This window comes from Streptomyces sp. NPDC001401 (genome assembly GCF_042895385.1).
Taxonomy (GTDB): Bacteria; Actinomycetota; Actinomycetes; order Streptomycetales; family Streptomycetaceae; genus Streptomyces.
The window spans coordinates 1,630,740-1,673,062 of the sequence record NZ_JBIAWI010000001.1; the positions used below are offsets into that span (position 1 = coordinate 1,630,740).

General features: G+C 69.4%; 30 protein-coding genes, 2 rRNA genes and 1 pseudogene (1 of these 33 only partly in view). 16 read left to right on the forward strand and 17 right to left on the reverse strand.

From position 1 onward, the window contains the following. Positions 1–2,001: the 3' portion of a CDP-glycerol glycerophosphotransferase family protein gene (locus ACFY10_RS07510; RefSeq protein WP_390664075.1), read on the forward strand. Its footprint begins 231 nt before the window's first position; only the last 2,001 of its 2,232 coding nucleotides appear in the window; its start codon lies off the left edge, out of view; the stop codon is at positions 1,999–2,001. A gap of 62 nt (positions 2,002–2,063) precedes the next feature. Here the strand turns inward: ACFY10_RS07510 and ACFY10_RS07515 are convergent, their stop codons facing one another. Then, complete coding sequence (locus ACFY10_RS07515) at positions 2,064–2,477, reverse strand: organic hydroperoxide resistance protein (protein ID WP_361270992.1); 414 nt, start codon at positions 2,475–2,477, stop codon at positions 2,064–2,066. Positions 2,478–2,602: 125 nt separating this feature from the next. Here ACFY10_RS07515 and ACFY10_RS07520 point away from each other — a divergent pair, with 125 nt between their 5' ends. Then, complete coding sequence (locus tag ACFY10_RS07520) at positions 2,603–3,106, forward strand: MarR family winged helix-turn-helix transcriptional regulator (protein ID WP_390664076.1); 504 nt, start codon at positions 2,603–2,605, stop codon at positions 3,104–3,106. Between the two features lie 980 nt (positions 3,107–4,086). On the opposite strand, the pseudogene ACFY10_RS07525 reads toward ACFY10_RS07520, so the two are convergent. Then, a pseudogene (locus ACFY10_RS07525) lies at positions 4,087–4,566 on the reverse strand (glycosyltransferase family 39 protein); the annotation flags it as partial. A 212-nt stretch (positions 4,567–4,778) separates the two neighbouring features. Here ACFY10_RS07525 and ACFY10_RS07530 point away from each other — a divergent pair. Together ACFY10_RS07530 and galE are read left to right on the forward strand one after the other, a co-directional pair. Then, positions 4,779–6,062 (forward strand): glycosyltransferase 87 family protein, encoded by a 1,284-nt coding sequence (locus ACFY10_RS07530; protein ID WP_390664077.1) that lies wholly within the window; start codon positions 4,779–4,781, stop codon positions 6,060–6,062. Positions 6,063–6,145: 83 nt separating this feature from the next. Beyond that, positions 6,146–7,126: a UDP-glucose 4-epimerase GalE gene (gene galE, locus ACFY10_RS07535; RefSeq protein WP_390664078.1), complete on the forward strand. Its 981-nt coding sequence runs from the start codon at positions 6,146–6,148 to the stop codon at positions 7,124–7,126. A gap of 84 nt (positions 7,127–7,210) precedes the next feature. On the opposite strand, the gene ACFY10_RS07540 is transcribed toward galE, so the two are convergent. Both ACFY10_RS07540 and ACFY10_RS07545 read right to left on the reverse strand, forming a co-directional pair. Beyond that, positions 7,211–7,855: a response regulator gene (locus ACFY10_RS07540; protein ID WP_390664079.1), complete on the reverse strand. Its 645-nt coding sequence runs from the start codon at positions 7,853–7,855 to the stop codon at positions 7,211–7,213. A 77-nt stretch (positions 7,856–7,932) separates the two neighbouring features. Beyond that, positions 7,933–8,559 (reverse strand): TetR/AcrR family transcriptional regulator, encoded by a 627-nt coding sequence (locus ACFY10_RS07545; protein ID WP_390664080.1) that lies wholly within the window; start codon positions 8,557–8,559, stop codon positions 7,933–7,935. Between the two features lie 277 nt (positions 8,560–8,836). On the opposite strand from ACFY10_RS07545, the gene ACFY10_RS07550 reads away from it, so the two are divergent. Together ACFY10_RS07550 and ACFY10_RS07555 are read left to right on the forward strand one after the other, a co-directional pair. After that, positions 8,837–9,751 carry an ABC transporter permease gene (locus ACFY10_RS07550; RefSeq protein ID WP_390664081.1) on the forward strand — a complete coding sequence of 305 codons (915 nt, stop codon included), beginning with the start codon at positions 8,837–8,839 and terminating at the stop codon, positions 9,749–9,751. Further along, the gene (locus ACFY10_RS07555; protein ID WP_390664082.1) at positions 9,744–10,580 is read left to right on the forward strand and encodes an ABC transporter ATP-binding protein; all 837 of its coding nucleotides are present in this window, start codon (positions 9,744–9,746) and stop codon (positions 10,578–10,580) included. The genes ACFY10_RS07550 and ACFY10_RS07555 overlap by 8 nt, the downstream gene beginning before the upstream one ends. Before the next feature lie 93 nt (positions 10,581–10,673). Here the strand turns inward: ACFY10_RS07555 and ACFY10_RS07560 are convergent, their stop codons facing one another. Beyond that, positions 10,674–15,620, reverse strand: coding sequence for an NAD-glutamate dehydrogenase (locus ACFY10_RS07560; protein ID WP_390664083.1), 4,947 nt, complete (start codon positions 15,618–15,620; stop codon positions 10,674–10,676). A gap of 577 nt (positions 15,621–16,197) precedes the next feature. On the opposite strand from ACFY10_RS07560, the gene ACFY10_RS07565 reads away from it, so the two are divergent. Next, positions 16,198–16,764 carry a DJ-1/PfpI family protein gene (locus ACFY10_RS07565; RefSeq protein WP_390664084.1) on the forward strand — a complete coding sequence of 189 codons (567 nt, stop codon included), beginning with the start codon at positions 16,198–16,200 and terminating at the stop codon, positions 16,762–16,764. Between the two features lie 168 nt (positions 16,765–16,932). Here ACFY10_RS07565 and ACFY10_RS07570 read toward each other — a convergent pair whose 3' ends face one another. Beyond that, positions 16,933–17,598 carry an HAD family hydrolase gene (locus tag ACFY10_RS07570; protein ID WP_390664085.1) on the reverse strand — a complete coding sequence of 222 codons (666 nt, stop codon included), beginning with the start codon at positions 17,596–17,598 and terminating at the stop codon, positions 16,933–16,935. 92 nt (positions 17,599–17,690) lie between these two features. Then, complete coding sequence (locus tag ACFY10_RS07575; protein ID WP_390664086.1) at positions 17,691–18,206, reverse strand: DUF6912 family protein; 516 nt, start codon at positions 18,204–18,206, stop codon at positions 17,691–17,693. 314 nt (positions 18,207–18,520) lie between these two features. Between ACFY10_RS07575 and ACFY10_RS07580 the strand changes: the two genes are divergently transcribed. Then, positions 18,521–19,318: an Rv3235 family protein gene (locus ACFY10_RS07580; protein WP_390664087.1), complete on the forward strand. Its 798-nt coding sequence runs from the start codon at positions 18,521–18,523 to the stop codon at positions 19,316–19,318. A 94-nt stretch (positions 19,319–19,412) separates the two neighbouring features. Here the strand turns inward: ACFY10_RS07580 and secA are convergent, their stop codons facing one another. Beyond that, positions 19,413–22,226, reverse strand: coding sequence for a preprotein translocase subunit SecA (gene secA / locus ACFY10_RS07585; RefSeq protein ID WP_390664088.1), 2,814 nt, complete (start codon positions 22,224–22,226; stop codon positions 19,413–19,415). 281 nt (positions 22,227–22,507) lie between these two features. On the opposite strand from secA, the gene ACFY10_RS07590 reads away from it, so the two are divergent. Continuing rightward, on the forward strand, positions 22,508–23,098 hold the full coding sequence (locus ACFY10_RS07590; RefSeq protein ID WP_390664089.1) for a GNAT family N-acetyltransferase: 591 nt from the start codon (positions 22,508–22,510) through the stop codon (positions 23,096–23,098). A gap of 52 nt (positions 23,099–23,150) precedes the next feature. Then, positions 23,151–24,335 (forward strand): winged helix-turn-helix domain-containing protein, encoded by a 1,185-nt coding sequence (locus tag ACFY10_RS07595; protein ID WP_390664090.1) that lies wholly within the window; start codon positions 23,151–23,153, stop codon positions 24,333–24,335. 3 nt (positions 24,336–24,338) lie between these two features. On the opposite strand, the gene ACFY10_RS07600 is transcribed toward ACFY10_RS07595, so the two are convergent. The 6 genes from ACFY10_RS07600 to mtrA form a co-directional block, all read right to left on the reverse strand. Beyond that, positions 24,339–25,085, reverse strand: a complete 747-nt coding sequence (locus ACFY10_RS07600; RefSeq protein WP_099929264.1) for a response regulator transcription factor — start codon at positions 25,083–25,085, stop codon at positions 24,339–24,341. Between the two features lie 205 nt (positions 25,086–25,290). After that, the gene (hpf, locus tag ACFY10_RS07605; protein WP_260326615.1) at positions 25,291–25,983 is read right to left on the reverse strand and encodes a ribosome hibernation-promoting factor, HPF/YfiA family; all 693 of its coding nucleotides are present in this window, start codon (positions 25,981–25,983) and stop codon (positions 25,291–25,293) included. A 313-nt stretch (positions 25,984–26,296) separates the two neighbouring features. Beyond that, the gene (locus ACFY10_RS07610) at positions 26,297–27,229 is read right to left on the reverse strand and encodes a ComF family protein (protein ID WP_390664091.1); all 933 of its coding nucleotides are present in this window, start codon (positions 27,227–27,229) and stop codon (positions 26,297–26,299) included. 148 nt (positions 27,230–27,377) lie between these two features. Next, positions 27,378–29,213 carry an LpqB family beta-propeller domain-containing protein gene (locus ACFY10_RS07615; RefSeq protein WP_390664092.1) on the reverse strand — a complete coding sequence of 612 codons (1,836 nt, stop codon included), beginning with the start codon at positions 29,211–29,213 and terminating at the stop codon, positions 27,378–27,380. Next, the gene (mtrB, locus tag ACFY10_RS07620) at positions 29,203–31,263 is read right to left on the reverse strand and encodes an MtrAB system histidine kinase MtrB (RefSeq protein ID WP_390664093.1); all 2,061 of its coding nucleotides are present in this window, start codon (positions 31,261–31,263) and stop codon (positions 29,203–29,205) included. The genes ACFY10_RS07615 and mtrB overlap by 11 nt, the downstream gene beginning before the upstream one ends. 1 nt (position 31,264) lies before the next feature. Next, on the reverse strand, positions 31,265–31,954 hold the full coding sequence (gene mtrA, locus ACFY10_RS07625) for a two-component system response regulator MtrA (protein ID WP_187284748.1): 690 nt from the start codon (positions 31,952–31,954) through the stop codon (positions 31,265–31,267). A 316-nt stretch (positions 31,955–32,270) separates the two neighbouring features. Between mtrA and ACFY10_RS07630 the strand changes: the two genes are divergently transcribed. After that, entirely contained in the window at positions 32,271–32,525 is a 255-nt protein-coding gene (locus tag ACFY10_RS07630; RefSeq protein WP_390664094.1) for a hypothetical protein, read from the forward strand. Positions 32,526–32,607: 82 nt separating this feature from the next. Here ACFY10_RS07630 and mtnA read toward each other — a convergent pair whose 3' ends face one another. Continuing rightward, positions 32,608–33,756 carry an S-methyl-5-thioribose-1-phosphate isomerase gene (mtnA, locus tag ACFY10_RS07635; protein WP_390664095.1) on the reverse strand — a complete coding sequence of 383 codons (1,149 nt, stop codon included), beginning with the start codon at positions 33,754–33,756 and terminating at the stop codon, positions 32,608–32,610. Between the two features lie 140 nt (positions 33,757–33,896). Between mtnA and ACFY10_RS07640 the strand changes: the two genes are divergently transcribed. The 5 genes from ACFY10_RS07640 to ACFY10_RS07660 are packed head-to-tail and all read left to right on the forward strand — an operon-like array spanning position 33,897 to position 39,546. Further along, positions 33,897–35,264, forward strand: a complete 1,368-nt coding sequence (locus ACFY10_RS07640; protein ID WP_390664096.1) for a hypothetical protein — start codon at positions 33,897–33,899, stop codon at positions 35,262–35,264. A 4-nt stretch (positions 35,265–35,268) separates the two neighbouring features. Next, positions 35,269–36,054 (forward strand): DUF4129 domain-containing protein, encoded by a 786-nt coding sequence (locus ACFY10_RS07645; RefSeq protein WP_390664097.1) that lies wholly within the window; start codon positions 35,269–35,271, stop codon positions 36,052–36,054. After that, positions 36,051–37,247 carry a DUF4350 domain-containing protein gene (locus ACFY10_RS07650; protein WP_390664098.1) on the forward strand — a complete coding sequence of 399 codons (1,197 nt, stop codon included), beginning with the start codon at positions 36,051–36,053 and terminating at the stop codon, positions 37,245–37,247. Before ACFY10_RS07645 ends, ACFY10_RS07650 begins: the two co-directional genes overlap by 4 nt. Next, positions 37,247–38,236, forward strand: a complete 990-nt coding sequence (locus tag ACFY10_RS07655; RefSeq protein WP_390664156.1) for an AAA family ATPase — start codon at positions 37,247–37,249, stop codon at positions 38,234–38,236. Before ACFY10_RS07650 ends, ACFY10_RS07655 begins: the two co-directional genes overlap by 1 nt. Further along, the gene (locus ACFY10_RS07660; protein ID WP_390664099.1) at positions 38,236–39,546 is read left to right on the forward strand and encodes a DUF58 domain-containing protein; all 1,311 of its coding nucleotides are present in this window, start codon (positions 38,236–38,238) and stop codon (positions 39,544–39,546) included. The genes ACFY10_RS07655 and ACFY10_RS07660 overlap by 1 nt, the downstream gene beginning before the upstream one ends. A 92-nt stretch (positions 39,547–39,638) precedes the next feature. Here the strand turns inward: ACFY10_RS07660 and rrf are convergent. Both rrf and ACFY10_RS07670 read right to left on the reverse strand, forming a co-directional pair. Beyond that, positions 39,639–39,755, reverse strand: a 5S ribosomal RNA gene (rrf, locus tag ACFY10_RS07665). A gap of 95 nt (positions 39,756–39,850) precedes the next feature. Further along, positions 39,851–42,323, reverse strand: a 23S ribosomal RNA gene (locus tag ACFY10_RS07670); the annotation flags it as partial.

Sequence of the window (42,323 nt, forward strand, 5' to 3'; positions counted from 1 at the left end):
CTGAAGTGCGCACGCGGCGACTACGTCCTCTTCCTCGACAGCGACGACCACTACACGCCGGGCCTGCTGGGCGCGGTCGCCGACCGGCTGAAGTCGGCCGAGGACCCGGACATCCTGGTCTTCGACCACGTACGCACCCACTGGTGGGGCCGGGGCGGCCCGAGCGACGCCTCCGCCCTGCTGGCGGCCGCGGGACAGGACGTCTTCAGCCTCCGTGAGAGCCCGGAGTACGTCCATCTGTTCCTGGTCGCCTGGAACAAGGCGTACCGGCGCTCCTTCTTCCAGGAGCACGACCTGCAGTACGCGCCGGGCCTGTACGAGGACGCGCCGGTCACCTACCGGTCGATGGTCCTGGCCGACCGCATCGCCTGCCTGGACCGGATCGGCGTGGAGTACCGGCAGCGGCGGCAGGGCGCGATCACCAAGACGCCGGGGCGGCGGCACTTCGACATCTTCCCGCAGTACGAAGGCCTGTTCACGTTCCTGGAGGAGCGCGACGACCTCGCCTGGGCGCGCCCCCTCCTCTTCGAACGGGCCCTGGACCACATGCTGTTCGTGATCGCCCGCGAGGACCGGGTGACCCCCGCGGACCGCTCCGCCTTCTACCGCGAGATGCGCTCCTTCCACCGCCGCCACTGTCCCGAGGGCTTCACCCCGCCGGATGGCGCGCGCGGCTCCGAGATGCGGCTCCTGGCGACCGCGCCCTACGTCTCGTACGCGGCACTGCGCGGGGTCCGCGGTCTGCGCAGGATCGCCGGGGCGGGCAAGCGGCGTACGGTGGGCAGGGCGTCGGCGGCGGCCCAGCAGGTCTGGTACGCCGCCCAGTCGAGGCTCCCGCTCGACCCGCGCCTGGCCGTCTACTCGGCGACCCACCACGCGGGTGTGCACGGCGATCCGGCCGCGATCCACTCCACGGCCCGCGAACTCGCGCCGCACATCCACGGGGTGTGGGTGGTCCGGGAGGACGCGGTGGACTCGCTGCCGCCCGGTGTCGACCACGTGACGCCGGGCTCGCGGCGCTACCACGCGGTCATGGCACGGGCCACGTACTGGGTGAACAACGTCAACTGGCCGGGCTCGCTGGTCAAACGCCCCGGCCAGGTCCACGTCCAGACCCACCAGGGCACCCCGCTCAAGTACATGGGCGCCGACCTACTGGCCAAGCCGGGCGCCCGGCACGGCTTCAGCGTGCCGAAGATGCTGCACCGCGCCGACCGCTGGGATCTGAGCCTGGTCGCCAACCGGCATTCCGAGCTGGTGTGGGACCGGGCGTATCCCTGCCACTTCACCTCGCTGCGGACGGGCAGTCCGCGCAATGACGTGCTGGTCGACCCGCCCGCGGAGCACTCCACGGCCGTCCGCGCGCGACTCGGCATCCCCGCCGGGAACACGGTCGTGCTGTATGCGCCGACCCGCCGCGAGTACCGCCGGGGCGGCCACGTCGACCGGATCGACCTGGCGCGGTTCGCCGCGGACCTCGGCGCCGGGCACACCCTCGTCGTACGTCTGCACCCGTCCCTCGCCACCGGCACGGCGCGCGGGCTCGGCCTCGCCGATCTGCACGCGCGCGGCGTGCTCGTCGACGCGACGGACGAGCCGCACGTCGAGGACCTGATGCTCGCCTCCGACGTGCTGGTCACCGACTACTCGGCCCTGATGTTCGACTACGCCAACCTGGACCGGCCGATCGTGATCCACGCCGACGACTGGGGCGCGTACGCGGCGAGCCGGGGCGCCTACTTCGACATCACCGCCGAGGCGCCGGGCCATGTGTCGCGCTCCTACCGGGAGTTGGCGTGGCTGTTCACCTCGGAGACCTGGCGGGACGAGGAGTCGGCGGGGCTCAGGGCCGCTTTCCGGGAGCGGTTCTGCGAGTTCGACGACGGGCGGGCGGCCGAGCGCGTCGTGCGGACGGTGATGCTGGGCGAGAAGTTGCCGCAGCCCCAGGCCGCCTCAGTCCTGCCCGCTCCGGCCTCTGAGCGGGCTCACTCGATGCGGTGACGGCCTCGACCTGCGCCGGCTGCTGCCGGCGCAGGTCGAGTGATCCGGGGGACTTGCTCGACTTACTCGATGACGAGGTCGACCTCGATGTTGCCGCGGGTGGCGTTGGAGTAGGGGCACACCTGGTGGGCGGTCTCGACCAGCTTGCGGCCGGTCGCCTCGTCCACGGTGTCCGGCAGCTCGACGCGGAGGGTGACCTTGAGGCCGAAGCCCTCGCCCTGCTTGCCTATGCCGACCTCGGCGGTGACGGCGGCGTCGGTGACGTCGACCTTGGCCTGGCGGCCGACGAGGCCGAGCGCGCTGCCGAAGCAGGCGGCGTAACCGGCGGCGAACAGCTGCTCCGGGTTGGTGCCCTCGCCGTTGCCGCCCAGCTCCACCGGCGGGGCCAGCTTCAGGTCGATCTTGCCGTCGTTGGAAACGGCGCGACCGTCACGGCCGTGGGTGGCGGTGGCGACAGCGGTGTAGAGCGCGTCCATGGAAAACCATCCCTCTCGAGTCACTTTGCTCCGGCGGCTCTCTTGCGGCCGCCTCACGACCACAAGTAGAGCACACAATTCAATTGTGCACAACTAAATGGCTCGCAAGAGCTATCCTGGGGGACATGAGCAGCACGACGCCCACCACACCCACGGCAGCCACGACCGACTGGCTCCGCCTCGACCAGCAGATCTGCTTCTCCCTGAACGCCGCGTCACGCGCCTTCGGCGGCGTCTACCGCGTGATCCTCAAGGACCTGGGGCTCACCTATCCGCAGTACCTGGTGATGCTGCTGCTGTGGGAACACGGCGAGCTGCCGGTCAAGAAGCTGGGCGAACACCTGCGCCTGGACTCCGGCACCCTGTCCCCGCTGCTCAAGCGGCTGGAGACGGCCGGTCTGGTACGGCGTGAGCGCAGCGCCCGCGACGAGCGCTCGGTGGAGGTACGACTGACCGAGGAGGGCGCCGCCCTGCGCGACCAGGCGGTTCAGGTACCTCGCCGGATCGTCGCGGCGACGGGCTTCGACGTGGACGAGATCCGGGAGCTGCGGTCCCGGCTCGACGAACTCACCAGCGCGCTGGACGCGGCCACTGCGGCGGAGACGGAGACGGCGGGGCGGCGGACGTAGAGGAGGAAGGTCACGCGGCCGCTGACGTATCTCTCCCGGGCGATGAACTGCTCCTCCACGACCGCGAGTTTGACGCGCTCGGTCGGATTGGCCGGCAGCAGGCCCGAGCGCAGCACCCTCGACTGGCCGACGACCCAGACGCGGTCCACGCCGGCCAGCTTGCGCCGCAGCTCCGCCGGTGTGGTCTCGATGCCGCTCAGCGTCCCCGACCGCGGCCCGGACTCCCGCAGCGCGATGTCCCGGGCCCTGCGGAACGCCTTCGGATACGTCAGCGCCGTCAGCCGCCAGTTCGACGGCAGGAACAGCACCGGATCGCCGGGCCGGATGTCACGGGCGGCCCGGGCGGCGACGGCACCGAGGTTCTCGGGGCGGTGCCCCGGCGTGCGGTCCTGCCGGTACAGGGGGAGACACTGGACGAAGGCGAGGGCGACGGCCAGGACACCGGTGAGGGTACCTAGACGGCCGTAGCGCAGGCGGCGACTGGTCCACCGGCGGTCGTCGTCGTGTGGGCAGTCGTTCCGCCGGTCGTCGTGTGGGCAGTCGTTCCGCAGGGCGGAACGGGTGGGCACACGACGCCCCGCCAGCCGCAGGCGCCCCACCACCCCGGCCACCCACTCGGCGCCGGCGGCCACCAGCAACGGCGCCCCCGCCAACGCGTACAGCACATACCGCTCGTGAAACAGCGGCCGGATCTGCGACACGGCGATCAGGAGCGTCGGCGGCAGCACGAGCAGCGGAAGCGCGACCGCCGCCAACCGCCCCGCACCGAGCCCCAGCACCATCAGCGCGACGGACACCCAGAACACCGCCCCCTCCGGGCCGGCGGCGAAGTCCCGCATCAGCTGTCCCGCCTGGTCCCAGCCGGGTGTCACCAGCCACCCCACCTGCCCCGACTGCTCCTGCGACACCCACACCAAGGGCAGCAGAACGACCCCCACCAGCCCCGCCGCCCGGCCCCAGCCCAGCCACACCCTCCTCGGCACCCGCAGGAGCGCCAGCGTCAGTGCGTGCGCGCACAGCACCAGGGCGACCAGCTCGTGCAGCAGACAGGTCACGGCGAGGACACCCCCGTACCACCACCAACCGCGCCGCGAGCGCCCCTCCACCGCCCGTACCAGCAGCAGCGTCGCCGCCGCGACTCCCGCCGCGACGAGCGCGTACGACCGCCCCTCCTGCGCGTAGTGGCCGGCCACTGGGGTGACCGCGTACAGCAGCCCGGCCCAGAGCCCGACCCGCGGCCGGACCAGCCGTGCGCCGAGAGCCGCGACCAGACCGGCGGTCGCGGCAGCCCCGAACACGGACGGAAGCCGGAGGACGACCTCACCGGGGTGGACGGCGAGGACGACGTGCATGAACAGGTAGTACAGGCCGTGCACGGCGTCCAGGCCGTGCAGCAGCTGCCAGATCTGCGGCACCGTGCGCCGCCCGACCAGGAAGGTGACGCTCTCGTCGCCCCACATGCCGCCGCGGTCGAGTCCCCACAGGCCGATCGCGAGTATGACGACGGAGGGAACCGCCACGGCCACGACCTCCGCACGCACCCACCGACGGTTCGCCCGCCCCGCGTCCTCGCTCAGCACACGGCTGATTTTGTGCGGTTGGCAAGCTCTTACCGAGGATTGACGGTGTATTAGCACTCATACACCATTCGCCCGGCTTACGATCCGCGGTGATGAACGCCGTGACGAACGCCGTGATGACCGCCGCCGGAAAACGCCGCCTCCTCGCCCTCGCCGCCACCTGGCTCGCCACCCGCGCCCTGATGCTGTGGCTGCTCGCGCACGACGCGGTGCCCCTGCTCGGCCGTGGCTCGGTCGCACGGGAGGTGTGGCGCCTGTACCACCACTGGTACGGCATCCTCGCGCACGGCGCCTTCCCCGCACACGACCCGCTGTGGCAGTACCCGCCGGGCGCCGGCGCGGTGCTGCTGTCGCCCGCGCTGCTGCCGGGCCTGACGTACTTCCAGGCGTTCGTCGTCCTCACCCTCGCCGCCGACGCGGCGATCACGCTGGCGCTGGCCCTCGTGGGCATCCGCCCCGGCCGCAGGCTCCTCGGGGCCGCGATGTGGGTGTGCGGCCTCCCGCTCCTCCTGCACACGCCCCTCGCCCGCTACGACGTGCAGGTCACGGCCTTCGCCGTCATCGCCTTGTTGACGTTGCCGCGCTCCACGCGTGCGTGCGGGGTGTTCGCGGCGCTCGGCGCCCTGGTGAAGGTGTGGCCGGCGCTGGTGCTGCTGGGCACCCCGCGGGGGCGCACGACGCGTTCGGCGTGGGCGTGGGCCGCCGTCACCGGTGCCGGGTCGCTCGCGGTCCTCGCGGCGCTGTTCGCCCACCCGTTCTCCTTCCTGCGCCAACAGGGCGGGCGGGGCGTGCAGATCGAGTCGCTCGGCGGCACCGCACTCGCCCTCGCGACGCACGCCGGGTGGCCGGGGCAGGTCCGCTACCAGTACGGCGCGCTCGAGTTCACCGGACCGCACGTCCGGACCGTCGCACACATCTCCCTCGCGCTCACGGCGGTCGCCTTCGGACTGCTGCTCCTGTGGCGGCTGCGGGCCCGGCGCTGGACGCCCGCCACGCCGTACGACGCCGCCCTGAGCGCCGTACTGCTGTTCACCGTCACCAGCCGGGTGATCAGCCCCCAGTACATGATCTGGCTGCTGGGCCTGGCCGCCGTGTGCCTGACCTCGCGGCACACCGTGCAGCGCCCGGTGGCCGCCCTGATCCTGGCCGCGACCGCGATCAGTGCTGTCGCCTATCCGGTCCTGTACGACCAGGTCAGGGCCTGCACCTGGACGGGCTGCGCGCTGATGCTCGCCCGCAACGGGCTGCTCGCCGCAGCGGCCGTACTGTCCCTCACCCGCCTGTGGCGCTCCACCCGCCCGGTACCCGCAACCCCCGCGCCCGCGCGCGAACCGGGCCCGGTCGCCCGCCGCCTGCCCCAGCCTTCCGGGGCATAGGAACCGTTCTCGGCGCGGGACTGCGCCGCCTGCTTCACTGTTACCGCACCACCACGGGCCAACTGACGAGGGGACGGCCGCACATGACCTGGCTGATCACCGGCGGCGCCGGATACATCGGGGCGCACGTCGTCCGGGCGATGATCGAGGCGGGCGAGCGGGCCGTGGTGTACGACGACCTGTCGACGGGCATCGCCGAGCGCGTGCCGCGCGGTGTGCAGCTGGTGGTGGGATCGACGCTGGACGGCGAGCGGGTCGGGCGCGCCCTCGCGGTCCACGACGTCACCGGGGTCGTCCACCTGGCGGCGAAGAAGCAGGTGGGCGAGTCGGTGGAGCTGCCCCTGGAGTACTACCGGGAGAACGTCGAGGGCCTGCGCACCGTCCTGGAGGCGGTGACGGCGTCCGGCGTGGCGTCCTTCGTGTTCTCGTCCTCCGCGGCGGTGTACGGCCTGCCGGACGAGAACCTGGTGACGGAGGAGACGCCCTGTCAGCCCATCTCGCCGTACGGCGAGACGAAGCTGGTCGGTGAATGGCTGGTGCGCGCGACGGCCCGCGCGACAGGCCTCTCCACAGCCTCCCTCCGCTACTTCAACGTGGCGGGCGCAGCGGCCCCCGAACTCGCGGACACCGGCGTCCACAACCTGATCCCCATGGTCTTCGAGAAACTCACCGACAACGCGCCCCCGCGCATCTTCGGCGACGACTACGAAACCCCCGACGGGACGTGCGTACGGGACTACATCCACGTGATGGACCTGGCCGAGGCCCATGTGGCAGCCGCCCACGCGCTCCAGTCCTCGCCGGGCCGCGACCTCACCCTCAACATCGGCCGCGGTGAGGGCGTCTCCGTCCGCGAAATGATCGACCGGATCAACGCGATCACGGGCTACGACCGCCCCCCGACGGTCACCCCACGCCGCCCCGGCGACCCGGCCCGCGTCGTCGCCTCCGCCGACCGCGCCGCCGCCGAACTGGGCTGGAAGGCCAAGCACGACGTCCAGGACATGATCACGTCGGCCTGGGAGGGCTGGGTACGACTGCATCCGGGGGCGGCGCGCAGCTAGCCTGCGCGGCTTCGGCGAATGGGTCCTGCGGACTCCGGAGCCGGCGGCCCTCGCGCGGCGGCTGCACCGCCGGGGAGCCTGAAGCTACCGGTTGTTCAGATACGTCAGCACAGCCAGCACCCGGCGGTGGCCGCTGTCGCTCGGTGGCAGGCCCAGCTTGAGGAAGACGTTGCCGATGTGTTTGTGGACCGCGCGTTCCGTGACGACGAGGGTCTTGGCGATGGTCGCGTTGTCCTGGCCCTCGGCCATCAGCGTCAGCACCTCGCGCTCGCGCGGGGTGAGCGAGTCCAGGGGCGAGTCCTTGCGGCGGGTGAGGAGTTCGGTGACGACCTCGGGGTCGAGAGCCGTACCGCCGGCGGCGACCCGCTCCAGGGCGTCGAGGAACTCGTCGACCCGGCCGACACGGTCCTTGAGGAGGTAGCCGAGCCCGCTCGCGCCCCCGGCCAGCAGCTCTGCGGCGTACGACTCCTCGACGTACTGCGAGAGCACCAGCACCGGCAGCCCGGGGATCTGCGCGCGTGCCTCGAGCGCCGCGCGCAGGCCCTCGTCACGGAAGCCGGGCGGCATGCGCACATCGAGCACGGCGGCGTCGGGACGGTGCTCCAGGAGCGCGGGCAGGACCTCCGGTCCGGTGCCGGCAACGGCCACGACCTCGTGCCCGGCGGACGTCAGCAGAAGGACGAGGCCCTCGCGCAGCAGGGCGTTGTCCTCTGCGATCACGACTCTCACGGCAGTTCCGCCTCAACTCCGGTCACCGCACGCGGCGACTCGTTTTCGGCCGCCGGCGGCCGGGGACCGCAGCTTACTCACAGCGCCTTGAGGGCCTCCGCGGTGGCCCGCGCCAGCGCCGCCAGGTAGTCCTTCGGCAGCTTCGGGCTGCGGATCACCACCGAGCGCCAGTACAGGGGCCCGGAGATCAGGTCGAGCGCCAGGTCCTCGTCAAGGTGCCCGTTGATCTCACCGCGCTGCGCCGCCGCCACGATGATCTTGAGGGCCACGCCTTCCTGCCCCTCGCGCAGGGTCTTCTGCATGGCCTCGGCGATCTCCGGATTGCGGGCCGCCTCGGCCTGCAGGTCCGGGATGATCTGCGAGGCCACCGGGTGCCGCAGGGCGCGGGAGGTGACCTCGTACAGCAGCCGCAGGTCGCCCTCCAGGGAGCCCGTGTCCGGCGTCGGCAGGCCCATCACCGCGATCGCCGAGACGACGTCGAGGACCAGGTGCAGCTTGGAGCGCCAGCGGCGGTAGACCGCGGTCTTGCCGACGCCCGCGCGGCGCGCGATCCCCTCGATGGACATCCGGGCGTAGCCGACGGCCGCGAGTTCCTCGAAGACGGCCGCGCGGATGGCTTCCGTCACGTCCTCCCGGAGTACGGCCGCCCCGGCGGGGGTTCGGCGGCGCGGACGCGTCTGGGGCTCGTCGGCGTTCGTCGTCATGCGGACCAGCATAGGGCGTTGCGACGAAACGGTTGCGTCCTGACGCGGGTGGCGTTGCGACGAAACGGTGCCGTCCCGACGCCGCCGACCGACGAACACGTTACGACGAAACGGTTGCGTTCCGACGCCGATTCGGCCTACGCTCACGTTGCGACGATACGGTCCCGTCCCGACGTAAGAGAACGTGAAGAGAAGCGTAAGGAAACGCCGGGCAACGGACCGTCCGGCCGACGGGCCGAGCGCCCGCACCCCCCTCCCCCGAGTGAAAGCAGCGGATGTGAGCCAGGTCCTCGACACACCGCCCCCGACGCCGGCCCCGGCCGACGACGACCTCGCGGCCCTCGCCGCCCGCCACGGCCTCTCGGTCAGCGGTGCCCGCCCCTCTCTGCCCGAGTACGTGCGGCAGCTGTGGGATCGGCGTCACTTCATCACCGCCTTCGCCACCGCCAAGCTCACCGCGCAGTACAGCCAGGCGAAGCTCGGCCAGGTCTGGCAGGTCATGACCCCGCTGCTGAACGCGGCGGTGTACTACTTCATCTTCGGCGTCCTGCTCGGCACCAAGCGGCACGTGCCGGACTACATCCCGTTCCTGGTCACGGGCGTGTTCATCTGGACGTTCACCCAGAGTTCGATCATGGCGGGCACCCGCGCGATCTCCGGCAACCTCGGCCTCGTCCGGGCACTGCACTTCCCGCGGGCCGCGCTGCCGATCTCCTTCTGCCTCCAGCAGCTGCAGCAGCTGTTGTTCTCGATGGCCGCCCTGGTCGTCATCCTGCTCTGCTTCGGCGTGCCCGTCGCCTTCTCCTGGGTGCTCGCGATCCCTGCCCTGGTGCTGCAGTTCACCTTCAACGCCGGCGTCTCGATGATCATGGCGCGGATGGGTGCGAAGACCCCCGACATCGCCCAGCTGATGCCGTTCGTGCTGCGCACGTGGATGTACGTCTCGGGCGTCATGTGGAGCATCGACAAGCTGACCAAGAACGACCACCTGCCCCACTGGGTGACGCTCGCCCTGCAGACCCAGCCGGCCGCCGTCTACATCGACCTCATGCGCTACGCGCTGATCGACAGCTTCCACGCCCACCAGCTGCCCCCGCACGTGTGGGCGGCGGCGACGGGCTGGGCCCTGCTCGCCGGCGTCGGCGGGTTCATCTACTTCTGGAAGGCTGAGGAGACGTACGGCCGTGGCTGAGCACATCACCGAGCGGACCCCCGTGCCCGCGGACAGCACGATCCCCACCGTCGTCTGCGACAACGTCGACATCGTCTACCGGGTCAACGGCACCGGCGCCGGACGCGGCTCCGCGACCGCCGCCCTCAACCGCATGCTGCGCCGCCAGCAGGCCGAGAAGGCGGCAGGCGTGCGCACGGTGCACGCGGTCAAGAAGGTCTCCTTCGTCGCGTACAAGGGCGAGGCCATCGGTCTCATCGGCACCAACGGTTCCGGCAAGTCGACGCTGCTCAAGGCGGTCGCGGGCCTTCTCCCGGTGGAGAACGGCCACATCTACACCGACGGCCAGCCCTCCCTCCTCGGCGTCAACGCGGCCCTCATGGGCGACCTGACCGGCGAGAGGAACGTCTTCCTCGGCGGCCTCGCCATGGGCATGTCCCGCGAGGAGATCAAGGAGCGCTACCAGGACATCGTCGACTTCTCCGGCATCAACGAGAAGGGCGACTTCATCACCCTCCCCATGCGCACGTACTCCTCCGGCATGGGCGCCCGGCTGCGCTTCTCCATCGCCGCCGCCAAGGACCACGACGTGCTCCTCATCGACGAGGCGCTCGCCACCGGCGACCGTTCCTTCCAGCGGCGCTCCGAGGAGCGCATCCGCGAACTGCGCAAGCACGCGGGCACGGTGTTCCTGGTCAGCCACAACAACAAGTCGATCCGCGACACCTGCGAGCGGGTCCTGTGGCTGGAGCGCGGCGAGCTGCGCATGGACGGCCCGACCGAGGAGGTCATGGTGGCGTACGAGGAGTTCACCGGCGGCGCCGACAAGGCCAAGCCGAAGGCCGCCTGAGCACTGCGTCTTTTGCACGCAAGGGGGCGCCCCGAGCCGATCCGGCCCGGGGCGCCCCCTTCGTCGTAGAAGACGTGCTGGAAGACGTACCGCCTACGAGTGCGTCCGCAGCAGCGTCCTCATCGTCCGCATCGCCACCGACAGATTGGCGAGGTCGAACGTCTCCGAGCCCTGGATCTCCTCCAGGGTCGTGCGCGCCCGGCCCAGGATCGCGGCGTTCTTGTCGTTCCACGCCTTGAAGCGCTGCTCGGGGGTCGAGGTGCCGTTTCCGACCGCCAGGACGTCCGCGGTCAGCGCCGCGTGGGCCGCGTACAGGTCCTCGCGGATGGAGGCGCGGGCCATGGACTGCCAGCGGTCGGCGCGCGGCAGCTCGATGATGCGGTCCATGAGCTGGGTGATGTGCAGACGGTCGGCGAGGTCGTAGTAGACCTCGGCGACGTCCAGCGGCTCCTTGCCCATGCGGTCGGCCACCGAGACGATGTCCAGCGCCGGGAAGGCGGAGGAGAACCCGGCCACCCGGGTGGCGACCTCGTCCGGGACGCCGGCGCCCGTCAGCTCGTCGTAGATCTGCTGCCACCACTCCAGGTCCGCGCCGCGCAGCAGCTTGGTGAGCTGCTGCCAGACCTGTTCGACGCGCTCGGCGAAGAACTCGACCGTCTCGGCGAGTTGCAGCGGCTGCGGCCGGTTGTTGAGCAGCCAGCGCGTGCCGCGCTCCACCAGGCGGCGCGAATGCAGCCGGATACGGGTCTGGACGGCGGCCTCGACCTGGTTGTCGAGGTCCTCCACCCCGTCCCACACCGGTGCCGAGCGGAAGATCGCGCGGGCCGCGGTCTGCGCCCTCACGATCTCCTCCAGCGAGGCGCCGGTCTCCTCGCGCAGCCGGTGCAGATAGGTCGTACCGCCTGTGTTGACCGTGTCGTTGACCAGGACGGTCGTGACGATCTCGCGGTGCAGCGGGTGGCTGTCGATGTGCTCGGGGAACTTCTCGCGCAGCGCCGTCGGGAAGTACGCGTGCAGCAGGCTGCGCAGGTACGCGTCGTCCGGCAGCGAGGTGTGCAGCAGCTCCTCGGCGACCGTGATCTTCGTGTACGCCAGCAGGACGGCCGTCTCCGGGCTGGTGAGGCCCTGGCCGGAGGTGAGGCGCTCACGGATCTGGCGGTCGGCGGGGAGGAATTCCAGCGCCCGGTCGAGGTGGCCCTCGCGTACCAGGTGACGGATGAACCGCTGCTGGGCGTGGAGCATGTCCTTGGACTGGGCCAGCGCGTTGGCGAGCGCCGTGTTCTGCGCGTAGTTGTTGCGCAGGACCAGCGCGCCGACCTCGTCGGTCATCTCGGCGAGCAGCTTGTTGCGCTGCTTGACGGTCATGTCGCCGTCGGCGACCAGGCCGTTGAGCAGGATCTTGATGTTCACCTCGTGGTCGGAGGTGTCCACGCCCGCGCTGTTGTCGATCGCGTCCGTGTTGATCTTGCCGCCGTGCCGTGCGAACTCGATCCGGCCGAGCTGGGTCAGCCCCAGGTTGCCGCCCTCGCCGACGACCTTGACGCGCAGGTCGGCGCCGTCGACCCGGATCGGGTCGTTGGCCTTGTCGCCGACGTCCGCCTGGGTCTCCGTGCTGGCCTTCACATACGTACCGATGCCGCCGTTCCACAGCAGGTCCACCGGGGCCTGGAGGATGGTCTTCATCAGGTCGGCCGGGGTCATCTTGGAGACCTTGCCCTCGATGCCGAGGGCCTCGCGGATGTGCGAGTTGAGCTGGATCGCCTTGGCGGTACGCGGGAACACGCCGCCACCGGTGGAGATGAGCTCGGTGTTGTAGTCGGCCCAGCTGGAGCGCGGCAGCTCGAAGATGCGGCGGCGCTCGCCGTACGAGGTCTCCGCGTCCGGGTTCGGGTCGATGAAGATGTGCCGGTGGTCGAAGGCGGCGACCAGGCGGATGTGCTCGCTCAGCAGCATGCCGTTGCCGAACACGTCACCGGACATGTCGCCGATGCCGACGACCGTGAAGTCCTCGCTCTGCGTGTCGACGCCCAGCTCCCGGAAGTGCCGCTTGACGGACTCCCAGGCGCCGCGGGCCGTGATGCCCATGCCCTTGTGGTCGTAACCGGCCGAGCCACCGGAGGCGAAGGCGTCGCCGAGCCAGAAGTTGTACGTTTCCGCGACCCCGTTGGCGATGTCGGAGAAGGTGGCGGTGCCCTTGTCGGCGGCGACGACCAGGTAGGTGTCGTCCTCGTCGTGCCGTACGACGTCGGCCGGGGGCACGACCTCGCCGGCGACCATGTTGTCGGTGATGTCGAGCAGCGCCGAGATGAACGTCTTGTAGCTGGCGATGCCCTCGGCCAGCCATGCGTCCCGGTCCACGCTCGGATCCGGCAGCTGCTTGGCGACGAAGCCGCCCTTGGCGCCGACCGGCACGATGACGGTGTTCTTCACCATCTGCGCCTTGACCAGGCCGAGGATCTCGGTCCGGAAGTCCTCACGCCGGTCGGACCAGCGCAGACCACCGCGCGCGACCTTGCCGAAGCGCAGGTGCACGCCCTCCACGCGCGGCGAGTACACCCAGATCTCGTACGCCGGGCGCGGCGCCGGCAGGTCGGGGATCGCCTGCGGGTCGAACTTCATGGACACGTACGCGTGCGGCTTGCCGCCCGCCGCCTCCTGGAAGAAGTTCGTACGGAGGGTCGCCTTGATGACGGTCAGGAAGGACCGCAGGATCCGGTCCTCGTCGAGGCTCGCGACCTGGTCGAGGGCCGCATCGACCTCTTCGAGCAGGGCGTCGACGATCTCGTGCCCGGCCCTCTGCCGGTCCGGTGACATCCGCGCCTCGAACAGCGAGACGAGCAGCCGGGTGGTGTGGACGTTGTTGCGGAGGGTGTCCTCCATGTAGTCCTGGCTGAAGGTGGAACCGGCCTGGCGCAGGTACTTGGCGTACGCCCGCAGCACCATCGCCTGCCGCCAGTTCAGCCCGGCGCTCAGCACGAGCGCGTTGAAGCCGTCGTTCTCCGCCTTGCCGGTCCAGGTGGCGGCGAAGGCCTCCTGGAAACGCTCGCGGCCGTCGTCGCCGAGGTAGTCGCCGCTGCCGTTCTGCAGCTTGGGCATGCGCAGGCCGAAGTCGTAGATCCACGCGGTGGTGCGGTCCGAGCAGCGCAGCTCGTACGGCCGCTCGTCCGTGACCTCGACGCCGAGCCGGCTGAGGGCCGGCAGCACGGCGGACAGGGAGACGGCCTCGCCCTTGCGGTAGATCTTGAACCGGCGCTCCTCGGGGGCGGCGCCGACGGGCTCGTACAGGCTGAGGGAGAAGTCCTGGCCGTTGTGGGCCTGTGCCTCGCTGAGGTGCTCGAGGTGGACGAGGTCGGCGACCGCGGCACGCGAGGTGTGGTCGGCCTTGTAGCCCTCGGGGAAGGCGTTGTTGTAGCGGCGCAGCAGTTCGGCGGCGCGCTCCTCGCCGCACTCGGCGTTCAGCGCCTCGGCGAAGCCGTCGGCCCAGGAGCGGGCGGCCTCCACCAGACGGGCCTCGATGCGCTCCTTGTCGGCGTCGGACAGCTGCGGCAGCTCGGTGCCCTGCGGGACACGGACCACGAAGTGCAGCCGGGACAGGATCGACTCGGTGTTCCAGGCCGTGAAGTCGACGCTGATGCCGCCGAGTTCCTCCTTCAGGATGTCGATGATCCTGAGGCGGACGCCGGTGGTGTAGCGGTCGCGCGGGAGGTAGACGAGAGCCGAGTAGTAGCGCCCGTACTCGTCCTGCCGCAGGTACAGCCTCAGCCGCCTGCGCTCCTGCAGGTACAGGACGGAGGTGGCGATGGACTCGAGCTCGTCGGCCGGGGTCTGGAAGAGTTCGTCGCGCGGGTACGTCTCCAGGATCTGCAGCAGGTCGCGCCCGTCGTGGCTGTTGGGCGAGAAGCCGGCGCGCTCCAGAACCTCCTCGACCTTGCGGCGGATGACCGGGACCCGGCGCACGGACTCGGTGTAGGCGGCGGAGGAGAACAGACCGAGGAAGCGGCGCTCGCCGACGACGTTGCCGTCCGCGTCGAACTTCTTGACGCCGATGTAGTCCAGATACGACGGCCGGTGGACGGTGGCCCGGCTGTTCGCCTTGGTCAGGACCAGGAGCTTGTGCTCGCGGGCCTTGGCGCGGGCGTCGGCGGGCAGCCGCTCGAAGGACGGGCTCACCGGGTGGCTGTCGTCCCCGGCGTGCTGCGGGTCGGAGCGCAAGATGCCCAGCCCGGTGCCGGGCACGGCGGCCAGGGAGTCGTCGTCCCGCAGCTGGTACTCGCGGTAGCCGAGGAAGGTGAAATGATCGGCGGACAGCCAGCGCAGCAGCTCGCGGGCCTCCTCGATGTCCTGCTCACGCAGCTCGGTGGCGACGGGCTCCTCGGGCAGTTCGTCGGCCATCCTCAGCGCCGCGTCCCGCATCTTGTCCCAGTCCTCGACGGTCTCGCGGACGTCGGACAGGACGCGCAGCAGGTCGGCGGTGATCTGCTTGAGGTCGCCGCGGTCGGTCTCCCGGTCGATCTCGACGTGGATCCAGGACTCGGTGTGCGCGTCGTGCGGCAGATCGCCGCCCGGCTGCGCGCTGAGCACCTCGATGAGCTTGCCGGTGACATCCCGGCGGACGATGACCTGGGGGTGGATGACGACGTGGATGCCACGTCCCTGCCGCGTCAGCTCATTGGTGACGGAATCGACGAGGAAGGGCATGTCGTCGGTGACGACCTCGACGACGGAGTGGCTGCACGTCCACCCGTTCTCCTCCACCGTGGGCGTGTGGACCCGCACGTTGGCCGTGCCCTGGGGGCGGTTCTCGGCCAGCCGGTAGTGCGAGAGCGCGGCTCCGAAGATGTCGACCGGGTCGCGGCCGCTGAGGTCCTCCGGGGCGGTGTGCAGGTAGTAGCGCTGGAGGAACGCGAGCACGGTGTCCCGGTCGGGGGTGCTCTCGTCCGTCGTCCCAGTCGGTAGGTGCCCCCCGACCGGGCTGTTCTCAGCTACCCGGGCAGCCCTCTCGAGCAGCTCGGCCTTGGCTTCGTCCAGCTTGGTCTGCATTGTCCTCTGGCTCCTGTCGCGCGCCGTTGCGTGACGTAGAAGGAAGTACGGTCTCTTCCCCTGCGGCTCGACGCCACGGCCCGGGTTCTCCGGTCTGCTCCGACGCTATGCCGCAAGGTGAGATGAGCGGGAAGATATGAGCCATATTTGAGCTGCCCCGAGGGTGTGACGCTGCTCTCTGCGGCGTCCGCGTCCAGGGGGTGAATGGCATCCCGGGAGACCTTCCGGCCCCGTCCTGCCCGCGAAGACCAGCGACCGCCGCCCGGTCACGGAGATGGTCCGTGTTCACCGGGCGCAGGGCAGGGGCAACGATGCCCCCGCGAGCTATCGCGCTGATCACGCCATAAGGCTATCGCTCAGTACGGGGGCCCCGTCATGAGCCGTATGTGTACAAAACCGGGGGTGGAACTTTGACACTCTGCACAGAGGCAAACCCCCCACGGTCGTGCGGGTCGACGATACGAACCCCTCATCCGATCCCCCTTGCTCGAAAACGGCCGGACCCCTTGGCAAGGGCACCCCCCAAGAGGCACGTTGCCCATGACAGCGCACACCCGCCCGAGGGGAGCCGCCCGACATGACCGCGAAAATCCTCATCGTCACCGGCGACGCAGCAGAGTCACTCGAGGTCCTGTACCCCTACCAGCGCCTCCGCGAGGAGGGCTACGACGTGCACATCGCGGCCCCCACCCGCAAGAAGCTCCAGTTCGTCGTCCATGACTTCGAACCCGGCTTCGACACCTATACCGAAAAGCCCGGCTACACCTGGCCCGCCGACCTCGCCTTCGCCGAGGTCGACCCCGGCCAGTACGCGGCCCTCGTCATCCCCGGCGGCCGCGCCCCGGAGTACCTCCGCAACGACCCCGAACTCCGCAAGATCCTCAAGTCCTTCTTCGACGCGGACAAGCCGGTCGCCCAGATCTGCCACGGCCCCCTGCTCACGGCGGCGGTCGACGGCCTCCGTGGCCGCCGCGTCACGGCATATCCCGCACTGGAACCGGACATGCAGGCCGCCGGCGCCAGCTTCCAGGACGCCGAGGCGGTGGTCGACGGCACCCTGGTCTCGTCCCGTGCATGGCCGGACCACTCGGCGTGGATGCGGGAGTTCTTGACGGTGCTGCGGGCGAAGGCGCCGGTGACCTGACGCAGCCGGGGACGGCCGCCCCCGCCACACCGCCTGCGGGCAGCCCCACCACGCCGTGCCGCCTGCGGGCAGTCGTGCCGCTGGGGCGGCTCCCGTCCCAAAGAGAGCGGCACCCGCCTAGCGCGGCGAGCGAAACCCACCCCTCAGCCGGCCCCCTGCTCAGGGCACCTATGCGGCCAGCCGCTCCGCTTCCGCGACGGCCTCCGCCAACGAGTCCACCACCGGCACCCCCACCTCTTCGAGGCTGGCACGGCCGTGCGAACCGCCGGTGTACAGCACCGCACCCGCCCCCACATGCCGCGCGGCCACCGCATCATCGGCGGCGTCGCCGATCACCACGGTACGAGCCGGGTCCACACCGGCGAGCGAGCCGAGGTGCCGCACCATGTGCTCCGCCTTGCTGCCCCCCGAGGGCCCGGTCCGCCCGTCGACGCGTATGAAGTGCGCCTCTATCCCGAACCCCCGCACCAGCGGGACGAGTTCGTCGTGCGTGTACATGCTGAGGATCGACTGGCTGCGCCCGGCCGACCCCCATCCGGCGAGCAGCTCCGTCGCCCCCTCGGTCAGCCCGCAGCCGACCCTGTGCTCGGCGTAGTACCGGTGGAAGGTCTCGTCCATGACCTCCCATTCGGCGTCCGTCGGCAGCCGGCCCATGAGCCGCTCGTAGAACTTCGGCACCGGCACGCAGTACAGCGCCCGGTACTGCTCCATCGTGATCGGCTCAAGACCCAGCTCGGCGAACGCCGCGTTCGTCGCACCGATGATCGCGTCATTGTCGTGGAACAGCGTCCCGTTCCAGTCCCAGACGATGTGCGCCCCTGTCTGCTTCCCCATGCCAAAAACGTACCCGCCGCCACTGACAATCAAGAGCTCTGCAGGTCAGAGGGACATTAAGCCGGCGTGGAGGGCGCAGGGGGGCGGGGGACTCAGTCTCCGAGCCCGACCAGGTTGGGGATCTCCTGCGTCGCGTACCACAGCAGTTCGTGGTCCTCGGCCCCGTCCACAACGAACTGTGCGTCGTCGTCCCCGCGGTCCGCCGCGTCGAGCGCCCCGGCCGCGGCGGCCACGTCCTCCTCCGCGTCATCGAGGTCGACGTGCACGGCAGCCGCCTTGGCCAGCGCCACGGTCCCGGTCACCCTCACCTCGCCGAGCGCGGCCGGGTCGAGGCTCCGGTCGGGGTCGGCGGACGCCGCGCCGTCGGGCACGTCGACGGCGACCACGACCCGGCGGCGTACCGCCCCGGGGTCCGCGGCCAGCAGCCGCAGCGAGGCCAGCGCGGCGCGGTTGAGCGCCGCGTACTCCAGTTCCTCGATGTCGTCGGAGAGGTACCACTCGCGCAGGGCGGGCGTGACGGCGTACGCGACGAGCGGCCCTGCCCCCAGCTCTCCCGTCTTGTACGCCTCGGCGAGACCGGAGAGGGTCAGGGGGACGTAGACGCGCATGGCTGGCCGCTTTCGTGGTCGGTGGCTGGGCGCGCTCACGCGCCTCCTGGAGGGCCTTCAGGATACGTGCGGGAGTCCCCTTTCGAGTCCCTGCCCACATGCCCGGAGGCGTCCACTTCGGGCCTCGGAATTCACCCGGCCCACCTCCGTGATCACGGGGTTCCACGCCCCCTCCATCACCCTGATAGGTGAAGATTCCGGCCACCCCGACCCGGCTCCCCGCGTCCTTGCTGCCGCCGCCCCTCGCCCCGTACAAGATCCCCAACGCCAAGTTACCGACCGGTATCAGCCGGGTTCACCGAACGGGGACGCGCATGCACAAGGTCATGACCAGGGCACAGCACCAGCCGGGCGCCCGCCCGCCCGGCCGCCGTGACTCCCGCCGCCCCGGCGGCGCTCCGCCCCGCACCCCGGGCGGAACCCCGACTCGCACCGCCCCGGGCGGCGGCCGCCCACCGGGCTCCCGGGCAGGCGGCCTCTCCCCGAGCACCAGGCCCGCCGACAACCGCCCGCAGACGGCTCCTGCCGCTCCGGCCAGGAGCGCGAACGCCGCCCGCACCGGGCCGGTCCGCCCTCCCGGCCCGGCCGCCCGGCCCAAGGGCGCCACGACCACCACCACGGCTCCAGGCGGTGCCGCCGCGGCCACCCCCGCCCGCACCACCACCCACGCCCCACCGAACGCGCTTCCCGCCCCGACCGCCGGGAACACCCTCGGCCACCCGGCCTGCCCCGCCGTCCACGCCGGGGCGCACCCCCGGCCGGTCCCCCAGCCCCGCCCTACCGACGTCTTCGCCGACCTCCTCCTCGCGGTGCTGAGCGGTCAGCGCCCCGTCCACTCGATGCTGCGGCACACTGCGGGCCGGGCCTACGACGAACTGGCCTGGCTCGCCGAACGCGGCCCCCTGCGCACCCGCGGCGCCCGCCCGGTCGTCCGCGACATCGGCTACTACGAAGCCCGTCCCGGTGCCGTCGAGGCCTTCGCCCGCATCGGCGCCGGAGACCAGCTGCGGGCCATGGCCTTCCGCCTGGAACGGGGCCGGGACCTGCGCTGGCGCTGCACGGCGGTGGAACTCGGCGGGCCGCGCCCGCCGCGCCCCACCGGCGACGACTAGACGGCCCCGAGCCGCACCTCCGTACGCCGAAGGGCCGGGCCACCCCGAGGTGACCCGGCCCTTCAAGCCGCTACGGCGTTACCGACGCCGCCGGTTACTTCTTGCGGCGGCGCCCGCTACGGGACTGCTTGCGCCGCTCCGCGCGCGTGAGACCGTCGGCCTCCGAGCGCACCGGCTCCTCGTCGCCGACGAAGTCGCCCTCGATGGTGCCGCCCTCGCCGTCCACGGTCGGCGCGGAGAAGTGCAGGTTCCGGCGCTGCGGAGCGTCCAGGCCCTTGGCACGGATCTCCGGGCGGCTGCCCGCCTGGGCCGGCACCACGTCCTGCTTCTCCATGTCGACCGGCTCGGCGTCCTCGACCGGGACCTCCTCGACCTGCTGCTCGACCTGGACCTCCAGGTTGAACAGGTAGCCGACGGACTCCTCCTTGATGCCCTCCATCATGGCGGTGAACATGTCGAAGCCCTCACGCTGGTACTCGACCAGCGGGTCCTTCTGCGCCATCGCGCGCAGGCCGATGCCCTCCTGGAGGTAGTCCATCTCGTAGAGGTGCTCGCGCCACTTGCGGTCCAGGACCGACAGCACGACCCGGCGCTCCAGCTCACGCATGATCTCGGAGCCGAGCTGCGCCTCGCGCGACTCGTACTGCTCGTGGATGTCGTCCTTGATGGACTCGGAGATCCACTCGGCGGTCAGACCGGCCCGGTCGCCGGCCGCCTCCTCCAGCTCCTCGACGGTCACCTTCACCGGGTAGAGCTGCTTGAAGGCGCCCCACAGCCGCTCGAGGTCCCAGTCCTCCGCGAAGCCCTCGGCGGTTTCCGCGGAGATGTACGCGTCGATCGTGTCGTCCATGAAGTGCACGACCTGCTCCTGCAGGTCCTCGCCCTCCAGGACGCGGCGCCGCTCGCCGTAGATGACCTCACGCTGGCGGTTGAGGACCTCGTCGTACTTCAGGACGTTCTTACGCGTCTCGAAGTTCTGCTGCTCGACCTGCGACTGGGCGGACGCGATCGCGCGCGTGACCATCTTGTTCTCGATCGGCACGTCGTCCGGGACGTTCGCCATCGACATCACGCGCTCGACCATCTGGGCCTTGAAGAGCCTCATCAGGTCGTCGCCGAGCGAGAGGTAGAAGCGGGACTCGCCCGGGTCGCCCTGACGGCCGGAGCGACCGCGGAGCTGGTTGTCGATACGCCGCGACTCGTGCCGCTCGGTGCCCAGGACGTAGAGCCCGCCGAGTTCCTTGACCTCTTCGAACTCCGCCTTCACCGCCTTCTCGGCACGCTCCAGTGCGTCGGGCAGGAAGTGGGCCCACTCCTCGATGTGCTCCTCGGGATCGAGGCCGCGCTGGCGCAGCTCCGCCTCGGCGAGGTCGTCGGGGTTGCCGCCGAGCTTGATGTCCGTACCACGGCCGGCCATGTTCGTCGCGACGGTCACGGCGCCCTTGCGGCCGGCCTGGGCGACGATCGTCGCCTCGCGGTCGTGCTGCTTGGCATTCAGCACCTCGTGCTGGATGCCGCGCTTGGAGAGCTGCTGCGAGAGGTACTCGGACTTCTCGACCGACGTCGTACCGACGAGGATCGGCTGGCCCTTCTCGTGCTTCTCGGCGATGTCGTCGACGACCGCCTCGAACTTCGCGACCTCGGTCCGGTAGATCAGGTCCGACTGGTCCATGCGGATCATCGGCTTGTTCGTCGGGATCGGGACGACGCCGAGCTTGTAGATCTGGTGGAACTCGGCCGCCTCGGTCATCGCCGTACCGGTCATGCCGGAGAGCTTGCTGTAGAGGCGGAAGAAGTTCTGCAGGGTGATCGTGGCGAGCGTCTGGTTCTCGTCCTTGATGTCCACCCCTTCCTTCGCCTCGATCGCCTGGTGCATGCCCTCGTTGTAGCGGCGGCCGGCGAGGATACGGCCGGTGTGCTCGTCGACGATCATGACCTCGCCGTCGATGACGACGTAGTCCTTGTCCTTCTTGAAGAGCTCCTTGGCCTTGATGGCGTTGTTCAGGTAGCCCACCAGCGGCGTGTTCACCGACTCGTAGAGGTTGTCGATGCCCAGCCAGTCCTCGACCTTGCTGACACCGGGCTCGTGGATGGCGACCGTGCGCTTCTTCTCGTCGACGTCGTAGTCGCCGGTCTCCTCCTCGCCCTTCAGCTGGTTGCCCGCCTCGCCCTTCTTCAGGCGCGTGACCAGCTTGGCGAAGTCGCCGTACCACTTGGTGGCCTGGTCGGCCGGACCGGAGATGATCAGCGGCGTACGGGCCTCGTCGACGAGGATGGAGTCGACCTCGTCGACGATGGCGAAGTTGTGGCCGCGCTGCACCAGTTCGTCCTTCGACCACGCCATGTTGTCGCGCAGGTAGTCGAAGCCGAACTCGTTGTTCGTGCCGTACGTGATGTCGCACTCGTACTGCTGGCGGCGCTCGGCCGGCGTCATGTTGGCGAGGATGCAGCCGACGCTCAGGCCGAGGAACTTGTGGACGCGGCCCATCATTTCGGAGTCGCGCTCGGCCAGGTAGTCGTTCACCGTGATCAGGTGAACGCCCTCCCCGGAGAGGGCGTTCAGATACGCGGGCAGCGTGCCCACCAGGGTCTTGCCCTCGCCGGTCTTCATCTCGGCGACATAGCCGAGGTGGAGCGCTGCGCCACCCATCATCTGGACGTCGTAGTGACGCTGTCCGAGGACGCGCTTGGCGGCCTCGCGCACGGTGGCGAACGCTTCGGGAAGCAGGTCGTCCAGACTCTCGCCGTCGGCGTAGCGCTGCTTGTACTCATCGGTGAGGGCCCGCAGCTCGGCGTCGGAGAGGTCGACAAAGTCCTCTTCGATGGAGCTGACCTGGTCCGCGATGCGGTGCAGCTTGCGCAGGATTTTACCTTCGCCTGCACGCATGATCTTCGAGAGGACGGACACGGGGGTTGGTCTCCTTGCCGGTCGGGCCTGGGACGGTCGGTTTCCATTTGACTTGCTGAGCAACGGCCATCGTATGCGAGGACCCCACCAAGCCGGGAGGCCTGCCGGTACGACGACCGCCGAAGGCTTCGCGCACCGCTTCAAATCTTCTTCAAAGGGGACAACGGACGGGCCCTGCGGATGGTGCCGCATCACGCCGACGAATTGCGCGAATTGTGATCACGCGCTCACACACGGCAAAAAGATGGCGTCCGTGTCGGGCGTCCGAGCAGAATCAGCCGATGGAACCCGTCACGCTCACGACCTCCCGGCTGCTCCTGCGCACGGTCGGCCCCAAGGACACCGACGCGGTGTACGCCGCGGCCCAGGATCCCGACATCCAGCGCTGGACGGCGATTCCTTCGCCCTACCTCGCCGAGCACGCGCGGACTTTCACCGAGGAACTCGCCCCCAACGGCTGGACGAACGGTTCCATACTCACCTTCGCCCTGTTCCTCCCCGAAGGGGAGGAACTCGTGGGCATGCTCAGCCTCACCATGCATTCTCTGAGCATGGCCGAGATCGGCTTCTGGGGCACGAAGGAACACCGCGGCAACGGCTACGTCACCGAGGCCGTCGTCGAGGTCTCCCGCTGGGCCTTCACCCACCTGTCGGTCGACCGCGTGGAATGGCGTGCGGAAGTGGGCAACAGCGCCTCCCGCGCGGTGGCGGAGCGCGCCGGCTTCGTCATCGAGGGCGTCCTGCGCTCCGCGATCATCCACCAGGGCGTACGCCGGGACTCCTGGGTGGGTGCCCTGCTGCCGTCGGACCTGGGGCTGCCGTCGACGGCGCCGTATCTCCCGGCACCCGCCTCAACACCGGGCGCCCCATGACGAATTCGCAGGTCACCCCGCGTTGTCAGTGCCGCCTTCTATCGTGCGGACCATGACGACCCCGCGCCCCGCCACCGACCTCTCGGCAGACGACGCCCGCCGCATCGCCCTCCGCGCCCAGGGCTTTCTCGGCACACCCGACCGCAGGGCCGGCGTGCGCGGCGTCCTCCGCCACCTCGGCGCGGTCCAGCTGGACACGATCTCGGTGCTGGCGCGCTCCCATGAGCTCATCCCGTACGCCCGCCTGGGCGCGGTGGGCCGCAGCAAGGTCGAGGACGCGTACTGGAAGGCGTCTTCCGCCGGCCCGCACGCCTTCGAGTACTGGTCGCACGCCGCGTGCATCCTCCCCGTCGAGGAGTGGCCCCACTTCGCCTTCCGCCGCCGCGCCTACCGAAGCCGCCCGCACTGGAACCACGCCCTCCCGGACGGCGCCTACGACCAGGTCATCAAGCAACTCCGCGCCGAAGGCCCCCTCACGGCGACGGAGTTGGGCGGCGCAAAGCGCACCAGCGAGTGGTGGGACTGGTCCGGCGCCAAGGTCGCCGTCGAGCGCGCGCTGATGTACGGGGAGGTGGTGTGCGTGGAGCGCCGCGGCTGGAAGCGGGTCTACGACCTCGCCGAGCGCGCGATCCCGGACACCCTGCTGCACGACGAGCTGGATGACACGGAGTGCCTACGCCGCCTGGTCCGCCTGGCGGGCCAGGCGCTGGGCGTCGGCACACGCGCCGACATCGCCGACTACCACCGTCTCAAGGGCGAGCAGGTCGAAGCGGTGATCGCCGACTCGGGCCTGGTCCCGGTCACGGTCGAGGGCTGGTCCAAACCGGCCTGGGCCGACCCGGCGGCCCTGGACACGCCGCCGCGCGGCCGCCACCGCACCACGCTCCTGTCCCCCTTCGACTCCCTGATCTGGGAGAGGGCGCGCACAGAGCGGATCTTCGGCTTCACCCACCGGCTGGAAGCCTACGTCCCCAAGCCGAAGCGGGTGTACGGCTACTTCGCGATGCCGGTCCTCGCCGGCGGCCGCCTGGTCGGCCGCGTCGACCCGGCCCGCGAGGGCCGCACGCTGGTGGCCAGGCAGGTCACCCTGGACGGCCCCAAGGCGGTCCCTGCGGTGGCCCAGGCCCTGACAGAAGCAGCGAGCTGGGTGAACTGCACGGACGTACGCGTGGAACGGGTGGACGCGCCAGAACTGCGCGAGCCCCTGGCCCAGGAGCTCACTCGCATGCTCGGCTGAGCGTCACCGGATCTCGAGGATCTTCTCCCGCATCGCGTACACCACCGCCTCCATCCTGGAGTGCAGCTGCAGCTTCTCCAGGATGTTGCGCACGTGGTTCTTCACGGTGTTCTCGGAGATGAACAGTTCCTTGGCGATGTCCCGGTTGTTCATTCCCGTGGCGACGAGTTTGAGGACTTCCAGCTCGCGGTCCGTCAGCCGTGGCGCGGGTACGAGCCGGCGCTCGTCGGTGCGCTGGATCATCGACTTGAACTCGGTGAGCAGCTTGGACGCCATGGAAGGGCTGATCTGGGACTGCCCGTCGGCCACCGCGCGAATGGCGGTGGCCACCTCGTCCGTGGAGATCTCCTTGAGGAGATAGCCGGTCGCACCCGCCTTGATCGCGTCGTAGAGGTCGGCTTCCTCGTCGCTGATCGTCAGCATGATGATCTTGGCGCTGGGGGCGACCTCCTTGATGGAGGTGCAGGCCTCGATCCCGCCCCGCTTGGGCATCCGCACATCCATCAGGACGATGTCCGGAAGCAGGTCGGCCGCCTTGTCGACGGCCTCCGCACCGTCCCCTGCCTCCCCGACGACCTGGATGTCCTCCTCGGCCGCGAGCACGATCTCCAGGCCCCGGCGGAAGAGGGCGTGGTCGTCCACGACAAGGACTCTGATCGGCTCCTTGCGTGGAGAGCCCGCGTCCGGGCCCATGCCGACGACGCCGCCGTCGGCATCCTCGTCATGCATCGGTCCGAAGCTGTCCGCCATCGTTCCTCCCCCTGAAGGCTGTGGCCTGTGGTGCTGTGCCATCGCCAACCCAAGGCAACGGCCCACCGATTGGGCCATTGCCGCCATGATTCCATGCCCGGGCGACAACGCGGTGACAGAGCGGCTCGTGAAGGGGTCGCACACCGGTGCCCCTGGGGGCGCACAGGCGCTCCAGGGGCACTGGCTCAGCTGTCAGCCGCGCGGGTCAGCCACCCAGCGTGCCGCCCGGCGCGGGAGACTGCGCCTGGGCAACCATCGGGTCGGTGCTGAGGTGGATGACGCCGTAGTCGTAGGCGTGCCGCCGGTAGACGACACTGGGCTCCTTCGTCTCGGAGTCGACGAACAGGTAGAAGTCGTGTCCGACCAGTTCCATCTCGTAGAGGGCCTGGTCGAGGGTCATCGGGGAGGCGACGTGGGTCTTCTCGCGGACGATGAGGGGGCCTTCGCCCTTGACCTCCAGCGAGCCGATCTTCTTGGTGGGCACTCCGTCCTGGTCTTCCTCGTGGACGGGGTGGCCGTTCCCGTTGAGCGTCGCCGCGCCCGGAACGTGGTCGGGGACCTCGGCGGCCGAGATCCTGCGCGCGCCGCGGCGAGAGAACCGCTTGTCGTGCTGCTTGCGCAGCCGGGCATCCAGCTTCTCCGCCGCCAGGTCGAGCGCCGCGTACGGATCGCTGGCCGCTGCCTCCGCCCGGATCACCGGACCGCGGGAGCGGAGCGTGATCTCCACTCGGTCACAACGGTCGGCCTGTCGGGGGTTGGGCTCCTTGGACACCTCGACGTCGAGGCTGATCACCTTGCCATCGAGCTTCTGGATCTTCTCCAGCTTCAGCTTCTCGGCCACGTGCTTGCGGAACCGCTCGGGCACCTCGGTCTTGCGGCCCTTGACGACGATGTCCACGCAGAACTCCGTTCCCGGATCACTCCGCTCCACTGGCGGAGCATCTCCCTTTTGCACCAGGCTCCGGCGAGCTCCGGAACCTACGGACTCGGTGACTTCCACCTCCTCCCCCGCGGGCAAGATCTCCACTCCACCGTGACGGGTGATTGTGAAAAACCCGCAGCACGGCATTCGGGTACGAGAGCGATGGCCTGCGCCTTTCTCTCACAACCGAACATATCTCGCCCGGACGGATGTCGTCACCCTCTACCGCGACGTACCTCCGTTCAGGTGAATTGACCCTCTCATTACCTGCAACGATGCAACTTGGCAGTCAGTTCCGGTTTATTTCGAAAGAATCTGGCGGCGCGGCGACCACGGCTGCGCAGATCACGTCACCTGCGCCGCCCGCACCCGGCATTCCTGGCACGGAGTGCATACGGCGGGTCGCTTCGTCCGCCGACTCGGCCGTCCGTTCTCCTGTGCCTTCCCGAGCAGCTGCCGTGTACACAGCCGTAGTTGCTTCGTCGTACGAAACCAGCCCCGAGAAGTGCCGTTGCGCAACCGCCGCTTGTGCTCTCCTCCCATGCGCGCCCGTCCTTTCTTCCGGCACCGTCGCCGCCCGCACGGCACGCGCCGCCTCGGCCAGGGACGCGCCGGTGGTCATCAGGTCGTCGACGAGCACGACCGAACTGCCGCGAAGCAGCCGGTCACCGCCGGGAGCCACCGCCAGCGCGCCCGCGAGATTGTCCAGCCGCTGCCGGGAGTTGAGCCCGGACTGGTCGGCCACGGCACGCCGCTGTCGCAGCACGGCGAGCACTCGGGCCGCGGTCCCGGTCCGCCGCAGCTCCCCCGCCGCGGCGAGCGCGATCCGCCGCGCCGGGTCATGGCCCCGCGCCCGCACCGCCGAACGCGCGGACGGAACGGGAACAAGCAGTACGGGCGGCCCGCCCCCAGCAGCATGGCCAGGCGCCTCCCTGAGCCCCGCCCGCACGGCCCCTGCCAGTGCCGTGCCCAGCGGTGCTGCAAGGGCCAGCGCGCCCCGTTCCTTGTGGGCCAACAGGGTGGCTCGCACCTCGTCGGCGTACCGGGCGGCCGCGTGCACCACGGGCAGCCCGGGCGGCTCCGGCACCGGTCGCACCCGGCTCGGTGCGGCCCCGCTCAGGACGGCACGGCACTCCGGGCAGAGCACCGTGCGAGGCCTCCCGCAGCCTCCGCACTCGGCCGGCAGCACCAGGTCGGTGAGGTCCTGCCACCACCCCCGCATGCCCACCACTGTGCCAACACCCGAGCCGCCCTGCCAGCCCTGTGGAAAACTCCCTGTGGACAAGTCGTCCCGGGTGCAAACCACACCCTCGACGCGGCCGGAAACGGCCGCCCCCGGACAGCCTCACCGGCTCACCGGCACAAGAGCTTCACCCCGGATAAACCGGCGCCACCCCGTCCGTGACCTTCTGCCACTGCGCCCCGGACGGCAGTCGTACGATCCCGTCCTCCGAGTACGCCACCAACGGCAACCGGTCGGACTCGGCCGCGGTGATCTCCTTGATCCCGGACAGGGCCGCGGGTGCCGGTCCCTCCGGTGTGGAGCCGTCGACCTGCGCGTACCGCATGGTCTGCAGTCCGCCCTGTTCGCGCCCGACCACGACAAGCCGGCTGTCCCCGGCCCACGACATGGCCGTGACGTCCTCCAACTCCGGTGTCGCGGAGTGCAGTCCGAGCACCGAAACCGTCGGCCGGTCCTCCCCGGCCTCCTGCCGCCGCTCGATCCGCCCGATGAGCAGGGACTTCTTGCTGCCCTTCGCCACCACGAGCGCTATGCGCACCCCGTCTGCGGCCACTCGGACGTCCTGGATGCGGCCGTCCAGCTCCGGGATCTTCACCACGAGCGGCTCGCCCTTGCCCTGGTCCAGCAGGAGCAGCCGGGGGTTGTCGGGATCGCGGTCGGCCACCCAGAGGTTGCCGGACGCGTCCCAGCTGGGTGCCGTCAGCCGGTCGTTCTGTCCCGACTTGCCGTGACTGGTCAGCACGGGGTCGCCGAGTGAACTGTCGGACACCAGCGACGCGACGTACAGCTCCTTGCCGTCGCCGGCGACGGCGGCCGCGGTGTCCTCGTCGCGCGACACGGCGACCGAGCGCAGCTCCTTGTCGCCCTCGCCGAGCGCCCCGGTCACCGGTTCGGCCTTGGTGCTGTTGCTGCCGGCCGCTATTCGTACGAGCCGGTTCTTGCTGTCGATGAAGTACAGATAGCCGGGAGGCTGCACCGAGCCGCGCGCGGCGACGGTGTCGGCCCGGTCCTCCCTGAGCGAGCACAGCCGCGACTTGCCGGACTGCAACTCGACCTGGTCCACCGCCGGGGTGAGGTTCTGCAGTGTGAACAGGAGCTGGGCCGCCATCTCGTTGCACTGGCCCTGACCTACCCGGGCGGCTTTCTCGTTCAGCGGCACGGTCAGCTTGTTCTGGTCGTCGGGCGTCAACGTGGTGACACCGTTCTTCAATGCCGTACCTGTCGGAAAACTCGTCCGGACCACGTGATCGAGCCAGTTCGTGGGCCCGTTGAGCAGCGAGCGGACCATCTGCGTCATGGGGTCCACGCGCCGGCGCACGTACACGGGATCGGCGACGGGCGCCGGCTGCGGCGTCGTCCCGGCCGCCGCGTTCGAGGCGAAGTAGTACTTGTTGACGGACATGTAGTTGCGCTGGAAGTCCGACTTACCCATGACGACGCCCTGCGGCAACCTGTCGATGCGCCACTGCTTGGTCTTCTTGTCGCGCGTGAGATGCACCGGAGCGTCGTAGGGCCCGCCGGCGGGCGAGTACGCCTGCTGCTCGTCCACCTTCGCGACCCTCGTGCCGGTCAGTGCGAACGAGAGGTCGTCGGGGCCCTCCCGGCTGCCCAGACGGTTGGGGTCGATGCCCGGTCCGTCGGCGAGGACGGTGCTGGACAGCCCCGGCTTCCAGGTCTGTGACGCCGCCTTGGTCAGATATTGCCGCGCTGTCGAATAGTTCGGATCGTCGCTGGTCAACGCCTCGAGGAAACCGGAGACGATGTCCGAGGGCTGGGCGTTGTCCTGGGGCGGTATGGCGAAGACCCGCACCTGGGTGTCCTGCCGTGGCGTGGAGTCGACGCCACGCAGGTCGCCGCTGTCGGGCATCGAGGCGCACCCCGCCAGCAGTACGACGCCACAGACTGCGTACGCCAACGCGCGCATCGGTCTGCGCCCGGCGCTCCCCTCGCGGTCAGCGCCCACGAAATGCCTCCCCTTGCTTCTTCGACCCCTCCGGCCCGGTGTCCGGGCGGCTCGAGCTTTCGCCCGGTGCTCCGTCCGCGGTGGGTGTCTCGTCCTGTCGTCGCGCTCCGGAAGTCGGGCGGGGCACCACGCGTGCGCCGTTCCCGGGCAGCGCCGTCGGGTCGGCGGTGGGGGCCGTACCGGCCAGTCTCGGGGCTATCGGCGGTATCTGGTCCGCGACCGGCTGCGCGGGCACGGTGGCGACCTTGTCCCCGCCTCCGCGCGGCAGCCCGGCGTCGTTGAGTCCTCGGTTGCGCCGCGAGTCCTTGGGTTCCAGGGGTATCGGCGAGCCCCGCAGCGGCTCGTCCGCGGTCCGCGGCAGCGTCAGCCGGAACTGCGAGCCGCCGCCCGGCTCGCCCCAGGCCTGCAGCCAGCCGCCGTGCAGCCGTGCGTCCTCCAGGGCGATGGACAGCCCGAGGCCCGTACCTCCGGTGGTACGCGCGCGTGCCGGGTCCGCTCGCCAGAAGCGGCTGAACACGCGCGTGGCTTCGCCGGGCTTGAGCCCGACGCCGTAGTCGCGCACCGCGACGGCGACCGCCCCGCCCGCTGCGGCGAGCTTGACGACGACGTCCTTGCCCTCGCCGTGCTCCACGGCGTTGACGACGAGGTTGCGCAGCACCCGCTCCACTCGCCGGGCGTCCGCCTCGGCGACGACGGGCTGCTGGTCGCCCAGCACGCGTATGTGCGTGCCCTTGCGCTCGGCGAGCGGCTCGGCCCCGCTGACGACCCGCCGTACGACCTCCCTGAGGTCTATCGGCTCCGCCTCCAGCGCCGCCGCACCCGCGTCGAACCGGCTGATCTCCAGCAGGTCCGCGAGCAGCGACTCGAACCGGTCCAGCTGATCCGCGAGCAGCTCCGCCGACCGCGCGGTGATCGGGTCGAAGTCCTCGCGCGCCTCGTGGATGACGTCCGCGGCCATCCGTACGGTCGTCAGCGGCGTCCGCAGCTCGTGCGACACGTCCGACACGAACCGCCGCTGCATCCGCGACAGGTCCTCCAGCTGCTGGATCTTCAGCTGCAGGTTCTGCGCCATCTTGTTGAAGGCCTCGCCGAGCCGCGCGATGTCGTCCTCGCCGGTGACTTTCATACGTTCCTGCAGGCGCCCCGCGGACAGCCGCTCGGCGATCCCGGCCGCCATCCGCACGGGCGTGACGACCTGCCGCACCACCAGCCAGGCAATGGCTCCGAGGAGTACGACGACGAAGAGCCCCGCGGTCGCCAGAGTGCCCTTGACCAGGCTCAGCGACTTCTCCTCCTGCGTGAGCGGGAAGAGGTAGTACAGCTGGTACGGGTCGCCGTTGGGGTCGTTGACCTGCTTACCGATGACGAGTGCCGGCTGCGGCTCCTTGTCGCCGCTGTAGATGATGCGGGTGTAGCTCTGAGCGGCCGAGGTGTTGTCGTTGACCCGCGTGCGCAGGTCCTGCGGCACACTCGCGTTGGGATCGACTCCACCGGAGGCACGCGGCCCGCGCCCGCCGCCGCTGTTGTCGCCCGCCGGCAGGGTCACCACGTCAAAGGCGCCCAGGCCGCCGCTGGAGAGCGACGACACGAGGTCACTCATCCACGGAGTGAGGTTCTGCGAGGGGCGTCCGTCCCCGGCCGTGCCGTCGTCGCCGGTCCCGGTCGCCGCCTCGTCGGCCTTCTGCTTGGCCACCGCGAACCCGCCGGTGGCCTGACTCTGCGAGGCCTTCACCTTGGCGTCCAGCAGCCCGTTGCGCACCTGCCCGATGACGACGAACCCGAGCAGCAGCACCACACCCAACGACATCAGCAGCGTAGTGACGACGACTTTGAGCTGGATATTGCGCCGCCACAACCGCATGACGGGCAGCAACGGCCGCCGAACCCAGCGCATGAACAAGCGGAGCACCGGGCTGCCCTGGACTCCGCCCTGCAGCAGCCCGCCCTCCAGCAGACGGCCCCACCGGGACCCTGTCGCCTTCCGGCCGACAGGCCGCCCCGCGCGGGCCCTGTCCGGCCCGGGCACCGAAGCGGCACTGTCACCGGACATGTCAGCTGGGCCCTGCCTTGTAACCGACGCCCCGGACGGTCACCACGATCTCCGGCCGCTCGGGGTCCTTCTCGACCTTGGAGCGCAGCCGCTGCACGTGAACATTCACAAGCCGGGTGTCCGCAGCGTGCCGGTATCCCCACACCTGCTCGAGCAGCACCTCACGCGTGAACACCTGCCACGGCTTCCGCGCCAGCGCCACCAGCAGATCGAACTCCAGCGGCGTCAGCGCGATCGACTGCCCGTCCCGCTTCACTGAGTGACCGGCCACGTCGATGACGAGGTCACCTATGGCCAGCTGTTCCGGCGCGGGCTCCTCCGACCGCCGCAGCCGCGCCCGGATCCGGGCGACCAGCTCCTTCGGCTTGAACGGCTTCACGATGTAGTCGTCGGCCCCAGACTCCAGCCCGACCACCACGTCGACGGTGTCGCTCTTGGCCGTGAGCATCACGATCGGCACACCGGACTCCGCCCTGATCAGGCGGCACACCTCGATACCGTCTCGCCCTGGCAGCATCAGGTCGAGCAGCACCAGATCAGGTTTGCTCTCACGGAATGCAGCCAGCGCCTTGTCGCCGTCAGCTACGAAAGACGGCTCAAAACCTTCACCACGCAGCACGATGCCGAGCATCTCGGCCAGTGCCGTGTCGTCGTCGACGACAAGGACTCGTCCCTTCATAAACGACATCATCCCATTCTCATAACGGTGGCGAAGGTGCAGGTGAGCAGCGTCACTGGCCCGTGACGATAGTCGTACTCGGCCGTCACTGTCTGCCCCTGTCCCGCGACGTCGATGTCAGTAACGGATGTCAGCTACCCAGGGTAGGCGGAGCCTGACCATACGGTCGGCCCTGCAGCTCTTGGCCGGGCTGCGACGACGCTGCGACAGACTTGGCATACCCGCCCCGATCCCGCTCACTGCTCGCAGGCAATTTCGCGGTGAGAGAGCGAGCCACCCGAACCACCTTGTCGTCCGACACGGCAGCCGGGCTGTCGAGATGTCCGCCGTGTTCGCCTTGGTCGCGAAGGTCAACACCCAGGTCCGAGCTCCCAAGTTCCATACGCCGAAGGTGACGTGGCTGCCGGGCCTGGATCTGACAGCCGGTCTCCCGAGAGGCATGCCGGCCCAAATCGCTCACCTGGTCGACCCGCACGTCGCGCATCCCGGCCGAGGCGGGATTCCCCCTCAGGTCGTGGGCGGCGGACAGCCCGCCCACATCCGCGAGCTGGAAACCGCCCAACCGACCCCCGACGCCCGCTGAAGCCGTGGGACCTCGCGGCCCCGCGGCGCGATTCGCCGCAGGCGGAAGGGCCCTTCGCCTCGATCGAGCCGACGTCATCCCATCAGCTGATCGTTACCTCGCGCGACCTGGCACACAGCTCTGCAAGAGCCTCAGCCGTCACGGGCGAAACGGCACCCTCTTCCGTGACGATCGCGGTCACCAGCTCGGGCGGTGTCACGTCGAATGCCGGGTTGTACGCCTGGGTCCCCAGGGGCGCCACCGGAATCCCTCCTCCGGCTTCGGCTCCCGCCACCGGCACCTGAGGCGCTGTGACCTCGGTCACCTCATGACCGGGGCGCTGCTCGACCTCGATGGATGCCCCGTCGGGGGTGTCCGGGTCCACCGTCGTCACCGGTGCCACCACGATGAACGGCACATGGTGGTACCGCGCGAGCACCGCGAGCGGATAGCTCCCCACCTTGTTCGCCACCGAACCGTCGGCCGCAATGCGGTCCGCCCCGATCAGCACCGCGTCCACCTCGCCGGCCGCGAAGAGCGAGCCCGCCGCGTTGTCCGTGAGCAAGGTGTACGCCATGCCGCTGCGCGCCGCCTCATAAGCCGTCAGGCGAGCGCCTTGCAGCAACGGACGCGTTTCGTCCACCCACAGCCGCCGCAGCCTCCCCGCGCGGTGCGCCGCGAGCGCCACGGCGAACGCAGTCCCCTCCCCGCCCGACACCAGCGACCCGGTGTTGCAGTGGGTGAGGATCCGGTGCCCGCCACCGGGCAGCAGCTCGTCCAGGAGTGCCAGCCCGCGCTCGGCCATACGCGCACTGGCCTCGGCGTCCTCCTTGTGCAGCCGACGTGCCGCGGCAAGCGCCGCCGCAGCAGCCTGCCCGGCATCGCCGCTACTGGCGAACTCGGCGCGGTAGGCGGTTTGGGCCCTGCGCACACCGACAGCAAGGTTCACCGCAGTGGGCCGGGCACCGCTCAGCGCGGTCGCAGCCTCGTCCACGTCGAAGCCGCGCGCGGCGGCGAGCGCGACACCGTACGCTCCCGCGATGCCGAGCAGCGGCGCCCCGCGTACGGCCAGCGAACGGATCGCCTCCACCAGCGCGGACGCGTCCGTGCAGACCCGCTCGACCTCCTCGGCCGGCAACCTCGTCTGGTCGAGGAGTACCAGTACAGGGCCTTCAGGTGGCTCCTCCCAGCGGATCGCCGGTATCTCGGTCGGCCTGCTGCCTTCGCCGGATTGCGCGTACTGATCAGCCATGCGGTCAGTCTGCCCCTTATCCGGCGGACAATTGAAGGTGTGTAGCCCATACCGCGGCCGGTACCTCGGCAACCACCCCATGGCACGATGGCTGCCAACCTGCCGCCGCGACCGCGGACGGGCACCGTGAAGGAGCGACGATGAAAGACACTCCGGGCTGGGCCTCGCCCGGATCTGCCCCGTCCGACGGGCAGGAGCCCGGCACGTCCGGCCCTGCCGGGCCCACCGACCGACCCGGCCCCGCAGAGCCCGCGGACCAGCCCGGTCCCGACCCGCAGGACACTCCCGACCCACAGGGCCCCGGCTCGCAGTGGTCCAAGCAGCAGCCGCCACCCGGCCAGTGGTCCGCGCCCGCCGGCCCTGCAGGCTCCGGCCAGCCCGCTCCGCCGCCACCACCCGGCCCCGGCTGGGGCACCCAGCCTCCCCCCGGCCCGGGCGGCTACGGCGCTCCCGGTCCCGACGGCTCCCGGGCCTACGGCACTCCCGGATACCCCGCATGGGGCGGCGGCTGGGGCGGCCCCCCACCCGCCGCCAAGCCGGGCGTCATTCCGCTCCGCCCGCTCGGCGTGGGCGAGATCCTCGACGGCGCCGTCTCCACCATGCGCACCTACTGGCGCACAGTGCTGGGCATCTCCCTCACCGTCGCGGTGGTTACCGAGATCCTCATCATCCTGCTCCAAGGCCTCGTGCTGAACGACACCAGCACCGCGGCCCTCGACGACCCGAGCGCCTCCGCGAGCGAACTGACCCGCGCCATGGGCGAGGTCATGCTCAGCTCCGGCGCAGTCTTCCTGATCTCTCTGATCGCCACAGTCGCCGCGACTGCCCTGCTCACCACCGTCACCAGCCGCGCGGTCCTCGGCCGCCCCGTGACCACCGGCGAGGCCTGGCGCGACGCCCGCCCTCAGGTCGTGAAGCTGTTCGGCCTGATCCTTCTGTTGCCTCTCATCGCCGCCGCCATTGTCTTTGGGGGCACGCTGCCCGGCATCCTCGTGGCCGTCTTCGGGAACACCGACGGAGGTGTCGCGCTCGCCGTCCTGGGCGGCATCGCCGCCGGCGTCGTCGCCCTGTGGCTGATGATCCGCTTCTCCCTGGCCTCGCCGGCACTGATGCTGGAAAAACAGGGCGTCGTGAAGTCGATGAGCCGATCCGCGAAGCTCGTCCAAGGCTCCTGGTGGCGTGTCTTCGGCATCCAGTTGCTCGCCGGAATCATCGCGAACATCATCTCGGCGATCGTCGTCATCCCCTTCACTTTTCTCGCCGCAGCCCTCGGCGGCGACGGCATCATCGGCTTCCTCAACAATCAGGGCAGCAACCTCGGCTGGACCTTCCTGATCATCAGCGGGATCGGCTCGGTGATCGGCTCCATGATCACGTTCCCGATCAATGCCGGCGTCACTGCGCTCCTCTACATCGACCAGCGCATCCGGCGCGAAGCCCTCGACCTCGAACTGGCCCGCGCTGCCGGTGTCCAGGGCTACGGCACCGACGCCGGCTCGGGAGGCTGATGCGGTGAGCGTGACGGGGGGAGTTCTCACAGCGGTGCCGACGGCCCTGCCGCGCGCCGCGGAATCGGCCGTACGTACGCTGCTGCGCGCCGGCGACACATCCGTCTTGTCGCTGGCGCGCTCCGGCGACGAACCGCCGGTGACGATCCCGCGAGATCCCGCACGCGATGCCGCCCGTCGGGAGCTGTCGAAGCGGATGTACCACGAGAACGACCCCAGCCTGTTCCAGCGCGCCCTGAACGCCTTCTGGGACTGGATCGACAAGCTGTTCGGCTCGGCCGCGGCCGCGACACCCGGGGGCACACTCGGCCTGGTCGTCGTCATCGTGGCCGTACTCGCGGTGCTGGGCGCACTGTGGTGGCGGCTCGGCACACCGCGCCGTGAACCCACCTCGTCCGCCGCCCTGTTCGACGACCGTCCCCGCAGCGCCACCGAACACCGCGCGGCCGCGGAGGCACACGCCGCCCAGGGCCACTGGAACCAAGCCGTCCAGGAACGCATGCGCGGCATCGTCCGCTCCCTCGAGGAACGCGCACTCCTCGACATCCGCCCCGGCCGCACCGCGGACGAGGCAGCCGCAGAAGCAGGCCGCGTACTGCCCAACCACACGGACAGATTGCGCTCCGCTGCCCGGGATTTCGACGATGTGACATACGGCGGCCGAAGGGCGAGCGAGCAGTCGTACCACCGCATCGCCGAACTCGACCGCGACCTCGAACGCACCAAGCCCCAGCTCGCAAGCAGCAGCCCCAGCAAGGCCCGCAACACCCGCCAGGGAGCCGCCGGATGACGACCGAGGCCACGCTCCCGTCCACCTCGGCCTCGCCCACCGCACGCCAGGTGTGGACCCGCACGCGAGGCATCGCACTCGCCGTCGTGCTCCTCCTGGTGGCGGCTGTCGTGATCGCCGTGATCCGCTCCGACACGCGGCACGGCGAACTCGACCCACGCTCCGTCGCCCCCTACGGCAGCCGCGCCGTCGCTGAACTCCTCGCCGACCGCGGCGTGTCCACACGCATGGTCACCACCCTGGACGAAGCGCGCGCCGCAGCCGCCCCGGACACCACGCTCCTGGTCGCCCTCCCCGACCTGTTGACGCACCGTCAACAGACCCGGCTGCACTCCGCGATCGCAAACTCCGGCGGCCGCACCGTCCTCATTGCCCCGGGCAGCTGGTCCGTCGAAAAGCTTGCCCCGGGCGTCACCGCGGACCCCGCCACCAGCTTCGACTCGACGCTCTCCCCCGACTGCCGACTGCCCGCTGCCCGCCGCGCGGGCACCGCAGACACGGGCGGCATCCGCTACACCACCACACACCTCGGTGCCGACGAGTGCTACCGCAGCGAGCGCCTGGCCACCCTCCTGCGCATTCCGGAGACCTCCGGAGACGGCGACACCGTCGTCCTCGGCGCGCCCGACATCCTCTTCAACGACCACCTCGACAAGGAGGGCAACGCCTCGCTCGCCCTCCAACTCCTCGGCTCCCGCCCCCATCTGGTCTGGTACCTCCCCTCACTTTCCGACAACTCCGCCACCGACACGGGCGACGAAAAAGGCTTCCTCGACCTGCTCCCCTCCGGCTGGCTCTGGGGCACCCTGCAGCTCTTCATCGCGGCAGCCCTCGCCGCCCTCTGGCGGGCGCGCCGACTTGGCCCCCTCGTGCCTGAAAGACTCCCTGTGGCGATCCGCGCCTCCGAAACCGTCGAAGGCCGCGCCCGCCTCTACCGCAAAGCGAAAGCCCGCGACCGCGCGGCCGCCGCTCTTCGCTCCTCCACCCGCACCCGCCTCGCCCCCCTCGTAGGCGCCCCCGTCGCCCAGGCGCACGCGCCCGAGGCCCTGCTCCCCGCCCTGTCCGCCCATCTCCACGGCGACGGACAGGCCCTGCACTCGCTCCTCTTCGGCCCGCCGCCCAGCGACGACGCGGCTCTCATCGCCCTCGCCGACCAACTCGACGCCCTCGAAAGAGAGGTACGCCGTCCATGATGGCCCCGACCACTGACAACGCCGGGTACGCCGGGGATCCGGGCAAGGCCCGAGCCTCCCTGGAGGCCCTGCGCGCCGAGATCGCCAAAGCCGTGGTCGGCCAGGACCCCGCCGTGACCGGCCTCGTCGTCGCCCTCCTCTGCCGCGGACACGTACTACTAGAAGGAGTCCCCGGGGTCGCCAAAACTTTGCTCGTACGCGCCCTCGCCTCCGCACTCGAACTCGACACGAAGCGCGTGCAGTTCACCCCCGACCTGATGCCGAGCGACGTCACGGGCTCCCTGGTCTACGACGCTCGCACCGCCGAGTTCTCGTTCCAGCCCGGCCCGGTCTTCACCAACCTCCTCCTGGCCGACGAGATCAACCGCACGCCCCCGAAGACCCAGTCGTCCCTCCTGGAAGCCATGGAGGAACGCCAGGTCACGGTCGACGGCACCCCGCGCCCGCTCCCCGACCCCTTCCTGGTCGCCGCAACCCAGAACCCGGTCGAGTACGAGGGCACATACCCCCTCCCCGAAGCCCAACTCGACCGTTTCCTCCTTAAACTGACGGTCCCTCTCCCCTCCCGCCAGGACGAGATCGACGTACTCACCCGCCACGCCGAGGGCTTCAACCCACGCGACCTGCACGCCGCCGGCGTACGCCCCGTGGCCGGCCCGGACGACTTGGAGGCCGCCCGCGCCGCCGTCGCCAAGACGGCCATCTCCCCGGAAATCACCGCCTACGTGGTGGACATCTGCCGGGCCACCCGCGAGTCGCCGTCTCTCACCCTGGGCGTCTCCCCGCGCGGCGCCACTGCCCTCCTGGCCACCTCGCGCGCATGGGCATGGCTCACGGGCCGCGATTACGTCATCCCCGACGACGTCAAGGCCCTGGCCCTCCCCACTCTCCGACACCGCGTGCAACTCCGCCCCGAGGCAGAGATGGAAGGCGTCACGGCCGACTCCGTCATCAACGCAATCCTCGCCCACGTCCCCGTCCCACGCTGATGGCACTCACCGGACGCGCCGCGCTCCTCGCGGCCCTCGGCTCCCTCCCCGTCGGCATCTGGGACCCCAGCTGGACGGGCATGCTCGCCGTGAACGCCCCCCTGGCCGTGGCCTGCGCCTGTGACTTCGCCCTCGCAGCACCGGTACGGCGCCTCGGCCTGGCCCGCTCCGGCGATACGTCCGTACGCCTGGGCGAGGCCGCCGACGTGACCCTCACCGTCACCAATCCAGCCCGCCGTCTCCTCCGTGCCCGCCTGCGCGATGCCTGGCCCCCCAGCAGCTGGCAGCCCGGCACCGAAGTAGCGGCTTCGCGCCACCGCCTGACCGTGCCGGCCGGCGAACGCCGCCGCGTCACCGCCCGTCTACGCCCCACCCGCCGAGGCGACCGCCAAGCAGATCGCGTGACGATCCGCTCCTACGGCCCCCTCGGTCTGTTCTCACGCCAAGGCAGCCACCAGGTCCCCTGGACAGTACGCGTGCTGCCGCCCTTCACCAGCCGCAAGCACCTACCCTCGAAACTCGCCCGCCTGCGTGAGCTCGACGGCCGCACCAGCGTGCTCACCCGCGGCGAAGGGACAGAATTCGACAGCCTGCGCGATTACGTACCGGGCGACGACACCCGCTCCATCGACTGGCGTGCGACGGCCCGCCAGACCACGGTCGCCGTACGCACGTGGCGTCCCGAACGGGACCGCCACATTCTGATCGTCCTGGACACCGGCCGCACCTCAGCAGGTCGTGTGGGCGACGCCCCACGCCTCGACGCGTCGATGGACGCGGCCCTGCTCCTGGCGGCACTCGCCTCACGCGCCGGCGACCGGGTGGACCTGCTCGCCTACGACCGTCGGGTACGCGCCCTCGTCCAGGGCCGCACGGCACGCGACGTACTCCCGTCCCTGGTCAACGCGATGGCCGCACTCGAACCCGAACTGGTCGAACTGGATGCCCGAGGCCTGACAGCAACCGCACTTCGCACGGCCCCCCGCCGCTCACTCATCGTGTTGCTCACAAGCCTCGATGCGGCGCCCGTGGAGGAAGGCCTGCTTCCCGTCCTCTCCCAACTCACCCAGCGCCACACAATTCTGGTGGCATCGGTAGCGGACCCATACATCGCCCGTATGGCGAACTCCCGAGGAAACACCGAGGCCGTCTACGACGCTGCAGCCGCCGCCCAGGCCCAAAGTGAACGCCACCGCACCGCGGAACAACTCCGCCGCCACGGGGTCACCGTCGTCGACGAGACTCCGGATGAACTGGCGCCAGCACTGGCAGATGCGTATCTGGCACTGAAGGCGGCGGGACGTCTGTAATACGAGGGGGCTCTCTGAAGGGCCTCCGAGACGTAAGCCCTGAAATGCAGAAAACCCCCGTGCCGAATGGCACGGGGGTTTTCTCACAATTTGTTCGGCGGCGTCCTACTCTCCCACAGGGTCCCCCCTGCAGTACCATCGGCGCTGTAAGGCTTAGCTTCCGGGTTCGGAATGTAACCGGGCGTTTCCCTCACGCTATAACCACCGAAACACTATGAAACTGTCGAACCTGCCGCGCCGTTGTCGTGGCCCGACAACGGGGCTGTTCGTGGTTTCAGAACCAACACAGTGGACGCGAGCAACTGAGGACAAGCCCTCGGCCTATTAGTACCGGTCACCTCCACACCTTGCGGTGCTTCCAGATCCGGCCTATCAACCCAGTCGTCTACTGGGAGCCTTACCCCATCAAGTGGGTGGGAGTCCTCATCTCGAAGCAGGCTTCCCGCTTAGATGCTTTCAGCGGTTATCCCTCCCGAACGTAGCCAACCAGCCATGCCCTTGGCAGGACAACTGGCACACCAGAGGTTCGTCCGTCCCGGTCCTCTCGTACTAGGGACAGCCCTTCTCAAGACTCCTGCGCGCACAGCGGATAGGGACCGAACTGTCTCACGACGTTCTAAACCCAGCTCGCGTACCGCTTTAATGGGCGAACAGCCCAACCCTTGGGACCGACTCCAGCCCCAGGATGCGACGAGCCGACATCGAGGTGCCAAACCATCCCGTCGATATGGACTCTTGGGGAAGATCAGCCTGTTATCCCCGGGGTACCTTTTATCCGTTGAGCGACGGCGCTTCCACAAGCCACCGCCGGATCACTAGTCCCGACTTTCGTCCCTGCTCGACCCGTCGGTCTCACAGTCAAGCTCCCTTGTGCACTTACACTCAACACCTGATTGCCAACCAGGCTGAGGGAACCTTTGGGCGCCTCCGTTACTCTTTAGGAGGCAACCGCCCCAGTTAAACTACCCATCAGACACTGTCCCTGATCCGGATCACGGACCCAGGTTAGACATCCAGCACGACCAGACTGGTATTTCAACGACGACTCCCCCCGAACTGGCGTCCGGAGTTCACAGTCTCCCAGCTATCCTACACAAGCCGAACCGAACACCAATATCAAACTGTAGTAAAGGTCCCGGGGTCTTTCCGTCCTGCTGCGCGAAACGAGCATCTTTACTCGTAGTGCAATTTCACCGGGCCTATGGTTGAGACAGTCGAGAAGTCGTTACGCCATTCGTGCAGGTCGGAACTTACCCGACAAGGAATTTCGCTACCTTAGGATGGTTATAGTTACCACCGCCGTTTACTGGCGCTTAAGTTCTCAGCTTCGCCCCACCGAAATGGAGCTAACCGGTCCCCTTAACGTTCCAGCACCGGGCAGGCGTCAGTCCGTATACATCGCCTTACGGCTTCGCACGGACCTGTGTTTTTAGTAAACAGTCGCTTCTCGCTGGTCTCTGCGGCCACCCCCAGCTCAGAGTGCAAGACTCATCACCAGGCATGGCCCCCCTTCTCCCGAAGTTACGGGGGCATTTTGCCGAGTTCCTTAACCATAGTTCACCCGAACGCCTCGGTATTCTCTACCTGACCACCTGAGTCGGTTTAGGGTACGGGCCGCCATGAAACTCGCTAGAGGCTTTTCTCGACAGCATAGGATCATCCACTTCACCACAATCGGCTCGGCATCAGGTCTCAGACACATGAGCGGCGGATTTGCCTACCACTCGTCCTACACCCTTACCCCGGGACAACCACCGCCCGGGCTGGACTACCTTCCTGCGTCACCCCATCACTCACCTACTACAGGTCTGGTCCGTCGGCTCCACCACTCCCCCTTGCCCGAAGGCTCCGGGGCGGCTTCACGGACTTAGCATCGCCTGGTTCGATGTTTGACGCTTCACAGCGGGTACCGGAATATCAACCGGTTATCCATCGACTACGCCTGTCGGCCTCGCCTTAGGTCCCGACTTACCCTGGGCAGATCAGCTTGACCCAGGAACCCTTAGTCAATCGGCGCACACGTTTCTCACGTGTGAATCGCTACTCATGCCTGCATTCTCACTCGTGAACCGTCCACAACTGCCTTCCGGCGCTGCTTCACCCGGCACACGACGCTCCCCTACCCATCACAGCCGCCGTTGGGCGTATTGCTGCAATGACACGACTTCGGCGGTACGCTTGAGCCCCGCTACATTGTCGGCGCGGAATCACTAGACCAGTGAGCTATTACGCACTCTTTCAAGGGTGGCTGCTTCTAAGCCAACCTCCTGGTTGTCTCTGCGACTCCACATCCTTTCCCACTTAGCGTACGCTTAGGGGCCTTAGTCGATGCTCTGGGCTGTTTCCCTCTCGACCATGGAGCTTATCCCCCACAGTCTCACTGCCGCGCTCTCACTTACCGGCATTCGGAGTTTGGCTAAGGTCAGTAACCCGGTAGGGCCCATCGCCTATCCAGTGCTCTACCTCCGGCAAGAAACACACGACGCTGCACCTAAATGCATTTCGGGGAGAACCAGCTATCACGGAGTTTGATTGGCCTTTCACCCCTAACCACAGGTCATCCCCCAGGTTTTCAACCCTGGTGGGTTCGGTCCTCCACGAAGTCTTACCTCCGCTTCAACCTGCCCATGGCTAGATCACTCCGCTTCGGGTCTTGAGCGTGCTACTAAAACGCCCTGTTCGGACTCGCTTTCGCTACGGCTACCCCACCCGGGTTAACCTCGCAACACACCGCAAACTCGCAGGCTCATTCTTCAAAAGGCACGCAGTCACGAGAA

Bases quoted from the DNA above. Each gene is read 5' to 3' on its own strand.
- ACFY10_RS07600 (WP_099929264.1), bottom strand. From the start codon at position 25,085: ATGGCGGACAGCTTCGGACCGATGCATGACGAGGATGCCGACGGCGGC.
- ACFY10_RS07650 (WP_390664098.1), top strand. From the start codon at position 36,051: ATGACGACCGAGGCCACGCTCCCGTCCACCTCGGCCTCGCCCACCGCA.
- ACFY10_RS07610 (WP_390664091.1), bottom strand. From the start codon at position 27,229: ATGCGGGGGTGGTGGCAGGACCTCACCGACCTGGTGCTGCCGGCCGAG.
- ACFY10_RS07570 (WP_390664085.1), bottom strand. From the start codon at position 17,598: ATGGGGAAGCAGACAGGGGCGCACATCGTCTGGGACTGGAACGGGACG.
- ACFY10_RS07565 (WP_390664084.1), top strand. From the start codon at position 16,198: ATGACCGCGAAAATCCTCATCGTCACCGGCGACGCAGCAGAGTCACTC.
- ACFY10_RS07640 (WP_390664096.1), top strand. From the start codon at position 33,897: ATGAAAGACACTCCGGGCTGGGCCTCGCCCGGATCTGCCCCGTCCGAC.
- ACFY10_RS07515 (WP_361270992.1), bottom strand. From the start codon at position 2,477: ATGGACGCGCTCTACACCGCTGTCGCCACCGCCACCCACGGCCGTGAC.
- ACFY10_RS07575 (WP_390664086.1), bottom strand. From the start codon at position 18,206: ATGCGCGTCTACGTCCCCCTGACCCTCTCCGGTCTCGCCGAGGCGTAC.
- ACFY10_RS07595 (WP_390664090.1), top strand. From the start codon at position 23,151: ATGACGACCCCGCGCCCCGCCACCGACCTCTCGGCAGACGACGCCCGC.
- mtnA (WP_390664095.1), bottom strand. From the start codon at position 33,756: ATGGCTGATCAGTACGCGCAATCCGGCGAAGGCAGCAGGCCGACCGAG.
- ACFY10_RS07545 (WP_390664080.1), bottom strand. From the start codon at position 8,559: ATGACGACGAACGCCGACGAGCCCCAGACGCGTCCGCGCCGCCGAACC.
- ACFY10_RS07660 (WP_390664099.1), top strand. From the start codon at position 38,236: ATGGCACTCACCGGACGCGCCGCGCTCCTCGCGGCCCTCGGCTCCCTC.
- ACFY10_RS07655 (WP_390664156.1), top strand. From the start codon at position 37,247: ATGGCCCCGACCACTGACAACGCCGGGTACGCCGGGGATCCGGGCAAG.
- ACFY10_RS07560 (WP_390664083.1), bottom strand. From the start codon at position 15,620: ATGCAGACCAAGCTGGACGAAGCCAAGGCCGAGCTGCTCGAGAGGGCT.
- mtrB (WP_390664093.1), bottom strand. From the start codon at position 31,263: ATGTCCGGTGACAGTGCCGCTTCGGTGCCCGGGCCGGACAGGGCCCGC.
- ACFY10_RS07580 (WP_390664087.1), top strand. From the start codon at position 18,521: ATGCACAAGGTCATGACCAGGGCACAGCACCAGCCGGGCGCCCGCCCG.
- galE (WP_390664078.1), top strand. From the start codon at position 6,146: ATGACCTGGCTGATCACCGGCGGCGCCGGATACATCGGGGCGCACGTC.
- ACFY10_RS07590 (WP_390664089.1), top strand. From the start codon at position 22,508: ATGGAACCCGTCACGCTCACGACCTCCCGGCTGCTCCTGCGCACGGTC.
- ACFY10_RS07520 (WP_390664076.1), top strand. From the start codon at position 2,603: ATGAGCAGCACGACGCCCACCACACCCACGGCAGCCACGACCGACTGG.
- mtrA (WP_187284748.1), bottom strand. From the start codon at position 31,954: ATGATGTCGTTTATGAAGGGACGAGTCCTTGTCGTCGACGACGACACG.
- ACFY10_RS07530 (WP_390664077.1), top strand. From the start codon at position 4,779: ATGAACGCCGTGACGAACGCCGTGATGACCGCCGCCGGAAAACGCCGC.